General features: G+C 33.7%; 57 protein-coding genes (1 of these 57 running past the window's edge). 18 read left to right on the top strand and 39 right to left on the bottom strand.

What is annotated here, in order from left to right; all coding sequences use genetic code 11:
• From ACE01P_RS14040 to rplS, 7 genes are all read right to left on the bottom strand, one after another.
• Positions 1-329 (bottom strand): RidA family protein (locus ACE01P_RS14040; protein ID WP_379698868.1); only part of this gene is annotated, 329 nt, incomplete at its 3' end.
• Between the two features lie 80 nt (positions 330-409).
• Positions 410-856, bottom strand: coding sequence for a DinB family protein (locus ACE01P_RS14045; protein ID WP_379698870.1), 447 nt, complete (start codon positions 854-856; stop codon positions 410-412).
• Positions 857-858: 2 nt separating this feature from the next.
• Positions 859-1341 (bottom strand): GyrI-like domain-containing protein, encoded by a 483-nt coding sequence (locus tag ACE01P_RS14050; protein WP_379698872.1) that lies wholly within the window; start codon positions 1339-1341, stop codon positions 859-861.
• A 2-nt stretch (positions 1342-1343) separates the two neighbouring features.
• On the bottom strand, positions 1344-2165 hold the full coding sequence (locus tag ACE01P_RS14055) for a DUF4249 domain-containing protein (protein ID WP_379698874.1): 822 nt from the start codon (positions 2163-2165) through the stop codon (positions 1344-1346).
• Between the two features lie 30 nt (positions 2166-2195).
• On the bottom strand, positions 2196-4577 hold the full coding sequence (locus ACE01P_RS14060) for a carboxypeptidase-like regulatory domain-containing protein (protein WP_379698876.1): 2382 nt from the start codon (positions 4575-4577) through the stop codon (positions 2196-2198).
• Positions 4578-4697: 120 nt separating this feature from the next.
• Entirely contained in the window at positions 4698-6917 is a 2220-nt protein-coding gene (locus tag ACE01P_RS14065; protein ID WP_379698878.1) for an NADP-dependent isocitrate dehydrogenase, read from the bottom strand.
• Positions 6918-7197: 280 nt separating this feature from the next.
• The gene (gene rplS, locus ACE01P_RS14070; RefSeq protein ID WP_379698880.1) at positions 7198-7548 is read right to left on the bottom strand and encodes a 50S ribosomal protein L19; all 351 of its coding nucleotides are present in this window, start codon (positions 7546-7548) and stop codon (positions 7198-7200) included.
• 267 nt (positions 7549-7815) lie between these two features.
• On the opposite strand from rplS, the gene ACE01P_RS14075 reads away from it, so the two are divergent.
• The gene (locus tag ACE01P_RS14075) at positions 7816-8550 is read left to right on the top strand and encodes a hypothetical protein (protein WP_379698882.1); all 735 of its coding nucleotides are present in this window, start codon (positions 7816-7818) and stop codon (positions 8548-8550) included.
• 74 nt (positions 8551-8624) lie between these two features.
• On the opposite strand, the gene trmD is transcribed toward ACE01P_RS14075, so the two are convergent.
• On the bottom strand, positions 8625-9305 hold the full coding sequence (trmD, locus tag ACE01P_RS14080; RefSeq protein ID WP_379698884.1) for a tRNA (guanosine(37)-N1)-methyltransferase TrmD: 681 nt from the start codon (positions 9303-9305) through the stop codon (positions 8625-8627).
• Positions 9306-9488: 183 nt separating this feature from the next.
• Here trmD and ACE01P_RS14085 point away from each other — a divergent pair, with 183 nt between their 5' ends.
• The 8 genes from ACE01P_RS14085 to ACE01P_RS14120 all read left to right on the top strand — a co-directional run bounded on the left by ACE01P_RS14085 (position 9489) and on the right by ACE01P_RS14120 (position 15324).
• Positions 9489-9839 carry a hypothetical protein gene (locus ACE01P_RS14085; protein ID WP_379698886.1) on the top strand — a complete coding sequence of 117 codons (351 nt, stop codon included), beginning with the start codon at positions 9489-9491 and terminating at the stop codon, positions 9837-9839.
• A 67-nt stretch (positions 9840-9906) separates the two neighbouring features.
• On the top strand, positions 9907-10443 hold the full coding sequence (locus ACE01P_RS14090) for an NADPH-dependent FMN reductase (RefSeq protein WP_379698888.1): 537 nt from the start codon (positions 9907-9909) through the stop codon (positions 10441-10443).
• Positions 10444-10474: 31 nt separating this feature from the next.
• Positions 10475-11347, top strand: a complete 873-nt coding sequence (locus tag ACE01P_RS14095) for a sugar phosphate isomerase/epimerase family protein (RefSeq protein ID WP_379698890.1) — start codon at positions 10475-10477, stop codon at positions 11345-11347.
• 12 nt (positions 11348-11359) lie between these two features.
• A complete protein-coding gene (locus ACE01P_RS14100) occupies positions 11360-12265 on the top strand; it encodes an archaemetzincin family Zn-dependent metalloprotease (protein ID WP_379698892.1) in 906 nt (301 codons plus the stop codon).
• Between the two features lie 9 nt (positions 12266-12274).
• Positions 12275-12625 (top strand): cupin domain-containing protein, encoded by a 351-nt coding sequence (locus ACE01P_RS14105; protein WP_379699114.1) that lies wholly within the window; start codon positions 12275-12277, stop codon positions 12623-12625.
• 178 nt (positions 12626-12803) lie between these two features.
• On the top strand, positions 12804-13958 hold the full coding sequence (locus ACE01P_RS14110) for an MFS transporter (protein WP_379698894.1): 1155 nt from the start codon (positions 12804-12806) through the stop codon (positions 13956-13958).
• 42 nt (positions 13959-14000) lie between these two features.
• A complete protein-coding gene (locus ACE01P_RS14115) occupies positions 14001-14933 on the top strand; it encodes a peptidylprolyl isomerase (RefSeq protein WP_379698896.1) in 933 nt (310 codons plus the stop codon).
• A 91-nt stretch (positions 14934-15024) separates the two neighbouring features.
• Positions 15025-15324, top strand: coding sequence for a cytochrome c (locus ACE01P_RS14120; RefSeq protein WP_379698898.1), 300 nt, complete (start codon positions 15025-15027; stop codon positions 15322-15324).
• A gap of 91 nt (positions 15325-15415) precedes the next feature.
• Here ACE01P_RS14120 and ACE01P_RS14125 read toward each other — a convergent pair whose 3' ends face one another.
• The 3 genes from ACE01P_RS14125 to ACE01P_RS14135 form a co-directional block, all read right to left on the bottom strand.
• The gene (locus ACE01P_RS14125; RefSeq protein WP_379698900.1) at positions 15416-15811 is read right to left on the bottom strand and encodes a GreA/GreB family elongation factor; all 396 of its coding nucleotides are present in this window, start codon (positions 15809-15811) and stop codon (positions 15416-15418) included.
• 352 nt (positions 15812-16163) lie between these two features.
• On the bottom strand, positions 16164-16718 hold the full coding sequence (locus ACE01P_RS14130) for a thioredoxin family protein (protein WP_379698902.1): 555 nt from the start codon (positions 16716-16718) through the stop codon (positions 16164-16166).
• Positions 16719-16845: 127 nt separating this feature from the next.
• Positions 16846-17739 (bottom strand): alpha/beta fold hydrolase, encoded by an 894-nt coding sequence (locus ACE01P_RS14135; RefSeq protein ID WP_379698904.1) that lies wholly within the window; start codon positions 17737-17739, stop codon positions 16846-16848.
• Between the two features lie 125 nt (positions 17740-17864).
• On the opposite strand from ACE01P_RS14135, the gene ACE01P_RS14140 reads away from it, so the two are divergent.
• A complete protein-coding gene (locus tag ACE01P_RS14140) occupies positions 17865-18200 on the top strand; it encodes a tRNA-binding protein (RefSeq protein WP_132076689.1) in 336 nt (111 codons plus the stop codon).
• Between the two features lie 86 nt (positions 18201-18286).
• On the opposite strand, the gene ACE01P_RS14145 is transcribed toward ACE01P_RS14140, so the two are convergent.
• From ACE01P_RS14145 to ACE01P_RS14160, 4 genes are all read right to left on the bottom strand, one after another.
• Positions 18287-18832 (bottom strand): RBBP9/YdeN family alpha/beta hydrolase, encoded by a 546-nt coding sequence (locus ACE01P_RS14145; protein ID WP_379698906.1) that lies wholly within the window; start codon positions 18830-18832, stop codon positions 18287-18289.
• Between the two features lie 24 nt (positions 18833-18856).
• Complete coding sequence (locus tag ACE01P_RS14150; RefSeq protein WP_379698908.1) at positions 18857-19681, bottom strand: alpha/beta hydrolase; 825 nt, start codon at positions 19679-19681, stop codon at positions 18857-18859.
• Positions 19682-19773: 92 nt separating this feature from the next.
• Entirely contained in the window at positions 19774-20136 is a 363-nt protein-coding gene (locus ACE01P_RS14155) for a PUR family DNA/RNA-binding protein (protein WP_379699116.1), read from the bottom strand.
• 68 nt (positions 20137-20204) lie between these two features.
• Positions 20205-21983, bottom strand: coding sequence for an ABC transporter ATP-binding protein (locus ACE01P_RS14160; protein WP_379698910.1), 1779 nt, complete (start codon positions 21981-21983; stop codon positions 20205-20207).
• Positions 21984-22187: 204 nt separating this feature from the next.
• Here ACE01P_RS14160 and ACE01P_RS14165 point away from each other — a divergent pair, with 204 nt between their 5' ends.
• The 3 genes from ACE01P_RS14165 to yajC all read left to right on the top strand — a co-directional run bounded on the left by ACE01P_RS14165 (position 22188) and on the right by yajC (position 24848).
• Entirely contained in the window at positions 22188-23294 is a 1107-nt protein-coding gene (locus ACE01P_RS14165; protein WP_379698912.1) for a Glu/Leu/Phe/Val dehydrogenase, read from the top strand.
• 294 nt (positions 23295-23588) lie between these two features.
• Positions 23589-24500 carry a transcription antitermination factor NusB gene (gene nusB / locus ACE01P_RS14170; RefSeq protein ID WP_379698914.1) on the top strand — a complete coding sequence of 304 codons (912 nt, stop codon included), beginning with the start codon at positions 23589-23591 and terminating at the stop codon, positions 24498-24500.
• A gap of 72 nt (positions 24501-24572) precedes the next feature.
• Positions 24573-24848: a preprotein translocase subunit YajC gene (yajC, locus tag ACE01P_RS14175; protein ID WP_008462186.1), complete on the top strand. Its 276-nt coding sequence runs from the start codon at positions 24573-24575 to the stop codon at positions 24846-24848.
• 231 nt (positions 24849-25079) lie between these two features.
• Here the strand turns inward: yajC and ACE01P_RS14180 are convergent, their stop codons facing one another.
• From ACE01P_RS14180 to ACE01P_RS14210, 7 genes are all read right to left on the bottom strand, one after another.
• The gene (locus ACE01P_RS14180) at positions 25080-25985 is read right to left on the bottom strand and encodes a hypothetical protein (protein WP_379698916.1); all 906 of its coding nucleotides are present in this window, start codon (positions 25983-25985) and stop codon (positions 25080-25082) included.
• A 379-nt stretch (positions 25986-26364) separates the two neighbouring features.
• Positions 26365-26952, bottom strand: coding sequence for a YdeI family protein (locus ACE01P_RS14185; RefSeq protein ID WP_379698918.1), 588 nt, complete (start codon positions 26950-26952; stop codon positions 26365-26367).
• Positions 26953-28230: a peptidase T gene (gene pepT, locus ACE01P_RS14190; protein ID WP_379698920.1), complete on the bottom strand. Its 1278-nt coding sequence runs from the start codon at positions 28228-28230 to the stop codon at positions 26953-26955.
• A 117-nt stretch (positions 28231-28347) separates the two neighbouring features.
• The gene (locus ACE01P_RS14195; RefSeq protein WP_379698922.1) at positions 28348-29478 is read right to left on the bottom strand and encodes a formylglycine-generating enzyme family protein; all 1131 of its coding nucleotides are present in this window, start codon (positions 29476-29478) and stop codon (positions 28348-28350) included.
• 97 nt (positions 29479-29575) lie between these two features.
• Positions 29576-30550, bottom strand: coding sequence for a DUF6515 family protein (locus ACE01P_RS14200; RefSeq protein ID WP_379698924.1), 975 nt, complete (start codon positions 30548-30550; stop codon positions 29576-29578).
• A gap of 73 nt (positions 30551-30623) precedes the next feature.
• The gene (locus ACE01P_RS14205) at positions 30624-31835 is read right to left on the bottom strand and encodes an OprO/OprP family phosphate-selective porin (protein WP_379698926.1); all 1212 of its coding nucleotides are present in this window, start codon (positions 31833-31835) and stop codon (positions 30624-30626) included.
• A gap of 103 nt (positions 31836-31938) precedes the next feature.
• Complete coding sequence (locus tag ACE01P_RS14210) at positions 31939-34377, bottom strand: arylsulfatase (protein ID WP_379698928.1); 2439 nt, start codon at positions 34375-34377, stop codon at positions 31939-31941.
• Positions 34378-34797: 420 nt separating this feature from the next.
• On the opposite strand from ACE01P_RS14210, the gene ACE01P_RS14215 reads away from it, so the two are divergent.
• Entirely contained in the window at positions 34798-35832 is a 1035-nt protein-coding gene (locus ACE01P_RS14215) for a quinone-dependent dihydroorotate dehydrogenase (RefSeq protein ID WP_379698930.1), read from the top strand.
• Here the strand turns inward: ACE01P_RS14215 and ACE01P_RS14220 are convergent.
• Both ACE01P_RS14220 and ACE01P_RS14225 read right to left on the bottom strand, forming a co-directional pair.
• Complete coding sequence (locus ACE01P_RS14220) at positions 35818-36534, bottom strand: DUF3307 domain-containing protein (protein ID WP_379698932.1); 717 nt, start codon at positions 36532-36534, stop codon at positions 35818-35820. The genes ACE01P_RS14215 and ACE01P_RS14220 overlap by 15 nt on opposite strands.
• Positions 36531-37145: a hypothetical protein gene (locus ACE01P_RS14225; RefSeq protein ID WP_379698934.1), complete on the bottom strand. Its 615-nt coding sequence runs from the start codon at positions 37143-37145 to the stop codon at positions 36531-36533. Before ACE01P_RS14225 ends, ACE01P_RS14220 begins: the two co-directional genes overlap by 4 nt.
• Before the next feature lie 210 nt (positions 37146-37355).
• Between ACE01P_RS14225 and ACE01P_RS14230 the strand changes: the two genes are divergently transcribed.
• The 4 genes from ACE01P_RS14230 to guaB all read left to right on the top strand — a co-directional run bounded on the left by ACE01P_RS14230 (position 37356) and on the right by guaB (position 41999).
• The gene (locus tag ACE01P_RS14230; RefSeq protein ID WP_379698936.1) at positions 37356-38222 is read left to right on the top strand and encodes a hydroxymethylglutaryl-CoA lyase; all 867 of its coding nucleotides are present in this window, start codon (positions 37356-37358) and stop codon (positions 38220-38222) included.
• Between the two features lie 81 nt (positions 38223-38303).
• Positions 38304-38855: a hypothetical protein gene (locus ACE01P_RS14235; protein WP_379698938.1), complete on the top strand. Its 552-nt coding sequence runs from the start codon at positions 38304-38306 to the stop codon at positions 38853-38855.
• Positions 38852-40249, top strand: a complete 1398-nt coding sequence (locus ACE01P_RS14240; RefSeq protein WP_379698940.1) for a DUF5723 family protein — start codon at positions 38852-38854, stop codon at positions 40247-40249. The genes ACE01P_RS14235 and ACE01P_RS14240 overlap by 4 nt, the downstream gene beginning before the upstream one ends.
• Before the next feature lie 277 nt (positions 40250-40526).
• Positions 40527-41999 (top strand): IMP dehydrogenase, encoded by a 1473-nt coding sequence (gene guaB, locus ACE01P_RS14245; RefSeq protein WP_379698942.1) that lies wholly within the window; start codon positions 40527-40529, stop codon positions 41997-41999.
• Between the two features lie 61 nt (positions 42000-42060).
• On the opposite strand, the gene ACE01P_RS14250 is transcribed toward guaB, so the two are convergent.
• The 15 genes from ACE01P_RS14250 to ACE01P_RS14320 form a co-directional block, all read right to left on the bottom strand.
• Complete coding sequence (locus ACE01P_RS14250) at positions 42061-42432, bottom strand: hypothetical protein (RefSeq protein ID WP_379698944.1); 372 nt, start codon at positions 42430-42432, stop codon at positions 42061-42063.
• Between the two features lie 44 nt (positions 42433-42476).
• Positions 42477-43616, bottom strand: coding sequence for an FAD-dependent oxidoreductase (locus ACE01P_RS14255; protein WP_379698946.1), 1140 nt, complete (start codon positions 43614-43616; stop codon positions 42477-42479).
• Between the two features lie 30 nt (positions 43617-43646).
• Entirely contained in the window at positions 43647-44237 is a 591-nt protein-coding gene (locus ACE01P_RS14260) for a TetR/AcrR family transcriptional regulator (RefSeq protein WP_379698948.1), read from the bottom strand.
• Positions 44238-44487: 250 nt separating this feature from the next.
• The gene (locus tag ACE01P_RS14265) at positions 44488-45372 is read right to left on the bottom strand and encodes a L,D-transpeptidase (RefSeq protein WP_379698950.1); all 885 of its coding nucleotides are present in this window, start codon (positions 45370-45372) and stop codon (positions 44488-44490) included.
• An 82-nt stretch (positions 45373-45454) separates the two neighbouring features.
• Positions 45455-46387, bottom strand: a complete 933-nt coding sequence (locus ACE01P_RS14270; RefSeq protein ID WP_379698952.1) for an alpha/beta hydrolase — start codon at positions 46385-46387, stop codon at positions 45455-45457.
• Between the two features lies 1 nt (position 46388).
• Positions 46389-47882: a S41 family peptidase gene (locus ACE01P_RS14275; protein WP_379698954.1), complete on the bottom strand. Its 1494-nt coding sequence runs from the start codon at positions 47880-47882 to the stop codon at positions 46389-46391.
• Positions 47883-47981: 99 nt separating this feature from the next.
• Positions 47982-48773 carry a DUF4261 domain-containing protein gene (locus tag ACE01P_RS14280; RefSeq protein ID WP_379698956.1) on the bottom strand — a complete coding sequence of 264 codons (792 nt, stop codon included), beginning with the start codon at positions 48771-48773 and terminating at the stop codon, positions 47982-47984.
• A 56-nt stretch (positions 48774-48829) separates the two neighbouring features.
• A complete protein-coding gene (locus ACE01P_RS14285) occupies positions 48830-49414 on the bottom strand; it encodes an NUDIX domain-containing protein (RefSeq protein ID WP_379698958.1) in 585 nt (194 codons plus the stop codon).
• A gap of 54 nt (positions 49415-49468) precedes the next feature.
• Entirely contained in the window at positions 49469-50740 is a 1272-nt protein-coding gene (locus ACE01P_RS14290; RefSeq protein ID WP_198856865.1) for an adenylosuccinate synthase, read from the bottom strand.
• Between the two features lie 96 nt (positions 50741-50836).
• Complete coding sequence (locus tag ACE01P_RS14295; RefSeq protein WP_008462215.1) at positions 50837-51301, bottom strand: Fur family transcriptional regulator; 465 nt, start codon at positions 51299-51301, stop codon at positions 50837-50839.
• A 188-nt stretch (positions 51302-51489) separates the two neighbouring features.
• Entirely contained in the window at positions 51490-52026 is a 537-nt protein-coding gene (locus tag ACE01P_RS14300; RefSeq protein WP_379698960.1) for a hypothetical protein, read from the bottom strand.
• 21 nt (positions 52027-52047) lie between these two features.
• Positions 52048-54267: a RelA/SpoT family protein gene (locus ACE01P_RS14305; RefSeq protein ID WP_379698962.1), complete on the bottom strand. Its 2220-nt coding sequence runs from the start codon at positions 54265-54267 to the stop codon at positions 52048-52050.
• Between the two features lie 197 nt (positions 54268-54464).
• Entirely contained in the window at positions 54465-55253 is a 789-nt protein-coding gene (locus ACE01P_RS14310; RefSeq protein WP_379698964.1) for a TrmH family RNA methyltransferase, read from the bottom strand.
• Between the two features lie 188 nt (positions 55254-55441).
• Entirely contained in the window at positions 55442-56527 is a 1086-nt protein-coding gene (locus tag ACE01P_RS14315) for a phosphoglyceromutase (protein ID WP_379698966.1), read from the bottom strand.
• A 116-nt stretch (positions 56528-56643) separates the two neighbouring features.
• Positions 56644-57671: the 3' portion of a DUF58 domain-containing protein gene (locus ACE01P_RS14320; protein ID WP_379698968.1), read on the bottom strand. It continues 304 nt past the right edge of the window; 1028 of the gene's 1332 nt are visible here — the last part of the coding sequence; its start codon lies beyond the right edge, outside the window; its stop codon occupies positions 56644-56646.

Genomic DNA, 57671 nt, shown 5'->3' on the forward strand with positions numbered 1-57671 from the left:
CAAATTTTTAGTTTTTCTGAAGAATGGTCAACAATTAGAATTGTGATTTTCATTACATTTTCTGGTTTTAGTTCGTAGCTTTTTAGAATGACGGTTAGATTTTCAAGCGCAGTTTTGACTTGTGTTCTAAAATCGGGACTTAAAATATGCTGTTTTCCTAAACCGCCGCTTTGACCTGAAATATAAATAAGTTCGCCTGGTGTTTTTACCGAAGAAGCATGGCTGAAACCATAAGGCGCAGGGTTGAATAAAGATTCGGGATTTTTGAAAGATTGCGCTTTTGTTTGGAACGCGAAAATAAGTAGTAGAAAGGAAAATAAATGTTTCATGTTTTTAAAATTAGAATTGATGGGACAAAGGTTTATCAATTCTAATTTTAAAACATTTACATATGTTGAGAAGTTATCTTTTAATAATCTAAAAGCCTTCTGTGGTAATTAATTTGCCCTAAATGATACGCTAAATGCGTTGAAAGATGAACCAAGAAGAATCCCGTTGTCATTTCTTTTTCAAAAACAATTTGAGGATAAATTTGTTCTAAATCTGTTTCTGTTAAAGAATCTAAGCTGTTGTTTACGACTTCGATTGTGTTTTCAATTTTAGAAATCAGTTCCGATTTTGAAATGTCTTTTGATGAAAATTCTAAAGGACGATTTCGCACATAACCCGTTTTACCTATTTCTGCGCCAATATACGTGTTCAGATTTCCAATTAAATGAAGGCATAAATTTCCTGCTGAATTTGAAATATTTTTGTCAATTGCCCAAAGTTGTTTTTCAAATTCGTAAGATTCGATTTCGAATTTTAGTTTGTCTAAATCTCTATTGAAAAGTGTTTTTAAAGTTTGTAGAATCATAATTAATTTCTGCTTTTTATCGGAATCCAGATTTCTTCTTCAGATTCAGGATCGTCTTTTTTATATTTTTCATTCATAACAGCAAAATGCGGCCTGTTGTCTACTGTATATTCAGAATTTGGAAGCCATTCTGCAAAGATATAGTGATACGTTTTGTGCGCGTCTGTAGCTGGGCCTAAATGAAGAAAAACGGCATATAGCCCATCAGGAACAATTAAGGTTTCCATTCCTTCTGGAATAGTTGCATAATCGGAAACCTCAACGGTAGCCCATTTTTTGAAGCTTTCATTAGGATCAAAATTATCAAAATGGTTTTCTTTATAAACTTCTAAAGAATATAAATTAGCGCCAATTGTATTTTTTATTTCTTTTCGATTTGGCATAAAACCACTCCATAATTGAAAGGTTTTGTTCTCGATAAATGACATTTCTATAGAATGTCCAACGAGTTTTTTTTCGGTTAAGTTTTTGATTATAGGTCGCATAATTACTTAATTTGATACTTTTTTGTACTGGTTTCGCTTAAGGAGAAATAACCTAGCGGATAATTGTTTTTGTCTGTTGTATTGATGATGTTTCCTTTTACGGTTGCAGGCGGAGATTGAAAAGGCCCTCCAACATTACTCCCAGCGATGCTTACTAAGATATTCATATAATTATAATATTGCTTAGAAATTCCGAAATGCGTAACTTCAATTTCGTCTCCCGCTTTTAAATCTTCATCAACGGCACTGCTGAAAATTTCATTTCCCTGATAGAATTTATCTTCAGAAACATAATAATTTGAAGTTATTTTATTCGAATAAACATATTTAAACAAATAGAAATTGTCTTCATCTGCGGGATCTATAAAATAAGCTTTTATTTCGATATCTTCACCCGTAAAACCGCCATCATTTTTTTGTTCGATTCGCGTAATCGGAGCAACTGATTTTAAAACTTCTGAAGCCGTATAGGTATTTCCTTTGCTAATAATCGTCAAAGTATATTCTTCATTAAGTTCAGGTTTGAAATCATTGCAAAGATAGCGTCCAGACTTGTTAAATTCAGTAAAATTAAATTTTTGGTTTTTGCTGTTTGTTACATAAACCACAGCATTTGAAACGACAGGAACTTGAGTCTCAAAATAACCTGTTGTGGTAGAAAGTTTGATAACTTGTTGTTTTCCTGTGCTGCCTTTTTCCCAATTTATAGAAGCTTCAATTACCAATTTTGGAGAGGCAGTGTTTAAATCAACATCTACCACTTCTTCGCAACTTGTAAACAACAGCGAGGCAAAAAATGCGATTAAAAAAACTAATTTTCTCATAAATATATCTTTAGTTTTTGAACTGATTTTTTAGAATTTGAAATTATAGCTTACCGCAGGAACGATTCCGAAAATAGATAATCGCACCGCTTCGTTTACACCTGTATCAACATTTTGCCTGAAATTGATTGATGCCGCATTCATACGATTGTACAGATTATAAATACTGAAAACCCATTCGCCTTTCCAATTTCTGTCTTTGTTTTTGCGTGGCGTTAAAGTCGCTGAAACATCCAAATGATTGTAAGAAGGAAGTCGGTTTTCATTTCGTAAACCATAACTTGGAACTACAATTCCTAAATATTCGTACTGTCCGTTCGGGTACGTTACTGGCTGACCCGATTGCAATACAAAGTTAGCGCCAAATGACCATTTTTCGTTTAAATTATAAGCAGAAGTAATCGCTAAATTATGTGTTTTATCATAAGCAGAGGCGTACCATTTTCCATTGTTAATTCCAGTTTCTTCGGGTGTTCTTCCTGGAGTTTGCTGTTCCGATCTTGAAAGCGTGTACGAAATCCAGCCATTAAAGCGGCCTTTGTTTTTCTTTATCATAAGCTCTAAACCATACGAACGCATTTGACCGTTTAGAATAACCTGTTCGATGGCGTTGTTGGCAATTAAATCGGCGCCGTCTATGTAGTCTAATCTGTTTTGGATCTTTTTATAATAGGTTTCTACTTCTAAAGAATAAGCGTCATTATAAATATTTCTAAAATAACCAACGGCAACCTGATCTGCAAGTTGAGGTTTAATGTAATTATCGCTCGGCATCCAAACATCAAGCGGAGTAGGAGATGAGGTATTAGAAATTAATTGAAGATATTGCGCCATTCTATTGTAACTCGCTTTTATTGATTGATCTTCGTTTAATTGGTAAGAAATAGAAAAGCGCGGTTCTAAATTATTATAGCTCTGAATGACTTTATTTTTGCTAAAATATTGTGTTGAAGTTGGCGTGCCTTTCTCGTAAATCTGCATATCGGTATTAAAAACTACGGCTTCATTATTATCGTAATAATTAACTGTAGAAGAGCCTAGTCGATAAAATAAACTGTAGCGTAAGCCATAGGCAATAGTGATTTTTTTAGAAAGCTGACTTTCTGCATCTAAATAAACAGAAGGTTCAAAAGCGTATTTTTTATCCAATTGATCTGGATTGATGCCAGAATCATCTCCCGTTGGTTTTATAGTTCCAGGATTAAAATCGTAATAGATTCCGTTTACGCCATAATTCAGCTTTAGTTTATCTGAAATGTAATGTTTGAAATCGTATTTTAAGTTATAATTTTTGATTCCTGAATCCCAATTGAATCCCACAAAATCAAGATCTAAACCGTAATAATAATCGCTGTAGATTAAAGAAAGATTGGAAAATAATTTATTAGAATACAAATGATTCCATCTCAAGTTTAAAGTTGAATTTCCGTAAGTATTCGTAAAGCTTTTGTTTAATCTGAAAACGTCTCGTCCAAAATAACCAGACAAGTATAAACTGTTGTTGTCGTTGAGTTTGTAATTTAACTTGGTATTTAAATCATAAAAATAAGCAGCGTTATCTTTATTTTCTTCAGAGAGTTTAAGAAAAAGATGTGCGTAAGAAGCTCTTCCGCCAATTAAAAAAGAACCTTTGTTTTTTACAATCGGACCTTCAGCCAAGAGGCGACTTGAAATTAATCCGATTCCACCACTCATATGAAAATCTTTACTGCTTCCGTCTTTTTGGTAAATTTCTAAAACAGAAGAAGCTCTTCCGCCATAGCGCGCAGGAATTCCACCTTTATATAATTTTAAATCTTTAATCGCATCAGGATTAAAAACAGAAAAGAATCCGAAAACGTGAGACGAATTGAAAATAGTAGCTTCATCCAAAAGAATCAAATTCTGATCTGCACCGCCTCCGCGGACATTAAACCCAGAAGCGCCTTCACCTGCATTAGTAACGCCTGGAAGCAATAAAATAGATTTCAATACGTCAACTTCTCCTAAAACAACAGGCATTTTTTTTATGGTTGAAATGGAGAGTTTATTCACGCTCATTTCGGGAGATTTGACATTTATTTTGCCTTTGTTTTCTGTAATAATGACTTCTTGAAGTTCTTCACCGCCTTCTTTAATGGAGAAATTGCTTTTTGTATTCTGATTTAAAAGAATCTTTTTCTGAATGGTTTGATAGCCAATGTAACTGATTTCGATTTCGTATTCTCCTTTTGGCGCAGAAAGAGAATAAAAGCCGTATTCGTTGGTTGTAGTCCCTATTTTTAAGGCTGGAATAAAGATGTTAACTCCAATTAAAGTTTCATTGTTTTTGCTGTCGCTAATGATTCCGCTTAAAGTAAATTTTTCTTGGGAGAATGAATTATAGGCAGTTAGGATTAATACAACTATTAGATTAATTTTTTTTGAAATCATTATTGTGGTATTTTGATTTACTTGGCTAAAATCCTTACTAATATATTAAAACAAGTTTATATAAACAAAAAAGACAGTCTTTTTGGGACTGTCTTCTTTTTTAGCATAATAAATTAATGCTTATTTGATTTTAGCAACAATAGCGTTGAAAGTTTCACTTGGACGCATTGCTTTGCTTACCAATTCAGGAGTTGGTTGGTAGTAACCGCCAATGTTCTGCGCTTTTCCTTGAGCACCAATTAATTCTGCATCGATTTTAGCTTCGTTAGCTTCAAATTCAGCAGCGATTGGAGTAAAGATAGCTTTCAATTCAGCATCTTTAGTTTGAGCTGCCAAAGCTTGAGCCCAGTAGAATGCTAAATAGAAGTGAGAACCACGGTTATCAATTTGACCTACTTTACGAGCTGGAGATTTATCGTTTGCTAAGAATTTATCATTAGCTTGATCTAAAGTCTCAGATAAAACAATTGCTTTAGAATTGTCTAAAGTTTGTCCTAAATGCTCTAAAGAAGCACCAAGAGCTAAAAATTCTCCTAATGAATCCCAACGTAAGTATCCTTCTTCTGTAAATTGCTCAACGTGTTTAGGAGCAGATCCTCCAGCACCAGTTTCGAACAATCCACCACCGTTCATTAAAGGAACGATAGAAAGCATTTTAGCAGAAGTTCCTAATTCTAAGATTGGAAATAAATCTGTTAAGTAGTCACGTAAAACGTTTCCAGTTACAGAGATAGTATCTAAACCTTTGATGATTCTGTCTAAAGTAAATTCTGTAGCAGCAACTGGGTTTAAAATACGGATATCTAAGTTTGTAGTATCGTAGTCTTTAAGGTATTTTTGAACTTTTACGATCAATTCTCTATCGTGTGCTCTGTTTTCGTCTAACCAGAAAACAGCAGGAGTACTAGATAAACGAGCTCTGTTTACAGCCAATTTAACCCAGTCTTGAATTGGAGCGTCTTTTGCCTGACACATTCTGAAAATGTCATTAGCTTCAACGTTTTGTTCCATTAAAACAGTTCCGTTTGCATCAACAACACGAACAACACCGTCAGCTTTCATTTGGAAAGTTTTGTCATGAGATCCGTATTCTTCTGCTTTTTGAGCCATTAATCCAACGTTAGGAACACTTCCCATTGTTTTAGGATCAAAAGCACCGTGTTTTTTACAGAAATCGATAGTTGCAGTATAAACTCCAGCGTAAGAACGATCTGGAATAACAGCAAATGTATCTTGTGCTTTTCCGTCTTTGTTCCACATTTGTCCAGAAGTACGGATCATTGCTGGCATAGAAGCGTCAACAATTACGTCAGATGGAACGTGTAGGTTTGTAATTCCTTTATCAGAATTAACCATTGCCAAAGCAGGACCATTTTCGATTGCTTGTGCGATAGCAGCTTCAACCTCAGCTTGCTCAGGTCTTCCAGCAACTTTAGCATAGATATCACCTAAACCGTTTCTTGTATCAACGTTTAATTCAGCGAATAAAGTAGCGTATTTTTTGAAAACATCTGCAAAATATACTTCAACGATAGCGCCAAAGATAATTGGATCAGAAACTTTCATCATTGTAGCTTTTAAGTGTACAGAAAGTAAAACTCCTGCAGCTTTAGCATCAGCGATAGCATCAGCAGCAAAAGCTTTTAATTTGCTTACGCTTAAAACAGAGCTGTCAATGATTTCTCCAGCTTTTAATGGAGTACTTGCTTTAAGAACAGTTGAAGTTCCGTCTTTAGCAACAAATTCGATTTTTACATCATTAGCTTCGTTTACAGTCAATGATTTTTCACTTCCGTAAAAATCACCGCTTGTCATAGAAGCTACTTTAGTTTTTGAGTCAGCAGACCAAGCACCCATAGAGTGTGGATTTGCTTTTGCAAAGTTTTTAACTGCTCTTGGAGCTCTACGGTCAGAGTTTCCTTCACGTAAAACTGGGTTTACAGCAGAACCTAATACTTTTGCATATTTTGCTTTAATTTCCTTTTCAGCATCGTTTTGTGGATCTTCTGGGAAATTTGGTACGTTGTATCCATGTGATTGTAATTCAGCAATAGCCGCTTTTAATTGCGGTACAGATGCAGAAATGTTTGGTAATTTGATAATGTTAGCTTCTGGCTGAGTTGCTAATTGACCTAATTCTGCCAATGCATCTCCAGTTTTTTGAGCATCAGTCAAAGATTCTGGGAAATTTGATAAAATTCTTCCTGCCAGCGAAATATCTCTGGTTTCGATTTCAATTCCAGCTGTTGCTGTAAAAGCTTGTACAATTGGTAAAAGAGAGTAAGTTGCCAATAACGGCGCCTCATCAGTTAAGGTGTAAAAAATTTTTGATTTATTCATTTTCTTTTTTTTTTATAATCGTATCGTCAGGAGTTAACGATGTCAAAGATATATTCGGCTCAAAATGAGCGGAGCAAATATAATAAAATCACAACGAAATCGGTTGAGTTTTGATGAGAAAAGACGAAATTAACAGATTGTTATTTCGAGCTCATTAAATTGCTAAATCGATGATTTTGGTATTAAAAAATTACAGTTTTGTTAGCGGTAGAAATAGAACATAAAAAAAACTCGTTTCAAACAATATGAAACGAGTTTTTTATAACATTTTGATAAATGATTATCTTCTTTTATCTTTAATCTTAGCTTTTTTACCAGTAAGTTGTCTGAAGTAGAAAATTCTAGCTCTACGTACAGCACCTTTCTTGTTAACTTCGATTTTTTGTAAAGCTGGTAAGTTTACTGGGAAGATACGCTCAACACCAACAGCTCCAGACATTTTACGAATAGTAAAAGTTTCTGTGTTACCAGAACCTCTTCTTTGAATCACAACTCCTTTAAAGAACTGAGTTCTTGTTTTTTCACCCTCTTTAATTTCGTAGAAAACAGTAATTGTGTCTCCAGCTCCGAAATCTGGGAAATCTTTTCTAGCAACGAATTCGTCTTGAACGAATTTTAATAAATCTGCCATGATAATTTAAATTATGGTTTTTATATTAGAACAACATTCACGGATCTCGCCAGAGGTTGGTCAAATTCGGGTGCAAATGTAGAAAATAATTATAAATTATGAATTATAAATTGCAAATTATTTTAACTCTCTGATAAAATGTATTTTACAACTCTAATTAACAGTTGTTTTGAAATTACAATTCACTCAGAAAACACTGTTTTTACAGATAGAAAAAGTAAAATCTTATCTTCGTAAATAAGTAGTGCAATAATAATATAAAATGGGATGGATAAAAATTATATGAAAGAATATATCGAGTTTTCTAATGAATTTAGGAAATCGAACGGTTCAAAGGAAAGTGTTGAGAAAATCTATGACCTTTTGTATGAATTGGAAAGCATCGCAAAAAGCAAACAAGAAAATTTAGTGCTTTCAAATGTTTATATTCTTTTAGGTTTTCATAGATCTGCTTTTGAAGTTTTTAAAGAAGCTGGAGATTTAAAAAATACTAAAGATGTTTCTAAATTGTATGTTTTAGAACAAAAAGCAAAATCGCATGAAAACAATTTTATTATAAAAGATCTCAGAAAATTTAGAGAAAAACAAAATCGCTCAAAACTGACTGTAAATGATTTTTCTCAGTTGAAAGATGGTAATGAATTTGAAGTTTCGGAGAACAAAGCTGTAATTTTTAATAAAATCAAAACAGGAGAAATTTCTATTTATCTTCCTGATTCAGATTTCGAAAATTATTCAGACCAAATAATCGAACATATTTTCTGGTTAGGAGATTGTAAAAAAGACTTGATCGAGTTTTATAACGAGAATAATGATTTTACAGAAGAAACAGCTGACGAGGATTGGTATGATAATTTGGAAATCTACCGAAGTAGAATCACAATTGATATTTCTGGAAATATTGAAACGATACTTTCTATTGGAGATCATTTCAGTCAAGATCATATTTTAGACGTCGAAATGACAAATAAAAAAATTGTTTCGATGAATTATGATGGGTAATTTTTTAGTCGCGGTTTTCAGTCTCAGTTTCCAAAAGAAACGAACTGGGACTGAAAACTGCAACTGAATACTTTTTAATCTCCTTCCAATAAATCTGGACGTCTATTTTTGGTATGTTCGAATGCCTTGTCTTCGCGCCATTTATCGATTTTGGCTGCATGTCCGCTGGTTAAAACTTCTGGCACTTTCCATCCTTTATAATCTGCAGGTCTTGTATAAATTGGCCCTGAAAGTAAATTATCCTGAAAACTATCTGTCAATGCCGAGGTTTCATCACTTAAAACCCCTGGAATTAATCGAATTAAGGCATCAGATAGAACTATTGCGCCCAATTCTCCTCCAGACAAAACGTAATCTCCAATTGAGATTTCTTTCGTAATAAAATGATCTCTAACTCTTTGGTCAACACCTTTATAATGTCCGCATAAAATGATAATGTTTTCGTACATCGACATTTTATTGGCCATTTTCTGGTTTAAAGTTTCGCCATCTGGTGACATATAAATTACTTCGTCATATTCACGCTGGCTCTTCAAATGTGTAATACAATCATCGATAGGCTGAATCGTCATTACCATTCCTGCACCACCGCCAAAAGGATAATCATCCACGCTTTTCTGTCTGTTTGTGCTATAGTCGCGAAGGTTATGAAAATGAACTTCCACCAAACCTTTGTCAATGGCACGTTTCATAATTGAGGCCTCAAACGGACTTCTTAATAGTTCAGGTAAAAGAGTAATAATGTCAATTCGCATCTTTATTCGATAATTTTCTTGTCCGGCAAAGATACAAATAATGCCATTGAGTCTTTTGGTAATAATTATATAACATACATATTAAATTATGTAAAACATTATGGTTTAACTTTAATTATTATTACAGTGTTAATAATCAATGAAATAGCAACCAAATTTCGAACGTAAATTCAACACTTAGTTATGAAAAAAACAATATTAATGTCCGCGGTATTTGCGCTCTTCATGTCTTGCGCAAGTACCAATTCAGCTACCGTTGCTGTAGGAACATCCAAGACGAAAGTGCTTAAAACTTTAGGAGCTCCAATAAGGACCTTGGATAATAAGCAAAATGGAGAAATTCTTGTTTATGCAGATCAAGTCTTCGTCAAAGATGGAGCTCAGATTGTAGAATCAAATTACTGGAATTACAATTATGTGTATGTGAGTAAAGAAGGCAAAGTCACATCAACGAGACAAGAAAAACAAAATTATCCGCCACAAGCAATTGATTCTGTAAAAATGGAAGGACTAAATTTATTGACTTATAAATAAATTTTCTCTTATGTTTTGATACAATTCGTATTTTTAGATTTATTTAGAAATACGAATTGTTCATTTAATGACTTCAACAAAAACAAAAATCCTCGCTATATCTGGTAGTACAAGAAGTAATTCCAGTAATTTTAAAATTCTGAAATATATTTCAAATAGCTTAGAACCTAACTTTGAAGTAGAAATTTTTGAAGATTTAGAAACCCTTCCTCATTTTAATCCAGATTTAGATACAGAGAATCCTCCAAAAGAAATTACCGCTTTTAGAAATAAAATAATAAACTCCGATGGGGTTCTTATTTGTACGCCCGAATATGTATTCAGTCTTCCGGGAAGTTTAAAAAATGCTTTAGAATGGTGCGTTTCGACAATTATTTTTTCAAACAAAAAAACAGGTCTAATTACCGCTTCTGCTTCTGGCGAAATGGGGCACGAACAGCTTTTGCTAATAATGAAAACGCTTGAAGCAAAATTTGACGACGCGACACAGCTTTTGATTCAAGGCGTTCGCGGAAAAGTTAATGCTGAAGGCGAAATCGTATCAGAAGAAACTGCAGAAGCGCTTCAAAATTTTGCAGAAAACTTTAAAAATCAATTTTTATAATATATTTACTTTCTGAAATTTATATCATGAAATGATTAGCAGAAGAAATTTTATCGTAACCACAGGTTTGGCCACTACAGCGGTTTTGGCTTCACCATCATTTGCATTTTCTATGAATAAAAAAGAAATAGGTTTACAGCTGTATACGCTTCGTGAAGAACTTCCGAAAGATGTAAAAGGAACTTTAGAAAAAGTTGCTAAAGCGGGCTATACAAATGTCGAGACATACGGTTTTTCGACCAAAGATCAATTTTGGGGATTAACACCAAAAGAGTTAAAAAAGATTTTGGATGAAAACGGCTTAAAAGCTGTTAGCGGACATTATAATTTAGGAAGTTTTTTATACGATGGAAACACAGAAGAGTTAATTGCTTCAATTGAAGCAGCAAAAATTCTAAAAAGTGAATTTCTAACCGTTCCATGGGTCGACGAACCTTTCAGAAGAAATATTGAAGATTATAAAAAGATAGCCGATCGAGTAAATGAAGCTGCGAAAATGTGTAAAAAAGCAGGCTTGAAAGTGGCATATCACAATCATGATTTTGAATTTCAAAAACACAATGGCGTAACAGGTTTTGAAATTTTATTAAAAGAAACGGATAAAGATTTGGTCTTTTTTGAATTGGATTTGTATTGGGTAATTCATTCGGGAAATGATCCTTTAAAATTATTCAAAGAAAACCTTGGACGTTTTAAAATGTGGCACGTAAAAGACAAGGATAAAAAAAACAATGATTTGAATACAGAAGTTGGTTCTGGAACAATAGATTTTAAACCTTTATTTGCTGCGGCAAAACAATCGGGAATGATTCACTTTTTTGTGGAACAGGAAAATAACTTCGCTTCCAATTCTTATGATTCTATCAAATCGAGCTGCGATTTTATTTCTGAAAACTTAATCTAGTACATTCTATTTATGAAGAAACTTCTTTTGTTGTTATTGGTGATTCTTTGTTCTTGTGAATCAAATAAAAAAGAAAAATCAAATTCAAATCCAGAGCCAAAACAGGAGCTCAATTTAAAACTAGATCCATATTTTGTCGCTATCAAAAATAATGATGTGAAGCTTGACAAACCCGTTTTTGGAGATTGGCTTTATTCTCGCAATGAAAAAGGGCAGACTTTTGAGCAATTTATTAAAACAAAACATGTTGTTCCGACCAAAGATGAAAATATTATTTATTTACAGCCTATAGGGGAATTTAATTCGTTGCAAAAGAAACAAATAGAATTAGTTCGTCAATATTTGCAAATATTTTTTCAGTTAGAAACCAAAGTTTTAAAGGATGTCTCAAATGATATTATTCCGAATAATGCTAGAAGAATTGGAGATGTAGGGCAGGAGCAGTTTTTAGCGGGTTATATTTTAACGGATGTTCTGAAAAAAGAAAAGCCAGAAAAAGGAGTTGCTTTAATGGCAATAACGGAGAAGGATTTATATCCAAAACCAGAATGGAATTATGTTTTTGGATTAGCGTCTTATAGAGATAAAATTGCTGTAAGTTCGATGTACAGAATGCAAAAAGAAGCCGATTTTAATTTGAGTTTAGAAAGATTGCTAAAAATTTGTTCTCATGAAATCGGACACATGTTTGGCCTTCATCATTGTATTGATGCAAATTGTGTTATGAATGGTACAAATAGCATGATTGAAACGGATAGACATACATTAAGATTATGTTCAAATTGTCAAAGAAAATTAAATTCGGGATTTAATTACGATAACGTAAAAAGATTAAAAGAATTAGAAAAATACTTTAAGGATAACAAATTAACCAATGGTGTTGAGTTAATGGAAAAAGACCTTAAAAGCATTCAATAAAATAAAAAGATTATGAGTTTAGGAACAAGCAAAGAGTTTATAAAAGGAGACGAAATCGAGTGGGAAGTAGTAGGAGAAGGAATTAAGCGTAAGATTTTAGCTTTTGATGAAAGAGTGATGCTGGTAAATGTACACTTTGAAAAAGGCGGAATTGGTACTTTACACGATCATTACCATTCGCAAGTTACATACATCGCAAGCGGAAAATTTGACGTAACGATTAGCGGAGTAACACAAACCTTAAAAGAAGGCGATAGTTTTTATATTCCGCCGCACGCTGTTCACGGTGTTGTGTGTTTAGAAACAGGAATGTTAACAGATGTTTTTAGCCCTGCAAGAGAAGACTTTTTGAACTATTAAAAGTCGAAAAATAAACCATATAAGTCATATAAGAAAATTTAAGTCTTCAGTTTAAATGAACTTATATGACTTATATGGTTTTAAAAAAAGCTTAAAATTTATACTTTTTTTAAAGTTCTACTAAAGATTAGATTGGTATTTTTGCAGCATGAATTTATCAAAAACTAATGTACTGTTTATGGCAGTTTGCACTGGTCTTATAGTTGCAAATCTTTATTACTGCCAGCCTTTGATTGTTTTAATTGCCAACGAATTTAAAATTCCTGAAGCCAGCGCCGGAACGATAACCTATTTAACTCAAGCAGGTTACGCAATCGGACTGTTTTTTATGGTACCGCTTGGCGATAAAATAGAACGAAAAAGGCAAATTTTAATGACCACTTTTGCTAGTGTAATTGCTTTATTAATTGCAGCAACAGCTAAAAGTTTTCTTGTTTTACAAATTGCTTCGTTGCTAATCGGGATCACGTCGATTGTACCTCAGCTTATTCTTCCTCTAGCCGCATCTTTAAGCGCGCCCGAACAGCGAGGGAAAGTTGTCGGAACGATTATGAGCGGACTTTTAGTCGGAATTTTGCTTTCGCGAACATTAAGCGGATTTATCGGCCAAATTTTAGGCTGGAGATCGATGTTTTATATCGCAGCCGGAATTTGTCTTTTAATCTTTTTTGTGATTCAAAATAAATTTCCACAAAACAAACCGCAATTTCAAGGAACTTACGGTCAGCTGATTCAATCTTTATTTGCGCTTATCAAAACACAGCCTGTTTTGCGTGAAGCAACGGCAATCAACGTTTTCAGTTTTGCTCAATTTGGAGCTTTCTGGACCACAATGGTTTTATTGCTTTCTGGAGAACCATTCGGATTTAATAGCGCCACAATCGGATTATTCGGAATTGTTGGAGCATCTGGAGCTTTGGCAGCGCCTTTGGTTGGAAAACTGGGAGATAAAGGAAACTCGAGAATTGCAGTTGGTTACGGCTGTTTATTGGTTTTAATCAGTTTTATAACATTTTATTTTGCTATTGAAAGCGTAATCGGAATTGCAATCGGAATTGTATTTATCGATATAGGAATTCAAGGTGTTCACATTTCAAATCAAACGAGAGTTTATTCGTTATTGCCAGAAGCAAGAAACAGATTGAATACAGTATTTATGTCGCTTACCTTTTTAGGAACAGCTGCAGGATCTGCTTACGGTTTGTTGCTATGGAAATTGGGCGGATGGCCTGCTGTAACAATCGGATGTATGGCTTTATCATTGATTTCATTACTAATTTACGGACTTACTTATAAATCAAAATCTAAAAAAGCGAAAGCGCAAATTGATTAAAAAATTAATTTGTAAATTTGCTTTCAAATTAAAAATAACAACATGGAAAACGGAATATACGCTAAATTCAATACTAGCAAAGGTTCAATTTTAGTAAAATTGACACACGATTTGACACCGGGAACTGTAGGTAACTTTGTTGCTCTTGCAGAAGGAAATATGGAAAATAAAGTAAAACCTCAAGGACAAAAATTCTATGACGGATTAACTTTCCATAGAGTAATTGCTGATTTCATGATTCAAGGTGGTTGCCCAAAAGGAACTGGAACTGGAGATCCAGGATATAAATTTGATGATGAATTTCACCCAAGTTTAAAACACGATCGTCCAGGAGTTTTATCTATGGCAAACTCAGGACCTGGAAGTAACGGTTCTCAATTTTTCATTACTCACGTTGCAACTCCTTGGTTAGATAACAAACATACTGTTTTCGGAAACGTTGTTGAAGGACAAGATGTTGTTGATGCTGTTGCTCAAGGTGATAACTTAGAGTCTGTAGAAATTATCAGAGTTGGAGAAGAAGCTCAAAAATGGAACGCTATTGAAGCTTTCATTGGTTTAAAAGGTGCTCGTCTAAAAAGAGAAGCAGCTTTAAAAGCAGAATCTGAAGCAAAAATGGAACAATTAGCTGCTGGTTTTGATAAAACTGAAAGCGGTTTACGTTATAAAATGATTCAAAAAGGAGAAGGAAAAAGAGCTGAAGCAGGAAAAACAGTTTCTGTTCACTACGAAGGTTCTTTAGAAAACGGAAAGGTTTTTGATTCTTCTTACCCAAGAAAAAAACCAATCGAATTCAAATTAGGAATTGGACAAGTTATCGAAGGATGGGACGAAGGTATCGCTTTATTGCAAGTTGGAGACAAAGCTCGTTTTGTAATTCCATCTGATTTAGGATACGGACCATCTGGAGCTGGAGGAGTTATTCCACCAAACGCTACTTTGATTTTCGACGTTGAATTAATGGATGTTAAATAAGACTTCATTAGCAATTTAGTATTGTTATAAATAGAATCCCATGTGCCACGGCATATGGGATTTTTTTATATTTACTAAAAAAACAAAGCCAATGAAAAACATTTTAATCCTTGCGGGACTTGCATTATTTGTGGTTTCTTGTGGAACTCAAAAAACAACTGCAGTTGCTTCAGCTCCAGTTACAGAAACTGCAAAAGTAGCATTGACACCTGAATTGGAAGCAGGTAAAAATTTATACGATAACAATTGTGCAAAATGCCACAAATTGTATGAACCAAAAAAGTTTACAAAGGAAGAATGGACACCTATATTGGTAAGAATGGGTAAAAAGGCGAAGTTAGATGATACTCAGATGGCTTCGATTACGAATTACATCGATTCTCAGCTATAAAAAGATAAAAAGCATTTCATAAATTGGGATGCTTTTTTTATTTGGATGAGGTATAAAAAAAACACCGTCACAGAATGAGGTGTTTAAAAAGTTATGAATGATGCTGTACTTCAGTATTATCTACAGCAACTATTTTCAAAGTTTTAATTCCGGCTGGAAGTTCCCAATCAACTTGATCATTTTCTTTAAAACCAATTATAGCAACGCTTAATGGGGCTAAAATCGAAATTTTTGATTGTTTCAAGTCTGCTGCTGAAGGCAAAACAATTTGAATTTTCATTTGTTTATTGGCTTTTACATCTTCAATAGTAACAAACGAATTGATGCGAATAACCGAGTCTAATTCGCTTTCCTTGCTTATTACAGCGCGATCTAATTCTTGCGAAAGCAAATTTGCTTCTTTTGTATTGGTTTCGTTTTTACTTTTTAAAATCAATTCTCTTAGAAATTGATAGTCTGCTTTACAGAAAGTAGGTATTGGTTTCATAATCGTATTCATTTATATTATTAAAAAATTATTTATTCATTATTTACTGTTTCAATCCTTGAACGGAATTTTTAAACTGATAGAAAAGCGAAAAATCATCTGATAGAGCAATGCTCTTTCAAATAAAAAACGAATTAAAAAATCTGATAAAAATCCTCCGTCAAAAAGAAGAAAAAAGTGAAGTAGACGGAGGCCTAAAAAATAAAGGCCTTATTATGCGAAATAATTACAGCAGGAAGCGGTTTTGCAACGCAAAACGACTTTATAGAGGCTGTAAATGGTGTTATATTTCCCATAAGGATGATTAAATTGATCTGCAAAGGTAGTTAATCTTTTTGAATTTAATGAGTATTTACTTCCATTTAATGCTGCAACCCAAACTTGGTTTCTGCGGCTCTTTCAAACTTCTGTTGTAAATTAAGGCATCAATTGCGCCTCTCAAATCGCTTCCGCTAAGAGGAATTCCGTTGCCTGGCCTTGAGTCATCCAACTGTCCGCGATAGAATAATTTGTCTTGACTGTCAAATAAATAGAAATCTGGAGTGCAAGCTGCTTGATACGCTTTTGCAACATCTTGGGTTTCATCATACAAATAAGGAAAATCAATTTTGTTCTCCATTGCAAAATCTGTCATTAATTCTGGCCCATCTTGCGGATACTTTACAGCATCATTGCTAGAAATAGCAACAACTCCAAGTCCCTGCACGCGATAATCATTGGCAATCATCACAACTTCATTAATAACATGATGCACAAACGGACAATGATTGCAGATAAATAGCACCAAAGTTCCTTTTGGACCCTTTAAATCTTCAAAAGAAAAAGTGTCGTTAGAATTGGTGTCTTTTAAATAAAAATCAGGAGCAATCGTTCCTAATGGAAGCATTGTTGATTCTGTTCGTGCCATTTTATCTGAAATTTGAATTTCAAAAATAGCTTTAAAAAACTGTAAATAAAAGAGCACAAGAATAAAAAATATCCAAAGAAAGCAGTTAGCTGCAAGAGCTTGCTTCTTTGGATACTTTTTTAAGTTTTTATGAATTCAAAAATTCCAGTAAATCTTCATTTAGCTTTTCTCTATCAGTATAAAAAAGTCCGTGTGGTGCTCCTTCATATTCGATATAAGTATTGTTTGCTATAGATTTTGCAGCTTTTCTTGAAGTAAGATCAATTGGAACAATTTTATCGTCGTCTCCGTGAATAATCAGAGTTGGAACTTTTATAAAATCTACTTCGTCTCTAAAATCAGTGTATGAAAAAGATTCAGCGCATTTTAAAGTAGCTCTTGGAGAAGCTACAGAACATAGATTTCTGTAATATTCTAATAAAGGCGTACTTAACGGTTTGTTGATAATATTAACGCCAAAAAACGTTTTTCCGAAATTATCAATAAATGCGATTCTATCTTCCTTTATTGCCATTGCTGTATTATCGCTTTTTTCTTTTGGATGACCATCTGGATTGTCGTGAGTTTTAAGAAGAAAAGGAATAATAGACGAAATCAAAGCAATTTTGCTTACGTTTTTTCCGCCATGACGGCTAAAATAACGAACGACTTCGCCACCGCCCATTGAGAATCCAACAAGGGTTACATTCTCCAATTCCAATTGTTCGATAATTTCTTTAAGATCATCTGTCAAAGTATCATAATCGTAACCATCCCAAGGCTGAGAAGATTTACCGAATCCGCGGCGATCGTAAGCAATCACACGATAATTATTTTGAACTAAATGATCAATTTGATATTCCCACATTTCATTAGAAAGCGGCCAGCCATGAATTAAAATGACAGGTTTTCCTTGTCCGTAATCTTTTACGTACAGTCTAACGTTTTGAGCAGTTTCTATATATTTATCGGTATGAATCTGTTTTAAATTAGATTCAAAGTCCTTAATTGTCATGCATGCATTTGGTTCAGTATGTTCCATGATATATTTTTTTACGTGAGTTTCATTTTCTAGTCTCGTAAAATTAGAATGGAAGCGAAAGAAAAGGGTTACAGAATTAGGTGCATTAATTACAAAATTTATAGGTTTGTAAAAAAGAGATTAAAATGGATTTAACTTGGAATGAATTTGAAAGAACCGACATGCGCGTTGGAACTATTATAGAAGTAAATGATTTTCCTGAAGCGAGAAAACCAGCCTTTCAGCTGACAATTGATTTTGGTTCAGAAATCGGAATCAGAAAATCATCGGCACAAATTACCAAAAGATATCAGAAAGAAGATTTAGTAAATCGTCAGATTGTAGCGGTTGTGAATTTTCCGAAAAAACAAATCGGAAAGTTTATGAGTGAATGTTTAGTTCTTGGCGCTGTAGGCGAGGAGGGAGATGTAATTTTATTAGCGCCAGATTTTAAAATCCCAAACGGATTGCGAATTGGATAGTTTTTAATCGCAGTTTTCAGTCTCAGTCGCAGCATTCAGCTACAGTCACAGTTTTAAACTGAAAACTGTGACTGCGACTGCAAACTTTATTTTATTCTTTCAATAAATTGTTGTAAAATATCCTGTCCTTCTTCCCAATATTTTAAATCAGAATCGGAGTTGATGTGACCTTGTTTCCCAATATTTACAAAATCGCTTCCCCATTTTTCGGCAAAGTATTTTTTTCTTTCGAATAGCGAATAAGGATCATTTTCGCTTGCTACAACAACCGACGGAAAAGGCAATTGGTAAAGTGGCATTGGTGAAAAATTTCTAATGGATTCTGGCGTGTGTTCTGGCGAATCTACATCCGCGGGAGCGACCAAAAACGCACCAATAATATTAGGATTGCTGTACTTTTCTGCCCAATGCAAAACCAATGAAACGGCTAAACTGTGGGCAACTAAAATAGTAGGTTTGTCAAGTTTTAAAATGTTCTCATTTAATCTTTCAAGCCATTCTTCTCGAATTGGTTCGTCCCAATTGTCTTGTACTACACGAATTGAGTTTTCGAATTTTGCGTGCCAAAAAGTTTGCCAATGCTTCTCTCCAGAATCTCCAAGTCCTGGTATAATTAATAGTTGTGTCTCCATTGCCGTGGATTTTTTATTTAGTGATTATTTTTTACGTTCTTTTAAAATTCGGTTTACTTCATTAACCAAAAGCGGAAAACCAGGTTCTGTCATTCCGTGGCCGTAACCGTCCAATTCGTATAATTTAGTTTGCGTATGTCCAACCAATTTCATCATTCTAGCCATGTATGCGTTTTCTTCATAACGTCCCAACATTTCTAATTCGCGATCTCCAGTAATTAATAATAAAGGCGGAGCATCGGCGCGAACGTGGTATAAAGGAGCGAATTCATCAACTGTTGGCTGTTTTTCTGGAATTCCGTTCTCTCTTCTTATTTCGAAATGCGTAATGCATTGACTGCTAAACGGGATAAGTCCCGCAATTTGATTCGCATCTATGTTTTCTTTTTGAAGCCATTTTTTGTCTAAACCAATCATAGAAGTTAAATAAGCTCCGGCAGAATGGCCAGAAACGAAAATCTGAGTTTTATCACCTCCATAATTGGTAATATTATTGAAAGCCCAAGCAACAGCTGCTGCGGCATCTTCAATACATTTTACCGCTTTTACTTTTGGCGATAATCTATAGTTTACTCCGATAATAGCAAAACCTTTATTTTTTAGCGCTTCAGGGATTTCTTTATTTCCACCAGTTAATCCGCCGCCGTGAAACCAAACGATTGTAGCAAATCCGGTTTTGTTTTTTGGATAATAAATATCTAAAACACATCTTTCGCTGATATATTTATCTGATTTATTTGCAGCTGCATTATAATATTGGACATTATTTTTCGTTTCATATTCTATATTCTGTGCAGAAAGAGAAATTCCGAAGAAGATGAAACTTAAAAGAAGGATTAATTTTTTCATTTTATTAATTTTTTAAAACAAGAAACTTAAATATATAAAAAAAGTCCAAAATGCAGAACAAATTGGACTCCTATTTATATCGATGATTTTGATTAAATATCATCAAAATCAATATCTGTAAAACTAGATCTTTCAGATTTTTCAGAACTGTATTCTTTTTTAAAATCTTTTTGGTGTCTTTCAGAAATTACTTCTTCACCCTTGTGGTTCAGAACATAAGAAGTCATTTCTTCTAATATTTCGGCGAAAGCACTAAAATCTTCTTTGTATAAGTAAATTTTGTGTTTTTTGAAGTGAAAAGAACCATCTTCCTCAGTAAACTTTTTGCTTTCGGTAATAGTAATGTAATAATCATCAGCTTTGGTAGCTCTCACATCAAAGAAATAAGTTCTTCTTCCTGCTCGTAATACTTTAGAAAAAATCTCTTCTTTTTCTAACATGTCATTTTCTCTCATAATACGTTCTATCATTTTTGGAATTAATAGTACTCAAAAATCATAAAAAATTATCTATTACGCAACAATTAAAGTAATTCTTTTTCCGAAAGTTGTTTTAAATATAACGCCGAATAATATCCTTCTTGATTTATTAATTGATTATGAGAACCTTGTTGAATTATCTTACCATCTTCTAATATGATAATTTTGTCTGCATTCTTTGCAGAAGATACTCGATGACTTACAATAATAGTTGTTTTGTCTTTAGAAATTTCAAATAAATTGTTCAAAATCATTTCTTCGGTTTCCGTATCAACTGCAGATAAACAATCGTCAAAAAGTAAGATTGCAGGATTTTTTATGATTGCTCTTGCAATCGAAACACGCTGTTTTTGTCCGCCCGAAAGTGTAATTCCTCTTTCTCCTAAAACGGTGTCGTACTGTTTGTTAAAGGCAATAATGTTATCGTGAACAACGGCATTTTTAGCAGCTTCAATTACCTCTTCGTCCGTTGCATTTTGATTTCCGAATTTGATATTGTTTTTAATAGTATCCGAAAACAAGAAAGCATCTTGAGGAACGATTCCGATATTATTTCGAAGATCATTTAAGTTCAAAGTGCTGATTTCGTTTTCATCAATTTTGACCTCGCCTTCTGTTGTGTCATACAGTCTTGAAATCAATGAAAGGATAGTCGATTTTCCAGAACCTGTTTTTCCTAAAATGGCTAATGTTTCTCCTTTTTTTACTGTGAAAGAAACATTTTTCAATGCTTCGATATTCGTGTCTTTATAAGTGAAAGAAACATTTTCAAAAGTAATATTTCCGTCTATTTCAGATGAACTTTCGTTGTTGTTTTTGATTTCTGGTTCAATTTTCAAGAATTCGTTCAAACGTTTTTGCGAAGCTTCTGCTTCCTGAACCATCGAAGAAACCCATCCTAAAGAAGCAACAGGCCAAGTCAGCATATTTACATATAGTATAAATTCGGCAATGGTTCCGATGTTTGAAATACTTCCATTAATGTACATTACACCTCCAAAATAAATTACAACCAAGTTACTGATTCCGATAAGGGCAATCATTAATGGACCAAATAAAGATTGAACTCTTGCCAGACTTAAACTTTTACGTTTGCTTTCTTCTGCCAAATCTACCATATTGTTTTGATGCTGATTCTCTAATGAATAGGCTTTTATAACGCGAATTCCAGAAAAGATTTCTTGTGTAAAACTTGAAACTTTCGAAAGATATTGCTGGAAAGTGGTGCTTCGTTTATTGATTTCAGAACTTAATTTGAAAATACAGTACGAAAGAAGCGGTAATGGTAATATTGTGTATAAGGTAAGCAATGGCGATACATTATACATATATATTATAACGATCGCAAAACGAATAAATGTATTAATAGTATACATTACCGCTGGTCCAACATACATACGAACTTTTGAAACGTCTTCGCTAATACGATTCATTAAGTCGCCAGTACGGTTTTGTTTGTAAAAATTCTGAGAAAGATTCTCGTATTGTCTGAAAACTTCATTTTTTAAATCAAACTCAATATGTCGCGACATTACAATTAAAGTCTGGCGCATTAAAAATGTCAAAAATCCAGCAACAATCGTAGTTCCGATGATAAGTAGCACATTATGAATAAGATCCTGACGGAAACTAGCAATTACAGCTTGAGAACTTTGCTTAGCCATCGGAAGTTTATCAAAATTCTCAATAGCATTTAAAGACTTGCTGATGAGTTTTGGAGTAAATAAAGAAAATATTTGTGCGATTATGGTGATTAAAATACCTAGTGAAAAACTATATTTATATTTGACGAAATATTTATTTAAATAGCTTAATTCTTTCATTTTTTTAAGAAATCTGATATTGAATTGATTTGTATTTAAGAATTATTATTAAATAAATTTATAATAATTTGCGATTTAATCAAAACAATTATATTGTAAAATTGTTATTTTAAAGATAAAAAATTAGCACATGTGTATTTTTTAATTATGTTTGAGAAGTCTTTTTGACGAATTCACAATTTTAACCTAATTAATACTAGCGCTATGGATGCAACTTTCGCAACTGGAAAGGAACTTCAAAAAATGGATCCTGTTTTTGGTCAATTATCTTTCGACGATCACGAACAAATTGTATTTTGCAATGACAAAGATACAGGTTTAAAAGCAATTATTGGTATTCATAATTCAGTTATGGGGCCAGCTTTGGGAGGAACCAGAATGTGGAATTACAACACAGAATGGGAGGCTCTAAATGATGTTTTACGTCTTTCAAGAGGTATGACTTTTAAATCGGCTATTACTGGACTGAATATTGGTGGAGGTAAAGCGGTTATTATTGGTGATGCTAAAACGCAAAAAACACCTGAATTAATGCGTAAGTTTGGAGAGTTTGTTCACTCTTTAAGCGGAAGATATATTACTGCAGAAGATGTCGGAATGGAAACTAAAGACATGGATACTGTTAGAGACGTAACACCTTACGTTACGGGTATTTCTGAAGAAAGAGGTGGTTCTGGAAATCCTTCTCCTGTAACAGCTTACGGTGTTTATTTAGGTATGAAAGCTGCTGCTAAAAGTCAGTTTGGAACGGATGTTTTAGATGGAAAAAAAGTTTTGGTACAAGGAATTGGACACGTTGGTGAAACTCTAGTTGAATATTTAACTAAAGAAGGAGCACAGGTTACTATTTCTGATATTAACGAAGAAAAATTATACCAAGTTGCTCAAAAATATAATGCAACAATTTATACTGGTGAAGATTTATATACTGCAGATGTTGATATCTACGCGCCATGTGCAATGGGAGCAACAATCAACGATAATACAGTAGATAAAATTAAAGCTAAAGTTATTGCTGGTGCTGCCAACAACCAATTAGCAGACGAAAATGTTCACGGTGCAAGATTACAAGAAAGAGGAATTTTATACGCTCCAGATTTCTTGATCAACGCTGGTGGAATTATCAATGTTTACGCTGAATTAGCGAACTACGGTAAAGCTGAAATCATGACTAAAACAGAAAATATCTACAATACAACTTTAGAAATTATTGATTTCGCTGCTAAAAACGGAATTACTACGCATAAAGCGGCTCTTACTATTGCTCAAAATCGTATTGACCAAAGAAGAATCGAGAACGCTGCTAAATAATTTTTTTAGTTTAAAATTCTCAGTCTCAGTTTTCAGTTTATCTGGAAACTGGGACTTTTTTTTAGTTTGCAGTCGTAGTCACAGTTCACAGTATTTATTAAAACTGAGAACTGTGACTGTGACTGAATACTGTTAAAGCGACTAAAAAAATGAATAAAACTGAAAACTGCGACCGAAAACTGCGACTTTTTTGCGAATTAATTTTAAAATACGCTTCGAAAGTTATACTTTTGCAGACTAATTTTTAAATGTTCTTACACGGTGGTAAATAGAAGACACATACGCGTTAAAGTAATGCAATCCATTTATGCAATGCATCAAAGCGGTTCTGATAACATGGAAAAAGAGGAGAAATTCCTTTTTTACAGCATTGACAATATTCAGGACTTATACCTTATAATGCTTTCTTCATTGATAGAAATTTGTAAAAAAGAAGCTGTCTTTTTGCATCTATCAAGTAAAAAACACCTTGCTACTGCAGCAGAACGTAACCCAAACGAAAAATTTGTAAAGAACAAAATTTTTCAACTTCTTGCCGAAAGCAACTCTCTTAGCATCGCTTTAGAAAATCGTAAAATCAATAATTGGTCTTTAAACGACGATTATATCATTTTGCTTTTAAATGATGTTAAAGCAAGCGATATCTACAAAAAATACATGAGTAATAACGTAAACACGTTTGAAGAAGACAGACAATTTATTGTTGATTTGTTTGAAAATGTTATTGTTCCAAATGAAAAATTATACGAATATTTAGAAGACGATAAATTAACTTGGGTTGATGATATTCCGGTTGTAAATACTCATATTGTAAAACAATTGAAAGCAATCAAAACAGAAGATTCAGACGATTTTAGAGTGCCTAAATTGTATAAAGATGTTGAAGATAAAGATTTTGCTAAAGATTTATTTAGACGAACAATACTAAACGAAGCGGCTTTCGCGAAAGAATACGAAGATAAAACACCAAATTGGGACAGTGATCGTATTGCAGAAATTGATACTATTATCTTGAAAATGGCAATTTGCGAGTTTGTAAAATTTCCTTCAATTCCAGTAAAAGTAACTCTTAACGAATATTTAGAAATTGCAAAAGAGTATTCTACACCAAAAAGTAGTATTTTTATCAACGGAATTTTAGATAATCTTGTTAAAGAGCTGACTGCCAATAAAAAGATGGTAAAAGTAGGAAGAGGGTTGATGTAATTTGAAATTCCAAAAAGCAAAAAACAAATTCCAAAAAGAATATTAAATATAAATCAAAAACAAATTTAAATTATGGGACAATTATCTCAATTTGCGCCATTTCTTTTGATGTTCGTGGTAATCTATTTCTTCATGATTAGACCACAGCAAAAAAGAGCTAAAAACGAAAAAGAATTTGAAAGCAACCTAAAAGTAGGTGACAAAATAGTAACAAAAAGTGGGTTCCACGGTAAAATCGCTGAATTAGCAGAAACAACTGTTGTAATCGAAACTATGTCAGGAAAATTAAAATTAGAGCGTTCTGCTATCTCTTTAGAATTGAGCGCAGCTTTGAATAAAAAAGCTTAATTTTTTAAAATTCCAATAAAATTTAAAATCCCAAATTCCAGAATGGAGTTTGGGATTTTTTTGTTTCGCTAATTTATAGAGAAACCGTCAAAATTTAGCTAAACACTTTTAGAATATTTTACTTTTTGGGTTAATTCTATTTTTGGCAAGTTCTCTTTTATCGAAGCTTTACTAAAAAAAAGGAAACAATAAAAGAAACAATTGATATAATTAAAATGTTCAAAATTTTTATTAAAAACCTACAGGAAATGAAGATGGCGGCGGTGGAATTTTTGTAATCCATTTTTTTATAAGTTTTCCTTTAGAATCGTATTGAGAATGTTCATCTTCTAATGTACTTATGGATTTTGTGAGGGTTTTAGATAATAGTTTTCCTTCTTCATAATTTTCCTCATATTCGATATCGTTTTTTTTGTAATCTTTTTTAAATAAAAAATTATTTTTGTAATACTCATTGTACAAGACATTATCCTTTTGATAACTAACAGATTCTAAAGATTGGTTTTTATCAAATTGTTTAGTCATTTGCTTTGTTTTAAGAACTTTTAAATTTCCATTAGGATAATATTTTTTTTCTTCATTATTATCCTTGTAGTAAAGTAACTCTCCTTTTAAGTTATATTCAGAAGATGATTTGTCAATTTCATTATAGACAGTGTAATTGCCTTTATAATAAGTTGTTGTGATCCGCTTTTTGTAATTTTTCTTTGTGTAAAATATTTTGCGTATTTCTTTTTCACCATGTCGTGTTTGCGTATCGGTTGTGGTGCTATCTGTATGATTAATTTTTAATTGATATTTTAATTGACCATCTGTATAATTATTTAACTCGACAAGCTTATTGTTTTGAGTTATAGCAACAATACTATCATTATTATCGATAATTTTTATGTCTCCAATAATTTGATTATTGTTGTCCAGCTCAAAGTAAGAAAGTGAACTACCCGTATAATCATTATTAAAACTTTTATAAAAACCTTTTTTTAATTTAACGATGGAATCATTTGAAACTGTAATTGGTTTAAAAGGTTCTATAAAATTTAAATAATAATTTTCTGGAAGTTTCTTATATTTTTGGGCAAAAGTTATATTTGAAAAAGCAATAATTAAAAGGAGGAGTATTTTTTTATCTATCATGGTTTAAAAGTATATTTATTTTTAATTAATTCTTACAAAAGGCTTGTTGTTTTTATTTTTCAAATGTAGGATTTTGTTTTCAAACAAGACTAGTGTTGTTTTGAATTTAGTACTAATTTTATTATTTTAAGTTTTGTAAAAAAATCTCAAACAAATCTCCACAAGTAGCTCGCCATAGATTGGTGTTTTTACTTTATGGAGTTTCTTGCTAAGATTTCTCGTTCCTCGAAATGACAAACTGTTGCGATGATGTTTGATCCGGTTAAGCCCATAACGAAAAAACCTTTGTCAAAGTTTAAAACTTTGACAAAGGTTTCATATAGTTTGGAATTTGGTCCCGAAGCTTCGGGATTAATATTGGAATTTCAGAAAGAAAAAATTACCTGTATTTATCATTCAATCCCACATTCGCTAAAATCATTGGAAGGACTTTTTCAATTCTCGAAAGCTTCGTTTTTTCCTGTTTTGCCGATTCGATATATTCTAAAAACTCATATTGTTTGTAAGGAGAAAATTTTTCAAAAGCTTCTTTTAAAGCAGGATTCTGAGTCATTTCTTTTTCCAAAAGCTCAGAAACAATCGTTTCTTTTTTAGAAGGTTTAATGACTTTTCCTTGCTTTTCGTTTTCAATCGCTTCGTAGATGTATTCCAGAACTTCTTTTTCGTTGACTTCTTCTTTCGATGTAAAACGCCATTGTCTCAAAGATTTTGTAACTTCTTCTTGAGCATTTATGAGTTTCTTTTTTTCGTCTTTTAAGAAAACGCCATTAAAAAACCATATTGCAAAATAATCTTTAAATCCGCCAAGGCCAACTACGTTTTTCTTTTCATAAACATAAACTGGACCACCCCATTTTGTGGTTTCAGTCAGTTCGGTTTTGTCAAGAATCGATTTTAGGTAGAGTAATTCTTCTTCCCATTTATCGCCGTATTTCCAAATGCCTTTATTTTCGGATTTTGATTCCAATTATTTTCTTTTTTTAGATTTCTCTGCTTCGTCAAAAATGCCAGGAATTGCTGTTAATTCAGCAATTTTTACAATAACATCAGTCGCTTTTTGAATGCTTTCTGCTGGAACATATTCGTATTTTCCGTGGAAATTATGCCCGCCCGCAAAAATGTTCGGACAAGGTAATCCCATGAATGATAATTGAGAACCGTCAGTTCCGCCGCGAATTGGTTTAATGATCGGTTTGATGTTCAATTCTCTCATTGCTTTTTCAGCAATATCTACAATATATTTTACAGGCAGAACCTTTTCTTTCATATTGTAATATTGATCTTTAACTTCAGCAGTTACAATATCTTCGCCGAATTTCTTCGCGAATTTTTTATTGAATTGTTTCGCTAACTTATGAATCAATTCTTTTCTTTTTTCGAATTTCTTTCTGTTATGATCGCGAATAATTAATTCTAGAACCGTTTCTTCGATATTTCCTTTAATGTGATGAACGTGAAAGAAACCTTCGTAACCTCTAGTTTCCTGTGGAGTTTCGCCTTTCGGAAGTTCGTTGATGAAATCATTTGCTAAAAGCATCGAATTGATCATTTTTCCTTTTGCATAACCTGGGTGAACGCTTTTTCCTTTAAAAGTAATTTTAGCTCCAGCGGCATTGAAATTTTCATATTCTAATTCGCCAATCTGACTTCCGTCCATTGTATACGCCCATTGCGCTCCGAATTTTTCAACATCAAAATGATGTGCGCCACGTCCGATTTCTTCATCAGGAGTAAAACCAATTCTGATTTTCCCGTGTTTAATTTCTGGATGCTGAACTAGATATTCCATTGCCGAAACAATCTCTGTAATTCCAGCTTTATCATCAGCTCCTAAAAGAGTCGTTCCGTCAGTTGTAATGATCGTTTGACCTTTATATAGCAATAAATCTTTAAAGTAATCTGGAGACAATACAATGTTTTTCTCAGCATTTAAAACGATATCTTTTCCGTCGTAATTTTCAACAATCTGAGGTTTTACATTCGCTCCGCTAAAATCTGGAGAAGTATCAAAGTGAGAAACAAAACCAATTGTTGGAACTTCATGATCAACATTGCTTGGAAGCGTTGCCATGATATAGGCTTTGTCATCAATCGTTACATCTTCTAAGCCGATTGCTTTTAGTTCGTCAACTAATTTATTGGCAAGATTCCATTGTTTTTGTGTACTCGGGGTTGTTTGTGAATTTGGATCTGATTCCGTATCAATCGTTACATAACTGATAAAGCGATCTATGATATGTTGCATTTTTTTGAATTTTTAGCAAATATAGAAAAATTTTTCTGCGCGAAAATTTAGCTTTCGATATCCGAATGAATAAAAAAGGGATTCTAAATTGAATCCCTTTTTGGTATTTTGAGTTTGTTATTTACTTTTTACGCATCTAAAACCAACGTGGTTAGCCGCAGATCTGATTTCGCCTTTTCCTCTTGTTCCCACCATATATCGAGTGCAATATTGATCAGTACATAGAAACGAACCGCCACGGTGAACACGTTTTACTTCAGATGGATCATTTGGATCATAATAAGCATCTGGGCCTTGCGGATTTTTGGTTACTTTTCCGCTTTCCGCTAATGATTTGTAATACTCTACGCTGTACCAATCGTGTACCCATTCCCAAACATTGCCTGCAATATCATACAAACCGTATGCATTGGGAGCATATTGTTTTGTTGGCGCAATTCCTTTAAATCCGTCTTCTCCCGTATCGCCATCTTTTATTGGAAAATGGCCTTGATAAATATTAGCCTGAAATTTCCCTTTAGGTTTTAAATCATTTCCCCAAGCATAAAGATTTCCAGTTTTACCACCTCTTGCAGCAAATTCCCATTCAGCTTCGGTTGGAAGTCTTTTGCCAGCCCATTTGGCGTAAGCTTCAGCATCTTCGTAAACAACATGAACAACGGGATATTTTTCTTTTCCTATAATAGTACTTTGCGGACCTTCAGGATGTCTCCAATCTGCGCCTGGTTCGTAGCGCCACCATTGCAAGAAATTATTCAAATTTACTGCTGAAGGTGTAGGTGTGAAGACCACAGAACCTGTGATTAGATCTTCTTCGTTTGCAGTTGGAAATTCTTCTTTAGTTGGTTTTTGCTCTGCAACAGTAACATAACCAGTTGCTTTTACAAATTTTTCGAATTCTTCGTTGGTTACTTCAGTTTCATCCATGTAATAACCGTCAACGTAAACTCTGTGAATTGGAGCTGCATCTTTTGTAACTCCTTTAATGCTGCACAAACTTTCGTCTTCGACATTTGTTCCCATTGAGAATTCGCCGCCAGGAATCCAAACCATTCCTTTTGGTGCTTTAACAGTTGGTTTAAATTTATTTTCGACAGTCGGTTTGAATTCAGATTCTAGATTGCTAGGTATTTCGTGACATTCAGCAACTGTTTTTTCTTCTTTATTTGTAAATCGAGTATAACTGTAAGCAATTGAAATAATGGACAATGTGAGCAGCGGAAAGATCCAAAAGGTTTTCTTTTTCATGGTTTATTATTTTTGAGCTTATATGGTTGTTAATAGCAGGGATAAATTTAGATAAAATAATTTTATAATTATATTAGTTTTATAGAATTAATAAAATTTACTTATCTTCTTCCACAAGAACAACTTCATATTTGTCCTTTCCATCTACTTGAACAGGTTGGTAATACGTTTCGCCAAATTTGATGTATTTTACATCTCCAATGGTAACCTCTTCGCCACCTTCTGGTAAACTTTCTACGATTGTTCCAGCTGTAGGGGCTACAACTTTGTAGTTATTTCCGTCTTTTTCGTAATAAGTTCCGCCGTAATAATAGTTATTGACAGTTCCTGTATTAACGGTTTGCGCTCCACTCGGAATATTGTTTACCGTTCCGCCGACAGGTGCAGGTACAACAGTATAGCCTCCGCTTGACGGCGCATACCAAACTCCTTGATCATAATGATATTGACTGCTTTCTACACTAACTACAATTGCTGTAACAGCCAAAGTTGCTACGAAAAATCCCCAAGGATGCCAAACAGGTCCCCAATAAAAAGGTCTGTACGGATGGTAATAATAAGGATGATAGCCATAATATCGGTATCCGCCATATCTGTAAGGAGGACGAGTATAAACTACTGTATTTCTTCGTACTACAGTATTTCGGTTATTGTTGATGGTGATATCTCGGCTTCTGTCAACATTGATATTATTTCTATTTACAGTATTGCCGTTATTTCTGTTGCTAGTATTATTTCGATTGACTGTATTATTCCTGTTTCCAGAGTTGTTTCTATTGACAGTATTATTTCTGTTGGAATTGTTTGCAGGTCTGGTTACTTGAGTTCCAGAATTGTTTGCTCCTGGTCTCGTTGTCGCTGGCCTTGTGTTACTAGGTCTAGTTACATTTGGTCTGGATTGTGTAGCAGGTCTTGCTTGTCTAGTATGAGTTGCTCCACCGCCACGAGTTGCTCCACCTCGAACTCCTCCGCCATGACGTTGCGCTAAACTATCAATTGAAATAAAGAAAAGAGTTCCAATTAAGAATATTAAAAGCGTTGGTCTTTTTACTATTTTGGATATGTTTTTCATATTCAGTAATTTAGATAACTTTAAAGTTATGAAAAAAAATGTAGGATTTGTGTTAAGGAATTAAAAGTTTGGTTTATAATGAGATATCCCATTGTATTCTAAATCGCCATCCTCCCTGTAATGGAAGTGTTTTGTCTTGAAAACTAAAATAGCTGACTTCTGAAGTCAGTTTGTTTTTATGTCCTTTAAAAAACCAATTGAAAGCTATTGTAGATTCTTCCTGTCTATTTTCTCTTATCGAATTATCGGGTCTATAAGCCGCGTGTCTTCCCGCCATTTCTAAGCGTTTTGGCCACCATTCGAATGCATTATGAAAGAAATAACCAGCCTGAATATAGTATCCTTTCATGATAGTAGTGTCATCATCGTTTATTTTATCAATGATTTCTTTGGTATGTAGTTCACTTTGCCATGAAAAGCCTTTGTACATAAAAGCAGTTTCAAAATTCCATTGGTTGACTCTGTATTGGCCTGGAAGTCCGTTTTCAAATCCGTCAAGCGAACCTCCTCCCGCTTGAGAAAAGCGTGTGTATGGGCTTCGGTTGGTTATGGCTGAGAAAGCAATAATTGGCGTTAGTTTTTCGTGAAATTCCAAATCGCAACCTTCAAAGTCGAGAGATCTTCCTAAGAAATTCCATTGTGCTCTTCCAAAATACATTAAATGATTATCATCGTTTGAAGTGCTTCCTCGTCCAGTTCCTGTTAAGGCTGCGGCCCAATAATTGAAATCGGCAATTCCAGCACCTTTTAAATGACCGTAAACTTCAACTCCTAATTGTCTGTCTACTGTAAAAGGGCGATTAATTAAAGAGCGATCCACCATTTGCTGTTCGCCACTGCTAATGTAACGTTCACGCGTAAATTCGGTTTTCCATTGACCTACTTTAAAACTTAGCCAATCCCATTTTTCAATCATAATCCTAAAATCAAGCAAATTGGACTGACTTAATTCGTATTCCCAATAATATTTAAGCCAAGGTTCAAAAGCATGACCGCCAATTTTGAGTCTCGCACGATTTATTTTGAAAGTGGTTTGAGCATCTCTACTATAATCGTCATAAGTTAAAGGATCTGTATCATTTGGTGTAGAAAAACGAAATTGCAAACGGCTTGCCAATTGAAAAAGAAATTTTTTGTCTCGGGTTTCTAATTCAATTCCTTTACTGCCATAATGAACGTTCATTAATTTTGTAGTATCTTTTTCTTGCTGAGAAAGTCCTTTAAAACCAATTAATAAAAGGAAAATAAAGAGTAGATTTTTAAAAATACGATTTGCGCTATACATAAGATTAATAGGTTTGTATGCATTCTTAAAACATTTATTTAAGAAGAAAAAGAGGCATTCTGATCACAAAATAGAATCGGGAATACCTCTTTTTTTTAGTAGTTTAATCTCTTCCTAAAGCCCTTTTTGCTTCATTGTTTAAGTCAGAATATTCAATTTTTCCAACATTTACACCAACGCCATAAATTTCGCCACCTTTAAATTCGCCAGGAGTTTTGTATTCTTTACTAACGGCATCACCGCTATCAAAACCAACACAAAGTCCGTCGCCAGAAAGTGTAAATTTACCAGTCTGTGTTCTCATTGGGCCAGAAGCGACTTCTTTACCGTCAATGTATAATTTCATTGTTCCAAGAGATTCTCCGTTTGGACCTTGTTTTTCGCGATTGAATTCCATTCCAAAAACATGTTTTCCAGGAGTTATCGCAACATTAGAAGTGAATTTTTGTTCTGGCTGAATTCCTAAGAAATTGTACACATAGTTTAGTTTTTTATCTTTAAGGAATAAAGTATGACCTCCAAAACGAGAACCGTGAGCAAATAAAACTCCCGAAGCATTGGCATCTTTTACATCTACATCTGCAACGATTTTATAAGAACGTCCGCGAACATTTACCGCAACTCCTTCTGGTACAGGCGAAGTTCCCGGATAATAGATATATTGATCGCGAGGCTCTTCAGAAGAAGGTCTTTCTGTTCCTAATATTTCAATTGCAGAACGGTCGTCTAACGGAAGAACTAAGTTTTTAGCTGCTTCGCTATTCCAATCGGCTATTAATTCTTTTAATTTGTCTGGATTTTTTTTAGCCAAATTGTTTGATTCAGAACGGTCAACATCTGTATTGTACAATTCCCAAACGTCTTTGTCAAAATTTCCTTTTCCAGATAATGGTGCGTGCAATGCAACAGCTTTCCAACCATCTTTCCATAAAGCACGACTTCCCAACATAGCAAAATATTGAATGTGTTTTTGAGTTTTTGTATTAGGAGCAGCATCAAAAGTATAACGCATAGAAACTCCTGATAAAGGATATTGAGCAACACCGCGATATTCTTTCGGCATTTCCAATCCGCAGATGTCTAAGATTGTAGGAACAATGTCTGTTGAATGATGAAATTGATCGCGTACAACACCTTTTGCTTTAATTCCTTTTGGCCACGAAATTACCAAAGGATCGCAAGTTCCTCCCGCATATTGGCTGTATCTTTTAAACATTTTAAAAGGAGTAGAAAACGCTGCAGCCCATCCAGTTGGATAATGCTCATAAGTATCGGGACTTCCTAATTTATCTAAATATTTTAGGTTTTCTTTCAATTCATCTGGATAACCGTTAAAGAATTTATTTTCATTAACAGAACCAGATTCTGATCCTTCTCCAGAAGCACCATTATCGGCGGCATAAATAACTACTGTATTTTCCAGTTGCCCAGATTTCTCTAAATAATCAATAATTCTTCCCACTTGAGCATCTGTATATTCTGAAAATCCAGCATAAACTTCAGCCAATCTAGAAAACAGTTTTTTCTCTTCTGGTTTCAGTTTATTCCAATCGAGTACATTATCTGCTGGATTAGCAACTCCAGGAGGCATTGGATTGAAATTGTCCAATTTTGTTCCAGCCGGAATAACGCCTTTGGCAATCATTCGAGGCAAAACCCATTTGCGGTAAGCATCATAACCGTCGTCAAATTTTCCTTTGTATTTGGCGATATATTCTTCAGGAGCATGATGTGGAGCGTGATTCGCTCCTGGGCAATACCACATGTACCATGGTTTTGACGGATTTGTAGCTTGCTGATCTTTAATATAGGCTAAAGCATGATCGGCTAAATCTTTAGATAAATGATAACCTTCTTCTGGAGTTGCAGGCGGTTCAACAAAATGGTTGTCCTCAACTAAATCTGGATACCATTGATTGGTTTCTCCTCCAAGAAAACCGTAAAAACGGTCAAACCCCATTTGTAAAGGCCAAGTAGCTCTTGGTCCACCAGAAGCAATATCTTGTTCAGGAACGTTGTGGTTTTTACCGATCCAAAAAGTGCTATATCCGTTGTCTTGAAGAATCTGTCCAATTGTAGCAGCTTGTTTAGGAATTCTTCCGCTCGCGCCTGGAAAACCATCTGCCGTTTCTGTAATGGCAGCCATACCGTTTAAGTGATGATTTCGCCCTGTAAGCAATGTAGAACGAGTAGGGGAACACAAAGCAGTAGTATGCCATTGAGAATAAGTAATTCCGTTGTCTGCTAATTTCTGCATTGTTGGCATATTAATGGCGCCTCCATAAGGTGACCAAGCGGCTAGTCCTGTATCATCATATAAAATGAATAAAATATTTGGAGAACCTTTAGGGGCTTTTTTAGGCAAGTACGGAGCCCAGTCACTTTTCGAATCTCTAATGTCTAGAGCCATTTTTCCTTTAAAAGTTTCTTTGGTAACTTGTTGAGGATCTGCCTGAGCAACTATTTTCGAAGTAATTCCCAATGAAAGAAAAAACAGGAATGCGAAAATACTTTTCAGAATGTGTGATTTGCTAACTTTCATAATTTATTTGATTAATTAATATTGATCGTATGAGGGTTTCTCGTAAACTTTTGTCTAAAAAATAATCTGAAAATGCAGTAATCTGAAATTGAAATATTTACAGTCGGGTAGGCTATAAGTTTGAAATGAAAATTTTTGAAACGGAACTTCTCAAAATTAGCGATATATAATAGCAAAGAGTTTTTTAATAGGACAGAACATGTTTCATATTATAACTTGCAACATGAAAACGGGCTTTTGAACAGATTTTTTAGCTTTTACAAAAAGCAGACATTTTTTATGGCAGCTTATATTTTTAGAATTGTTTAAAGTGAAAAGAATAATTAAACAAAATTGAAATTATTTGTTTTCGTAAAAAAGCACCTTTTTAAACTATAATATTTAAATTTGCATCCGAAAAAATAACAACACACAACTCTTATGTATAAATTGATAATTCGTCCGATACTTTTTTGTTTTGATCCTGAAAAAGTGCATTATTTTACCTTTTCATTCGTTAAATTCATTTCAAAAATACCAGGGGTTTCGGCAATTATAAGATCGATTTATGAAGTGAAAGATACTCGCTTAGAAAGAGAAGTTTTCGGAATTAAATTCAAAAATCCAGTTGGACTTGCGGCTGGTTTTGATAAAGATGCGAAGCTGTACAAAGAGCTTGGTGATTTTGGTTTTGGTTTTATTGAAATCGGAACGGTAACGCCGGTGGGACAAGAAGGAAATCCGAAAAAACGTTTATTCAGATTAAAAGAAGACTCAGCAATTATTAACCGAATGGGATTTAATAACGGCGGTGTTCTAGAAGCAGTAGAGCGTTTGAAAAAGAATACAGGCGTTTTAATTGGTGGAAACATCGGGAAAAATAAAGTAACGGATAACGAAGATGCAGTTAAAGATTATATCATTTGTTTTGATGCACTTTTTAATCACGTAGATTATTTTGTTGTGAATGTAAGTTCTCCAAACACGCCAAATTTAAGAGCTTTACAAGATAAAGAACCATTAACGGCTTTATTGCAGACTTTGCAAAACAGAAATGTCGAAAAGCAAAAAACAAGTACTCAAAAAGTAAAACCAATTCTGCTGAAAATTGCTCCAGACTTAACAGACGAGCAATTATTAGATATTATTGATATTGTAAAAACAACTCAAATTGCAGGAGTTATTGCAACAAACACAACGATTTCTAGAGAAGGTTTACAATCTGCAAACCAAACAGAAACTGGAGGATTATCTGGAAAACCATTAACAAAACGTTCGACAGAAGTTATTCGTTTCCTTTCGGAAAAAAGCAATAAAGCATTCCCAATTATCGGAGTAGGAGGAATTCATTCTGCAGATGATGCAATCGAAAAATTAAATGCGGGAGCAAGTCTAGTGCAATTGTACACAGGTTTTATTTATGAAGGTCCAGCTTTGATAAAAGCAATTAACAAAAAGGTTTTAGGGCAATTGTAAAAGCAGCGCCTGAACCAAAAGGCCAGCGATTATTGCAATTCCAAAACTGATTAAAGTTCCGATCATTACATATTCTGTCAATTTTCGGTCTTTGGCTTCTTTTAAATCTCCGAATCTAAAAATAGATTTAGCGGCAAGCAGAAAACCAATCGCTTCAAAATGCCCGGTTAAGATAAATCCGAAAACAAATAAGCGTTCTAAAATACCAATATAATTTCCAGCAGCTATCAGAGAATTATCCTGATGGCTGTTTTTGCTTTCAGGAGCCCATATCGAAATAATCGTTTTTATTAAAATAGAAGTCGGTTTTGTTATCAGAATGAGTCCAGTAATTAGAATCCAGAATGCATTATTCTGCCAAAAATTGATTATAGCTTTGTTTTCATATAAAAGCGTGATTCCAATTAAAACCAAAATGTGCGCAATTTGATCGATAACAAACCAAGTACGTTTGGTTTTATTTTTCTGAAAATTGAGTTTTATCAAATCAATAATTCCGTGTGTAACCGCAATTAAAACAGCATAAGGTATAAAACTGATTTCTCCCGCAAGAATTGCAGCTAAAACTCCATGAAGCAAAATATGCACATATAAGTAAATGCTTTTATGTTTTTTAACTTCTTTATCGGCAACCCAAGAGTTTGGCTGCCAGATAAAATCTCCTAATAAATGAGCAAGAAACAGTTTTATAAATAAAATCATGAGGCTGTAAATTGTTTTATTTGTTTTCTAAAATAACGATCTAAATTCATAACCAAATCAAATTGCGCGCGTTTTTGTCTTCGGCTCACAGCAGCTTGATTAATGCCTAATTTTTGCCCTAATTCTTCTTGAGATAAAGTAGGATTTTCAATAGCAACTGCAACAAATTCTGCTGATTGCACCAGCCAACTATCCATAAAAGTCAAAGCCAGTTGGAGCATTAAATTCAGTTTTTCATCAAAATCTAAATCTCCTGTTCGCATGGCTAAAGTCACTTTTTGCTTTTTTAAAGTTTCAAAAAGTTCTCCTGAATTAATAAAGGCAGAACCATTGCTTTCAGATATCCTTTCGGCATTGTGCGTTTTATCTCCAAAACCAATACTCATTCTAGCATCAGATTTTATGGCTCTTAAATGCGCTTTCACTAAAATTGCGGTTAAGAGCGCCTCCTCAGGATTATTGACTTCAATTTGAAATTCGTCTCCTCGATAGACTTCCCACTGACTTGGAGTTTTACCAAATGGAGCCAAGATTTTCTTTAAATCCTCAACCCAATGGTCAGATTTCTGTTGTCTTGAACCAATTATGTCGCCTGTAATTACACTAGTCATAACTCAAATATAATTAAAAAATTATAAACATTCTATTACAAATATACGTAATAAAATTTATTATTACGTTTTTTGGTAATAATTTAAGATATTACACTTTTAGGTAATTTTTAAAAATAGGACTCTATTTTGTAATAATAGACTTCAAATAAAAATCTCTTTCATTTCATTAAAAAAGAAACTAACTTAGCCTTTACAAAAGAATACGCTTTGAGTAAAGAAATCAAAATTATTGAATGTCCTAGAGATGCCATGCAAGGCATTAAGGATTTTATTCCGACAAAAAATAAAGTGACTTACATACAAGCTTTGTTGCGAGTTGGCTTTGATACTATTGATTTTGGAAGTTTTGTTTCTCCAAAAGCGATTCCGCAAATGCAAGATACTGCTCAGGTTTTAGAACAGCTTGATTTGTCTCAAACAACAAGTAAACTTCTTTCTATAATTGCGAATACGCAAGGAGCTGTGACTGCTGCAGAATACGAACAAATTCAGTATTTAGGCTTCCCTTTTTCTATTTCTGAGAACTTTCAGATGCGTAATACGCACAAAACGATTGCAGAATCGTTGGTTACTTTAGAAGAAATTCTTGAAGTCGCAGATAAGAAAAACAAAGAAGTCGTAACGTATCTTTCTATGGGTTTTGGAAATCCGTACGGAGATCCTTGGAATGTTGAAATTGTATCAGAATGGACTGAAAAATTAGCAGCAATGGGAGTGAAGATCCTATCGCTTTCAGATACTGTTGGAACTTCAACTCCAGAAGTTATTACTTATTTGTTTTCAGATTTGATTCCTAAATATCCTGAAATTGAGTTTGGAGCTCATCTTCATACCACACCAGAAAGCTGGTTCGAAAAAATTGACGCCGCGGCAAAAGCGGGCTGCATTCGTTTTGACGGAGCTATCCAAGGATTTGGAGGCTGCCCAATGGCTACTGATAAATTAACAGGAAACATGCCGACTGAAAAACTGGTTTCTTATTTTACTGCGAATAAAAAAATAACAGGACTTAATTCGCTTAGTTTTGAAAGCGCTTACAACGAAGCTTCAAAATTGTTTGGAAAGTTTCATTAAAAAATAGTTATATTTTCTTATCTTAGATAATGATTGTAAGTATATTACGTTACATTTATTATTGATATAACTACTATTGCCATGAAATCAAGCTCGCTTAGTAAAATTTCAAGCATACTATTTTCTGTCTTTTTATTGTTTTCCTGCTCAAGTGATTTAAATTTCGATCAGGTAAATGATTTTAAGATAGAACCTGTCTTTGTAGCGAATCTTGCTTATTTTAATATTCCAGCCAATAGACTTGTAGACGATGGCGGAACTAATATTGTTTACGATGTTAGAGATTTTGATGTTTTTAAAGATAAATTCTTTACAGAACGTCTTAAAAAAGCCGAGTTTAATTTTGAAGTCGAAAATACTATAGACCGTACTTTCGTTTTAAACATGCTTTTGATTAACGAACAAGATCAGGTTTTGGAAACATTATCTTTTACAGTTCCATCCTATAAAGGAACGCCAAACGTTATAAAATATCCGACAGAAGTTTTTGAAAACGCACGACTAGATCTTTTAAAACAAACTCAAAGAATTGGTTTTGTGGTATTAATCGCTGCTGGCCCTCCATTAAATAGTGAAAGTCAAGGAAATTTAAGATTAAGATCAAGTGCAACAGCTTATTTAGTAATCGAATGAGAAAAGCGCTAATCCTTTGCTTGTTTTTTCATCTTTCTTGTTTTGCCCAAAACAGAGAACTGTTGTATAATTTTACTTCAATTCCGCAGTCTTCACTTGTAAATCCAGGATCAGATGTTTCGTATAAATATTATTTTGGATTTCCGATTTTATCTGGAGTTTCAGCGAATATTGGATCTAGCGGTTTTTCGGCGTACGATTTGTTTTCAGATAATGGAGTCGATTTTAATCAAAAAATTAGAAATGTTGTCAATAAATCTTCGAGCAGAGACAGAGTAATAACCAATCAGCAATTGGAAATTTTTTCTGGCGGATTTAGAGTTGGAGGTCGAGAAAGCCGTTCGTATGTTTCGTTTGGACTGTATCAGGAATTCGATTTCTTTATGTTTGTTCCAAAAGATTTAGCTTTATTGGCTTTAAACGGAAATCGAGATTATATCGGAAAATCATTTAATCTGGGCGATTTGAATATGAAAGCCGAAGTTCTTTCTGTTTTTCATGTCGGTTTTCATAAAAAAATCAATGATAAATTTGTTTTAGGAGGACGTGCAAAAATCTATTCAAGCGGAGCAAATGCAACTTCTACAAAAAATTCAGGTTACATTTATACAGGCGAGGAGCCAGGAACTCCCAACCTTTACAATCAAATCATTTCTTCCAATTTAGAATTAAGAACTTCTGGACTTGCTCGTTTTACCAAAGATGAATACGAAGGAAATGTAGTTAGTGATATTGCTCACAATACCTTTTTCAACGGAAGTTTAGGATTAGGAGTAGATGCCGGAATTACCTATTATATAAAGGACAATTTACAATTCACAGCAAGTGTTATAGACTTAGGTTTTGTGAGACAAACCAAAGACATCGAAACGCTTACTTATAAAGGAACTTATCGCTACAACGGTGCAAATCCTGATTTCTTAGGTTCTGACGATCCTGAAAATGTTTTTGACGAATTTGACAGAGCAATACCTAGAGATACACTTTATAACAAATATACCACTTGGCGCCCAACAAAAATTTATTCCTCAATTCAATATTCTTTTGGAGAATCTCGTCCTGATGATGAATGTAATTGCAGAGGCAAAGCCAATACCTATTATAAAAATGCTGCTGGGCTTCAGCTTTTCGGAATGTCTGCTCCGCGTGAGCCTTTACTTGCTGTGACTGCCTTTTATCGAAGAAACATTTTTAGAAAATTAGATCTTAAAGCAACTTATACCATCGATACTTTTTCGAATACAAATATCGGTTTGGGGCTCGCAGGAACAATTGGTCCAGTAAATATTTATGCGCTCGTCAATAATGTTTTAGAATACAAAGACATTTCAAAAGCGAGTAGCGCGGCCTTCCAACTCGGAATCAATTTTGTTTTTCAAGACAAAGAAGATTAATTTTTTATTCAATATTATAAGAAGCCATTTCCAGCTGTCCATTACAAGCACTCGAGCCAAAACACTTTTTTTCAAGATTTAAAAAGAGCTTCCGTTGGTCGCTTTTTTAAATCAGAAAAAAATGTTTTTTGGCTTTTCGTGGCTTTCCATTTCCATCTGGGCTAGGGCATATTTTTTTACAAGATTATTCGTGTAAAAGTAATTTTATGAATAAGTTAGTACTCAAGTTAGCAATTAATTCACTATATTTGCACGCAATTCAACTAGAAATTGCAACATGATAGCACACAACTCCAAGATTATCGGCGAAGGTTTAACTTACGACGATGTATTATTAGTACCTAACTACTCGAATGTGCTTCCTCGCGAAGTGAGCATTAAATCAAAATTCTCAAGAAACATTACATTAAACGTTCCGATTGTATCTGCTGCTATGGATACAGTTACAGAAAGTGCAATGGCAATTGCTATGGCGCAAGAAGGTGGAATCGGTGTTTTACATAAAAATATGACGATCGAACAACAAGCAGGAAAAGTTCGAAAAGTAAAACGTGCAGAAGCAGGTATGATTATCGATCCGGTAACTTTACCAATGAACTCTACTATTGCAGATGCAAAAAACGCAATGAAAGAATTCGGAATCGGTGGTATTCCAATCGTTGACGAAAACAGAATCTTAAAAGGTATCGTTACAAACCGTGATTTACGTTTTGAGAAAAACGGTGCAAAACCAATCGTTGAGGTTATGACAAGCCAAAACTTAGTAACTGTTGCTGAAGGAACTTCTTTAGAGCAGGCAGAAGTAGTTTTACAAGGTCATAAAATCGAAAAATTACCAGTTGTAAATGCAAATAACGAATTAGTTGGTTTAATTACTTTTAGAGATATTACAAAACTAACTCAAAAACCAATTGCAAATAAAGATTCATTTGGACGTTTGAGAGTTGCTGCTGCAATTGGAGTTACTGGAGACGCAGTTCAAAGAGCTGAAGCTTTAGTTGCTGCTGGTGTAGATGCAATCATTATTGATACTGCTCACGGACATACAGAAGGGGTAGTTAATACTTTAAAAGAAGTAAAATCAAAATTCCCTCAAATAGATGTAATCGTTGGTAACATAGCAACTCCAGAAGCTGCTAAATATTTAGTAGAAAATGGTGCAGACGGAGTAAAAGTTGGAATCGGACCTGGTTCTATCTGTACTACTCGTATCGTTGCAGGTGTTGGTTTTCCTCAATTCTCAGCAGTTTTAGAAGTTGCTGCGGCAATTAAAGGAACTGGAGTTCCAGTTATCGCTGATGGTGGAATTCGTTACACAGGAGATATTCCTAAAGCAATCGCTGCAGGTGCTGACTGTGTAATGTTAGGTTCATTATTGGCAGGAACAAAAGAATCTCCAGGAGAAACTATCATTTTTGAAGGAAGAAAATTCAAATCTTACCGCGGAATGGGATCTGTTGAAGCAATGCAAACTGGTTCTAAAGATCGTTATTTCCAAGATGTTGAAGACGACGTTAAAAAATTAGTTCCAGAAGGAATCGTTGGACGTGTTCCTTACAAAGGAGAATTAAACGAGAGTATGCTTCAGTTTATTGGAGGTCTTCGTGCAGGTATGGGATACTGTGGTTCAAAAGATATTCCAACTTTGCAAGAAACTGGACGTTTTGTTAGAATCACTTCTAGCGGAATCACTGAAAGTCACCCACATAACGTAACTATTACAAAAGAAGCTCCAAATTATTCTAGATAATTTTTAGTTTTCAGTATAACAAAAAAGGCGTAAGATTTATTTCTTACGCCTTTTTTGTTAATTATTCATTTATACCATATTCACTATATTTAGCATTCCATCCATCATCTGAAAAAGATTCTCCATGAATTCCGTCGCTTAATTCGACTATATTTTGCCCATTGACTAAAATCTGTATATTGTTTTCAAAATCAGATAATTCTTGTATGGCAAATAAGAAATCATGTATGGCTGTATCGATGCTTTTTATAACTACTTCTTTGATTAAAGCTTTTTGCGGTTCTGAAAAATTATTAAGTTCAGATTGTAATTTTAAAAGGGAAGGACTTTTTGATTTATTGTTTAATAATGTTTCTGCATTTTTGATTCCTTTGTCTCTTAGATTTTTAACTAAAAAGTCTCCAAAAAGTTCCAATGAATTGTTCGTTTCCATGATTTAAACTTTAAAAAGTATGATTTTTAAAACTAAACTAATAATTAAAAACGACTATTTAAAATATCTTCAGCAACAATGTCTGAATGCAAAAGATCTTCCATTTTTTTAGTCATTCGTTGCGCTTCTAGAGCATAACCAAACATCTTTTTCTCGTAATCAGCAATCGCTTCATCAATGGTTTCGAATTTTCCATTAGTTAAATTTTCGGTTAAATGAAAAGCATCAAACAATCCCATATTTACACCTTCGCCTGCAAATGGAGGCATTAAATGTGCTGCGTCACCAACAAGAGTAATGTTTGAATGTTCTTTCCAAGATTCTTCTAAGGAAAATAAACGCAAAGGCAAACCAGAAAATTCGGTTGAAGCAGCGAAGAAATTTTTATAATCATCATTCCAATTTTTAAAAGTTTCATTTAAAAAAGAAATAACAGATTGATCATCTTCAAAATTGATTCCATGATTTGAAATCCAATTTTCATCGGCTTTAAAAGAAACTCCGAAGTGAACAGAACCATCGCGCATCGTGTGCGTATAAAACATTTTTTGTTCTCCCATTGCCATAACATTTCCATTGCCATATTTTGGTTTAAATTCAGGATAATCTAAATCTGGGTTTACAATTTCACCTTGAATAATATAAGTTCCAGAAAGTTGAGGTTCTTGGTCGCTCACAAATTTTCTCGCATTCGATCTTCCGCCATTAGCCACGATTACAAAATCTGCAGTAGTTGTTGTGCCATTTTTGAATTCTAAAATATATTGATTTTCAGGTTTTTCAATATTAATTAATTGACTGTCCCAAGCCACAGTATTTTCTTTAAGATTCTCTAGCATAATTTTTCTCAAATCATTACGATCAATTTCAGGACGAGAAAAAGCATTGGTTTCATTTGGCATTTCGTCAGAAGTAATATTTCCATCCATATCGGCCATTTTCTCACCAGTTGGACGTGCGTATTTCCGAAATTCATCCATTAACTCCGCTTTCTGAATTGCATATTGTCCAGAATCCGAATGAATGTCTAAAGTTCCTCCTGATGTTCGCGCTTGTGCATTAATATCTCTTTCGTAAACTGTAACATCAGCGCCGTTAATTTGTAAAATTCGTGCAGTTGTCAATCCTACAGGGCCTCCGCCAATAATGGCAATTTTTTTATTTTCTATAATTGAAGTTTTCATTGTTGAAATTATATTGTTTTTTGAATTGAATCAAGGAGTTAGCGCTTTTAGAACCAAATTAAAAGCTTCATTTTTCAGTTCGTCATTTAAAATAAAAGGTTTTCCAGACATCGATTTTCCGTCTCGATGAAACTCTAACAGAGAATAAAGCGGGCCATAAGCGATACTCCAAAAAATTTCATACGGAATAGAAATAAGTTCTTTTCTACCAATTGCAGCAAGCATAAATTCGGTCATTATTTGTTTGTAATCGCCTGTAATTTCTGCTACAATCGCATCGCCATAAGTGGAATGTTTTAGAAGTTCAAAACAAGTCGCTTGCAGTGTAAAATTCAAATTGAAATAAATTCGATTCTCCCATTGATTGCGTAAACCATCTTTGAAAGACATATCTGCAGAAAATCCATCAAACATTTTTTCGAAGAAATTTCGACCAATCTCAATTCCTATTTTTTTGATCAAATCTTCTTTGTCTGAATAATAGATGTAAAGTGTAGCAACAGAAATACCGCATTCTTTCGCTAGACGATTCATTCCAAAGCCCTCTATACCTTGTGTGACAATCATTTCGATTGCTTTTTGCTTTACAATTTCTTCTTTATTAATATCTCGTGTTCTCATAATTCTAACTAATTACGAGGCAAAGATATAAATAATAAATGAACGATCGCTTATTTATTTTTTTAAGATTCAAAGTTGCAAAGGAACAAAGGCTCAAAGGTTTGAAAATCTGAATTGTTTCCAGCTTTTAGCTGGAGCTTTTGAAAAGTGTAAGGGAAAGGCTTTGGCAGAATAATTGCTCTTTTTTAATAAAAAAATCAGCTGAAACAATATTTAATTGCTTCAGCTGATTCTATATTTATAGTATATTTTACAAAGTTTTTGTTGGCTCGGCTTCTCTTAGATTTTGGTTTTCTAAGATTTCTTTTAAAAATGGTTTTACCTGAGTTTCAATTTCTGATACTGGAATGTTTAAAGCTTCTGGATCTGAAGCTAACTTTAGCCAAGGTTTTGTTCCATCAAAATCATAAGTCCCAAAAACAACTACTGGAGTTCCTTTTACTTTTATATTTTCTTTGTCTTTCAGAATCCATTCGTCTGCGAATTTATATAGGTATTTGGCATCTTTTTCTAATAATCTCAAACAAGAATGAGAAGCAGGATATCCAGGCAAATCATATTCGTGAAAACCAACTCCTAGCTTATTTTCGATATTAAAGTTCCATTTTAAATCCCATTCGTCATTAAAAGTACTGGTTGTTTTTTCTGCTTTCCAATTCGTGAAAAACAATCCTGTTGGTGTAGGATCTTTTTTTCTTCCCATATTTGTTGGCCCTGTTCGAACTAATTCGCCATTTTCGTAAGCTGCAAAAGTTTGAGTCGGATAAGAAAAAAGAATAATTTTTGAAACTTCTTCTAAAGCCGAAACATGAATTGGAAACGGAAGATAATAAACCAAATCTCCGCTAAAATCTGCCGGAATTACAACAGAATCTAGTTTTTTGAAATTGGCTTTATCTGTTCGGTTTAAAGCGTAAACAATATCCATTTTTGAGCTGTCAGCTTCATTAAGCTTCAGCCATTCTTTGGTTTTTTCTATTTGGTACGAAACCGTTTTGGGTTTCTTGTATTCAATTACTTCTTTTTTCTCTTTTTTGTTTTCTGTCAGCGTTATGGTGTCGCTCTTTTTACAAGAACCTAATAAAACTAACATTAAGATCAGTAGGGCATTTGCTGTGTAATATAACTTTTTCATAGGTCGTATTTTTATGAAGATAAAGTTATAAATCTGATAGCTGAAAAGGGTTATATAATTTTTGGAATTGGTTTCGGGATTTTCATTTTATAAAATCTTTTACATCATTAATCCACTGCGTTTTATTTTTTTTTAAATAATTTTCATGTCCAGTATTTTTATAAATCTTTAGCTGTTTTGGCCCATTTAAATTACGATATATTTCATGCGTTTCTTGTTGACTAACACTTTTATCTTTTTCTCCATAAAGAAGAAGAGTTGGACATTGTATATTTTTCGCATAATCTGACGGGTTGTGGTTGAATCCCCAAAATCCATTTTGTAAACCACCCCAGAATAATAAAATTCCAGCCATAGGAAATGTTGGAGCATTCATTTTTTTAAATCTAGCACATACAGTTTTATACATTGATCCAAAGGGACATTCAATAATAATCCCTTTTGGATCAATTTGATTGTCATTAATACATTTCATTATGGCTACAGCTCCCATAGAACTTCCAAACAAATAAATGTTTTTTTCTCCGTTTGAAGCTATATAATCAAAGCAAGTTTTTACTTCTTCAGCTTCTTTAAAGCCAATTGTTGTTTGATTTCCTTCGGAGTTGCCGCTTCCCATAAAATCAACTAACATCGTATTGTATCCTAATTTTTGAAATATATCAGATCGCTCAATTAAAGATGATTTTTCAGAACCATAACCGTGAAATAAAATCACTGTGCCTTTTGATTCTGGTCTCCGAATTAACCAACATTCTATTTCTTTATTACTTTTCAGTTTTAGGATTTTGTATTTCTGAGAAGGATATTTTGAATTCGCTGGTTTAGGGTTGTTAACTCCTAAGAATAAAGTCTTTACTTTTTCAAAAGAAGATAGTTTTTCAGGACTTTGAGTTTTTTCAGATTTATTATCTTTAAAATGAGTGAACTTATAAGTATGAAAGAATGCAATTATGTTCATCGATACAAATAGAAATAATAGGATTTTTAATAATCTACTTTTTTTTAATTTCATTTTATTTTTGTTCTATTAGTTTCAATGTATATTCAAATTGTGTATCTCGATTCTGCATAAAATCCTTAAAGGTCTGTAAGATTTCGTGATCTGGAATTACGCCTCTTCCAAAAAATTGATTCGCTTTTTTAGGAACGTCTTGGTCTAGATTTACGATAGAAAATTGCGTTTTAATTTTGGTGTTTGGTAATTCGTATTCGATAGGGGTGTGGCCATTGTGACCGTAATATCCGCCCATAGTTTCTTCGCCAATTACAATTGCATTAGTATTTCCGGCTACAAGAGAAGCAAACAATGACCCGGCAGAAGCAATTCGCGGACTAATAAGCATATAAATCTGTCCTTTAAAACTGTTCTTGTCTGGCTGTAGTATTTGATTGAATTTTTTATCCTGAAGATATTTTTCATTAATGAGTTTTGGAAATTCTTCTATTATTTCATCTTCAAAATCTTTTCGTTCTTCCTTCTGTTTTTTAGCATCAGTTTCTTCGTAAACCAAATATTTAGGAAATGGTATTTTTTGAAAATTCACATAAGCTGAGGCATTTTCGCGATAAACTTTTTGTGTCAAATAAGAGAAAGTCACAATATCATTCGGGTCGGTTCCACCGCCATTGTTTCTAACATCAACAATCAAATTCTGAATTTCTGAATGGTTAGAAAGATATTGAAAACAGCTATCTAAATATTTTTTATAAGCAATATGTTGTTTGTCTTTGGCATTTCGTCCAATCACAAATGTGTGAACAGAAAAAAGCGCTGTTTTTGCAGAAATTATCTTAAACGAATATTTGTCTTTCGCGCGATTGTATTGCAAACTGTCAATTGGCAAAGAAAATCGGTTTTTAAAGTTTTCTTTTCGAATTTCATTTGAAACGGAAGCAATAGTTTTAGTCAGTTTTTGCGTTTGATTTGGAAGTGAATATTCGACTAAAAAGCTTTTTTGAGGACCATATTCCATTTGAAAGTATTTAGCAAAAGAACTTCCAATTCCAATTGATTTCCCTGTAATGTTATAACCGTCAGTTGTGTAATATTTGTAGAGAGTAGAAAGCAATTTTTTGGTTTCGATTCCGTTAATGCTGTGAATTTGAGAACCCAAAGGAATTTCAGGATTTTCAAAATTAAGAAGCAATCGATTCTCGATAAGTTTTACGGGATACGGAAAAAAAACATTTCCTGATGAATATTTCTTTTCAAAATCATCAGGAAGTGTGGTGTCGTTGTGCAGACTTCCTTCAAAATCGGTAATCTGCAGCACTATTTTGTAAAATTCAATAAGCTCTTTTGGTTCTTTTATTTGTGAAAATGCCCAAGAATAAATACTGTCAATCTGCTGTTTTGTTCTGTATTTATAAAGTCCCGAATTGGCTTTTTCTCGTATTTCTCTAAATAAGATTAAATCTTGTTTGAGTTTTTCTGCTGGCCATTTTTCGTTTTGCGAAAAAACGAATAGTGGCAAGAGTAAAATCAGTACTATTTTAGATTTGAGCATTTTAGATGATTTTGTTAATCTAAAATACTCAAAAAACTTTTAAATCAATCCTTTTATTTTGGCACGATGTAATAGCATAATAGTTTTAGCAGATGTAGGTTAGATTTCTAATCTCAAAGTTTGACCTTCTACAAACATTCCTTGCGAAGCTGTAATTTTTATTTTTTGGTCTTCCGTATATCCTAAAGTTTCTCCATTTCGTAATGTAACATCATTGTTAATTACGTACGATATAATGTTGCTAAAGAAATTAAAAAGTTCTGCAAGATCTTGAGGAGATTTTTGGACTTCCATTTCTTGTTTCTCAAATTCAGGTAATCCATAGGTATACATGTAGTTTCCTTGCTCAGAAGTTTTAATGCCAATATAAATCCACAAATGAACAGGAGATTTTCCTTGCTGTAAGTCATCAATATTTTCCAAGTATTGATTTCTAGGGATCAGCAAAGTCTGTTTTGCTTGATGCACGCCTATTGAATTTGAAGTAGAAAGTATAGCGCATAATAGTTTGCTCAAAAGGGTATATCTTTCTACTTGACTTCCTTGTGCAGACATAACAGAAACGACTGCATGTCCAGTATAGTTTTTTAAATCTTCTTCTGCTGTATGCCAGTTGTATGCATATTGAATACTTGTTGACACTTCATCGCCCGGAATTTGTCCTGGTATAAAAAATACAGTCGCTAATTCATTATTTACTGTAAAAACAGCTGAATTATTATCTCCTGAAAAATTTATAATAGATAATCCCCAGAAATTTTTTAGATTTTGAATTACACTGTCTATATTGTAACTGTCGTTGTTAATAAATAGTGGCATTGCAAGCAAGGCACCTTTTTCATTTTTTGGTTCAGGCGTTTCTTTTTTCTTAAAAATGTCAAATAATCCCATAAGTTAATCGATTTGAGGTTTAATTAAAATAGGATTCTAAAATACTCAAAAAACTTCTAAATCAATCCTTTTATTTTAGCATGCTGTAACAACATAATTGTTTTGGCATCTGTAATTTCTCTTGATTCAATCATGGCGTAAGCTTCATCAAAAGTGAATTCTAAAACTTCAATATTTTCTTGTTCAGCATCCAATCCGCCGCCTTCGCTAACTTTTAGACTTTCATCGTATTCACCAACAAAAAGATATAGAATTTCTGTTACAGAACCTGGTGACATGTACGTTTCAAGAACTTTCTGAACTTTACTTAAACGATAACCCGTTTCTTCTTCTGTTTCGCGTATTATAGCTTGTTCTGCATTTTCTTTATCCAAAAGTCCTGCGCAAGCTTCAATCATCATTCCGGTTTTATTTCCGTTCAAATAAGTCGGTAAACGGAATTGTCTCGTTAAGATAACCGTTTTTTTATCCGAATTGTACAATAGAATTGCAGCGCCGTTTCCGCGATCGTAAACTTCACGAATGTGTGACTCTACAGGTTGATTTTCTTTTTTATAATTAAAAGTTACTTTGTTTAACACATACCAATTATCAGATAATAATTTAGTTTCTGTTATTTCGATTTCTGGATTTTTTCTCATAAAACTAATTCTTCAAAAAAAAAACGCTCTGATTATCAGAGCGTTTAAAATGTATTATTTTGTTATTGTTTGTTTTCTATCTGGTCCAACCGATACGATTTTGATTGGCACTTCGATTTCTTTTTCAATAAACTCAATATATTCTTTTAGCTCAATTGGCAACTGATCGTAAGTTGTTAAACCAGTTAGATCTTGTTTCCATCCTTTAAATTCTTTGTAAACCGGAGTAACGTTTTCTGGTTCAATGTTGTAAGGGAAGTGAGAAATGTTTTGACCTTTGTAGTTGTACTCAGTACAAACTTTTAAAGTTTCAAAACCAGAAAGTACATCACCTTTCATCATCATTAACTGAGTAACTCCATTTACTTGAACGGCATATTTTAAAGCTACTAAGTCTAACCATCCGCAACGTCTTTGTCTTCCTGTTACAGAACCAAATTCATTACCCACTTTAGCCATTGTAGCACCAACTTCGTCAAAAAGTTCAGTTGGGAAAGGTCCGCTACCTACACGTGTAACATAGGCTTTGAAAATTCCGTAAACTTCTTTGATTTTGTTAGGAGCAATTCCTAAACCTGTACAAGCTCCAGCAGCAGTAGTATTTGATGAAGTTACGAAAGGATAAGTTCCAAAATCAACATCTAATAAAGATCCTTGAGCACCTTCGCAAAGAATAGATTTACCTGCTTTTTGTGCTTGGTGCATGTATTCTTCACTGTCAATGAAATCTAATTTTTTAAGTTCTTCAATAGCTTCAAAGAATTCTTTTTCTAATTCAGCTAAATTATATTGAATAGCAACATCATAGAAAGCAATCATTGCCTCATGCTTGTCTGCTAAAGCTCTGTAACGCTCTTTAAAATCTTCTAATTCGATATCTCCAACACGTAAACCATTTCTACCAGTTTTGTCCATGTAAGTTGGTCCAATTCCTTTAAGAGTAGAACCGATTTTTGCTTTTCCTTTAGAAGCTTCAGAAGCTGCGTCAAGCAAACGGTGCGTTGGTAAAATTAAGTGTGCTTTTCTAGAGATAATTAATTTGCTTTTGATATCAAGGTTGAATTTCTCTAAACCTTCGATTTCTTTTTGGAAAACTACAGGATCAATTACAACTCCATTTCCGATGATATTTACTGAATTTTTGTGAAAAATTCCAGAAGGAATTGTTCTTAGTACGTGTTTAATTCCGTCAAATTCTAGCGTATGTCCTGCATTTGGTCCTCCTTGGAAACGTGCAATAATATCGTAATTTGAGGTAAGTACGTCTACAATTTTTCCTTTACCTTCATCTCCCCATTGTAATCCTAGTAATAAATCTACGGTCATTCTGTTTTAATTTGCGTTGAGACAATCTAAGTTGCCCTACTGATTATGTAGTTAATTTTCTTTTTTTAATTTTTTTGAAAAGTCTAATCTAAAAGATTATGAATTTGAGTTTTGCTTTTTGTTTCCGTAGAAATAAAGCGAGTGATTTGTGATTTCGATATCAAAAATTTCTTCGATAGTCTTTTTGATGGTTTGAATTCTTGGATCACAAAATTCGATTACCTCACCAGAATCTGTCATAATGATGTGATCGTGCTGTTTATCAAAATATGATTTTTCGTAGTAAGCCTGATTTTGTCCAAATTGATGTTTTCTAACCAAAGCGCAGTCCAACAATAACTCGATCGTGTTGTATAAAGTAGCTCTACTCACACGATAGTTTTTGTTTTTCATCTTGATATAAAGGTTTTCTATATCAAAATGCTCCTCGCTATCGTAAATTTCCTGAAGTATAGCATAACGCTCAGGAGTTTTGCGATGCCCTTTTTGCTCAAGATATAGTGTAAAAACATTTTTTACAATTTCTTGATTCTTAGTGTTGTCAGTTGAAATAAGTGTCATATCCGGCAAAGATAATTTTTTATTTTTAATGAATAAAAGTTTCGGGTTTAAAGTTTAACGTTTAAACATGTTTTTGATTAGTAATAATGCACTAAACACAGGCTTTTACGTCAAAAATATTTTGAAAGCCTAATTCGGCTTAATTAACATAATTTTTTTAATTTAGGATAAAACTAACAATGGTAACTTTATTTCGACATATACATGTACCAGTTCCATTCCCAAGTTTTTCCTTTGTCATCAGACATTGCTTGGCTCCAGATCGGATTCTTCTCGTCTCGTGCATCCCATCGGAATACTTGAATAACGGGTTTTTCTTCAAAAACATCTTTAGAAAAAAAATGTCCAACCTTATTTTCAAATGAACCAACCACAGGTTTGTCTAATGTTCCTGTGTTAGAATCAGACCAATAAATGCTCCACAATTTTGTTATCGGATTAAATAATCTCACTGTCATGCCTTCAAATGGTTCTCCATCAAAAGTGGCAAGAAAATTATCAATGTTTCCAATTCCGTTTAGGATCTTGTACATTTCCTGTGTGGATGGAAATTCGATCCACTCATCGCAATTCGTTAATCTGGATTTTAATTTTCTGTTGCGAATAACAGATTTTCCTTGGAAAAAATCAAAATCATCTTTAGATGAAGATTCAGAAGCCGTAATTAAAAGCTCTCCATTTTCATCAAATTCTACTTTGGGAATTTCTAAGGATTCGTTTTCCATAATTAATGTTTATGAATTATTTTAAGTTCTATACTCTCTAGTAACCTTATCAACTCCGTCAATTTTCTTGATGGCGCTAATCATTTTCTTCAAAATCGTATTGTTTTTAACAATTACCGCAACTTGTCCGTGGAAAATTCCAGCATCAGTACTAAGCGAAATACTTTGAATATTTACGCTCATATTGTTTGAAATTACTTTCGTCAATTGGTTTGTAAGTCCTAAAACATCCATTCCGGTAATATTAATAATGGCTTTAAACTCCTCTTGAGAAGAATCAATCCATTTGGCACTCATGATTCTATAAGCATAATTCGACTGCATTCCGATTGCGTTCGGACAATCTTTTTTATGCACTTTGATTCCTTCGTTAATCGTTACAAAACCAAAAACATCATCACCAGGAATTGGGTTACAGCATTGTGAAAGTTTATAATCTAATTTGTCATGCTCTGTTCCAAAAACCAGCATGTCATAATTACTGCTAATGACTGGTTTATGAATATCCTCATCTGCAGTATCTTTTGTTCGTTTAATTTTATTTTTGAAGAAATTGATAAAAGAATTGCTTTTCTGCGCCGCATAATCCTTTAACTGCTGATTTTCAATAGCACCAATTCCAACTCTGTAAAATAAATCTAAACTTGTTTTTAGTTTAAAGAAATTAACTAACTCGTTTGTAACCTGTTCGTTAAATGTAACTTTTAAATGTTTTAATTTTCTAACAAGTAATTCTTTTCCTTCTTCAGCAATTTTTTTAGTGTTCTCGTTAAGAACGTTTTTAATTTTATTTTTAGCTCTCGAAGTCGTTACATATTCCAACCAGTTAACAGTCGGTTTCTGGTTTGCAGAAGTAATAACTTCGACTTGATCACCACTTTTTAATTCGTAATTTAAAGGAACTAATCGTCCATTAACACGGGTTCCACGAGTTTTAATTCCAATTTCAGAGTGAATACTGAAAGCAAAGTCAAGAGAAGTAGCGCCTTTTGGCAACGATTTAATTTCTCCTTTTGGAGTAAAGACGAAGATTTCTTTAGAATATAAATTCATTTTAAAATCTTCTACAAAATCAACCGCATTCGTTTCTGGATTTTCTAAAGCTTCGCGAAGTAGATTTAACCAGACATCTAGGCCGCTTTCTTCTGTTGCGCCGTTTTTATATTTGTAATGTGCAGCATAACCTTTTTCAGCGATTTCGTCCATACGTTCACTTCGAACCTGAACTTCAACCCAACGACCTTTTGGTCCCATTACAGTAATGTGAAGTGCTTCATAACCAGTTGATTTTGGTGATGAAATCCAATCACGTAAACGGCTCGGACTTGGACGATAATGATCGGTTACGATAGAATATATTTTCCAAGCAATGAATTTTTCTTCATGCGGATCGGCTTTGTATACAATTCTAAGAGCAAACTTATCATAAACTTCATCAAAAGTTACGTTTTGCGCACGCATTTTTCGACGAATAGAATAAATAGATTTTGGTCGTCCTTTAATGATATAATCTACGCCTTCTGTATCCAAAGATTTCTTTAAAACATCAGAAATATCTTTGATGTAAGCGTCTTGTTCTTCTTTTGTTTCACGAATTTTACTTACAATGTCGTTGTAAATAGCTGGTTCTGTATATTTTAATCCTAAATCTTCAAGTTTGGTTTTAATGTTATAAAGTCCCAAACGGTGGGCTAGAGGAGCGTAAATGTAAAGAGTTTCAGAAGCGATTTTGGTTTGTTTGTATTCCGCCATCGAATCCATAGTCTGCATATTATGCAAACGATCGGCCAATTTGATCAGAATTACACGAACATCATCGTTCAATGTCAGAATCATTTTTCTGAAATTCTCAGCCTGCATAGAAGCATTCAAATCTTTTTGAACTAATGAAATCTTGGTTAAACCTTCAACAAGCTGTGCTACCTTCGGATTGAACAAACGCTCAATTTCTTCAACAGTTACAGGAGTGTCTTCAACAACATCGTGCAATAAGGCCGCGGCGATAGAGGTCGCACCCAGACCAATTTCTGAGGCAACAATTTTTGCAACTGCAATAGGATGAAAGATATACGCTTCGCCCGATTTACGTCTCTGCTCTTTGTGAGCATCAACGGCAACATCAAAAGCTTTTCGAATTAATTTTTTGTCAGCTGGACTTAAAGTTTGGTAACTTATTCGTAGTAATTCTTTGTATTCCTGCGCAATAGCTTTGTTTTCTTTTTCAATATCTATTTCTGTCATAACGGCATAGTTCAAGTACTAAAAATAAGAATTAGTTTGAACATACGCAAGGGGGAGGATTGGTGATTTTAGATTTTAGATTTTAGATTTTTTCCTGTAGGAATGGGACTTCGACTCCGCTCAGCCAGACAAGAAAATAATTGTCAGGCTGAGCGGAGTCGAAGCTCACAAAGTATGTAAAGTTTTAAATGAGAATCTTAGAATCCACGCTGACGTTTCGCTTCAAAAATTAAAATCGCAGCAGCAACAGAAACGTTCATGCTGTCGATTTCACCTTGCATCGGAATTATGATGTTTTGCGTTGCAGCATCACGCCATTCCTGAGTTAAACCCGTTGCTTCTGTACCAACAACCAAAGCGGTTGGAGTAGTGAAGTTTTGTGTATGATATGAAGTTGAATTTTGTAAAGTTGCGCTGTAGAAATTGATCTTTTTTTCTTTTAAAAACGAAATAATTTCTGAAGTCGTTCCCGTTGCAATTTGGTTGGTAAACAAACAGCCAACACTAGAACGCACAATATTCGGATTGTATAAATCGCTTTTCGGATTAGCAATTAAAACCGCATCCAAATTCGCGGCATCTGCTGTACGTAAAACAGCCCCAATATTTCCTGGTTTTTCTAGAGATTCGACAACCATAATTAACGGATTATCAGATAATTTTAGATCCGATAATTTTAAAGATTTGCTTTTCGCTACCGCTAAAATTCCTTCTGTAGTGTCACGATACGCTAATTTTTGGTAAACCTCTTTATTGATTTCGATAATTTGAAAAGGATTTTGAATCAGTTTATTGATTTCTGATTCAGAAACTAGTTCGGGTAAAAACAAAACCGTTTCGATTTCGTAACCGCCTTTTATTGCTAATGAAATTTCTCTTAAACCTTCAATCAAAAATGTTCCAGTTTGTTTTCTGGCTTTGGCTTTTTCTTGAAGTAAAACCAAAGATTTGATATACGGATTTTGAATTGAAGTAATTTGTTTCATTTTTTTAAGACTCAAAGTTGCAAAGGCACAAAGTTACAGAGTTTTTTTCTTCCTGCAAGGTTTTTAAAACCTTGTCGATTTGCTTAGAAAGTTTTTCTGCCACGAATTTCACGAATTTTCACGAATTTCTTTTTTGATTTCACGCAATTATAATTTGTGTCAATTAGTGAAATTCGTGGCAAAAGAAACTATTTCTCAAAAACTTCTTTTACCTCTTCGTCAACTGGATGATCTGTTTTGAAAGTATGGCCTAGAAATTTTGCTATAGTTTGAGCAAACTGTTTCTGATAGAACTGAGCATTTGTTTTGATTTCGCCTTTTGGAGCAATTTCTGGTCCCATTGTAGCAAACCAAATTTCAGAAGCGCCTGCAACATCAGAACCGTGATCTGTCCATTTTGATTTTACTTTGTCGCCACGTCCGTGATCTGTTGTGATAAATAGAGTTGTTTTGTTTTTGTATTGAGGATCATTTTGGACAAAATTCCAGATTTCTTGAATCCATTTGTCTACTTGATTAGCTGCATCAAGATACGATCTGTAATCTCCGTGATGTGCCCATTCATCCGTTTCTCCGTATGCAATGTATAGAACTTTTGGCTTTTTAGTTTTTAATTCGTCTAATGCTTGATAATGGGTGAAAACGTCTAAACATTCATCTTCATGAAAAGGTTTAAACGAATTATCGCGCATTTCATTCAACAATTTTTGAGAGGCTGTTGGTTTGTTTCCGCCCACTTTATCAAAAGCAGAAATGACAGGGAAACCGCTTCTTTCTTCATTTAAAATTCGATCAAAAGCATCCCAAGCGCCAAATGCGGCAACTTTCCCTTTTAGTTTAGATTGTTGATTTAAAAACTCTAAAACATTCACATTCGGATTTGGTTTGTAGCCATTTGAATTGACTTTTAGATCCACATTTCCAGTCATGATTTCGCTATATCCAGGATAACTAAACCAATACGGATTGGCAACATCAACTTTATTTCCTAAATCTCTATTTCCGTAAATCTGACCTTTCGAAGCGATTTCAGACCAGAAAAAAGGCATTAGTTTTTTACGAGATTCCTTGATGTCTGGACTGCTGTATTTTTTGTAAATGTAAGCGCTGTCTCCTTGATTGAATTTTTTGTCGTTAGCAATTGCAGCATCTACTCCTTTAAAAAGTTCTTGCCATCTGAAACCATCTGTCGTAATAATGATAATGTTTTCTGTTTTTTGGGCTTGAGATTGAATGCTTAGTAAGACGAACAGAAGTAGAATTGCTTTTTTCATTTTGATCTGTTTTTAAGTTATAATCAGATTGTTATTTTCTTTCAAAACTAATTTAATAATAGCTATAACAGTGAAGTCAATCTATAAAATAACCATAAGTTAACAGATTAAGGTTGCTACAAAATCCCTCTAGATTTAATCTCCAAATATTTATTGATCGCATCCAAAGTCAGGTTTTCGGGCTGCGTTAGAACCGAATGAATTCCGTATTTCTTCAATTCGTTTACGATTAATCGCTTTTCGAACATGAATTTCTCCGCGATCACTTTGTCGTAAACTTCTTGAATTGTAGTTGTTTTTTTATTGATGATGCTGTTTAATTCTGTATTGCTAAAGAAAACTACGACTAATAAATGACTCTTCGCAATTCCTTTTAAATAAGGTAATTGACGATTTAAACCATCCATTGTTTCGAAATTCGTGTACAGAATAATTAAACTTCTCTGATTGATGTTTTTCTTAATATCAACATACAATCTGCTGTAATCGCTTTCGAAGAAATCGGTTTTTACGTTGTATAAAGATTCTAATATTTTCTGCATTTGAGAACCTCTTCTTTCTGCAAAAACGCGATTTTCTACTTTTTTAGAAAAAGAAAAAAGTCCAGCTTTATCTTGTTTTTTCAAAATGACATTGGACAAAACCAAAGAAGAATTAATCGCATAATCCAACAAACTTAATCCGTCAAAAGGCATTTGCATTACGCGCCCTTTGTCGATTGCCATATAAACCGATTGCGATTTTTCGTCCTGAAACTGATTGACCATTAAAGAGTTTCTTTTTGCGGTCGCTTTCCAGTTCAGCGTTCTTAAATCGTCGCCTTGAACATATTCTTTAATTTGCTCGAATTCCATGGTATGGCCAATTCGGCGTATTTTTTTGATTCCGTATTGAAATAAATTATTCGAAAAAGCAATCAAATCGTATTTTCTTAATTGAATGTAAGAAGGATATGTTGGCACCATTTGATTATTATCGAAAGAAAATCTTCTCGAAATAAGCCTTAAAGGTGAAGAAACATAAATATTTAAAGAGCCGAAATGGTATTCTCCGCGTTCTGTCGGACGAAGATCATAACCAATTTCTTTTTGCGAAGCGGCTTTTATCGTTTTTACAATTTTAAAATCACGAATCTGAAATTGAA

The sequence above is a fragment of the Flavobacterium sp. HJSW_4 genome (genome assembly GCF_042436695.1).
Taxonomy (GTDB): Bacteria; Bacteroidota; Bacteroidia; order Flavobacteriales; family Flavobacteriaceae; genus Flavobacterium.

What these genes read in the sequence shown, in the direction of transcription:
- ACE01P_RS14210 (WP_379698928.1), bottom strand. Translation starts at nt 34,377, where the DNA reads ATGAAAGTTAGCAAATCACACATTCTGAAAAGTATTTTCGCATTCCTG.
- ACE01P_RS14250 (WP_379698944.1), bottom strand. Translation starts at nt 42,432, where the DNA reads ATGGAAACGAACAATTCATTGGAACTTTTTGGAGACTTTTTAGTTAAA.
- ACE01P_RS14255 (WP_379698946.1), bottom strand. Translation starts at nt 43,616, where the DNA reads ATGAAAACTTCAATTATAGAAAATAAAAAAATTGCCATTATTGGCGGA.
- ACE01P_RS14215 (WP_379698930.1), top strand. Translation starts at nt 34,798, where the DNA reads ATGTATAAATTGATAATTCGTCCGATACTTTTTTGTTTTGATCCTGAA.
- ACE01P_RS14120 (WP_379698898.1), top strand. Translation starts at nt 15,025, where the DNA reads ATGAAAAACATTTTAATCCTTGCGGGACTTGCATTATTTGTGGTTTCT.
- pepT (WP_379698920.1), bottom strand. Translation starts at nt 28,230, where the DNA reads ATGCAACATATCATAGATCGCTTTATCAGTTATGTAACGATTGATACG.
- ACE01P_RS14135 (WP_379698904.1), bottom strand. Translation starts at nt 17,739, where the DNA reads ATGGAACATACTGAACCAAATGCATGCATGACAATTAAGGACTTTGAA.
- ACE01P_RS14295 (WP_008462215.1), bottom strand. Translation starts at nt 51,301, where the DNA reads ATGACACTTATTTCAACTGACAACACTAAGAATCAAGAAATTGTAAAA.
- ACE01P_RS14055 (WP_379698874.1), bottom strand. Translation starts at nt 2,165, where the DNA reads ATGAGAAAATTAGTTTTTTTAATCGCATTTTTTGCCTCGCTGTTGTTT.
- ACE01P_RS14290 (WP_198856865.1), bottom strand. Translation starts at nt 50,740, where the DNA reads ATGACCGTAGATTTATTACTAGGATTACAATGGGGAGATGAAGGTAAA.
- ACE01P_RS14205 (WP_379698926.1), bottom strand. Translation starts at nt 31,835, where the DNA reads ATGTATAGCGCAAATCGTATTTTTAAAAATCTACTCTTTATTTTCCTT.
- ACE01P_RS14100 (WP_379698892.1), top strand. Translation starts at nt 11,360, where the DNA reads ATGAAGAAACTTCTTTTGTTGTTATTGGTGATTCTTTGTTCTTGTGAA.
- ACE01P_RS14225 (WP_379698934.1), bottom strand. Translation starts at nt 37,145, where the DNA reads ATGACTAGTGTAATTACAGGCGACATAATTGGTTCAAGACAACAGAAA.
- ACE01P_RS14265 (WP_379698950.1), bottom strand. Translation starts at nt 45,372, where the DNA reads ATGAAAAAGTTATATTACACAGCAAATGCCCTACTGATCTTAATGTTA.
- ACE01P_RS14280 (WP_379698956.1), bottom strand. Translation starts at nt 48,773, where the DNA reads ATGGGATTATTTGACATTTTTAAGAAAAAAGAAACGCCTGAACCAAAA.
- ACE01P_RS14110 (WP_379698894.1), top strand. Translation starts at nt 12,804, where the DNA reads ATGGCAGTTTGCACTGGTCTTATAGTTGCAAATCTTTATTACTGCCAG.
- ACE01P_RS14235 (WP_379698938.1), top strand. Translation starts at nt 38,304, where the DNA reads ATGAAATCAAGCTCGCTTAGTAAAATTTCAAGCATACTATTTTCTGTC.
- ACE01P_RS14270 (WP_379698952.1), bottom strand. Translation starts at nt 46,387, where the DNA reads ATGAAATTAAAAAAAAGTAGATTATTAAAAATCCTATTATTTCTATTT.
- ACE01P_RS14155 (WP_379699116.1), bottom strand. Translation starts at nt 20,136, where the DNA reads ATGAGAGAAAATGACATGTTAGAAAAAGAAGAGATTTTTTCTAAAGTA.
- ACE01P_RS14275 (WP_379698954.1), bottom strand. Translation starts at nt 47,882, where the DNA reads ATGCTCAAATCTAAAATAGTACTGATTTTACTCTTGCCACTATTCGTT.
- ACE01P_RS14075 (WP_379698882.1), top strand. Translation starts at nt 7,816, where the DNA reads ATGGATAAAAATTATATGAAAGAATATATCGAGTTTTCTAATGAATTT.
- ACE01P_RS14125 (WP_379698900.1), bottom strand. Translation starts at nt 15,811, where the DNA reads ATGAAACCAATACCTACTTTCTGTAAAGCAGACTATCAATTTCTAAGA.
- ACE01P_RS14300 (WP_379698960.1), bottom strand. Translation starts at nt 52,026, where the DNA reads ATGGAAAACGAATCCTTAGAAATTCCCAAAGTAGAATTTGATGAAAAT.
- ACE01P_RS14160 (WP_379698910.1), bottom strand. Translation starts at nt 21,983, where the DNA reads ATGAAAGAATTAAGCTATTTAAATAAATATTTCGTCAAATATAAATAT.
- ACE01P_RS14150 (WP_379698908.1), bottom strand. Translation starts at nt 19,681, where the DNA reads ATGAAAAAATTAATCCTTCTTTTAAGTTTCATCTTCTTCGGAATTTCT.
- ACE01P_RS14240 (WP_379698940.1), top strand. Translation starts at nt 38,852, where the DNA reads ATGAGAAAAGCGCTAATCCTTTGCTTGTTTTTTCATCTTTCTTGTTTT.
- ACE01P_RS14315 (WP_379698966.1), bottom strand. Translation starts at nt 56,527, where the DNA reads ATGAAAAAAGCAATTCTACTTCTGTTCGTCTTACTAAGCATTCAATCT.
- trmD (WP_379698884.1), bottom strand. Translation starts at nt 9,305, where the DNA reads ATGCGAATTGACATTATTACTCTTTTACCTGAACTATTAAGAAGTCCG.
- guaB (WP_379698942.1), top strand. Translation starts at nt 40,527, where the DNA reads ATGATAGCACACAACTCCAAGATTATCGGCGAAGGTTTAACTTACGAC.
- ACE01P_RS14260 (WP_379698948.1), bottom strand. Translation starts at nt 44,237, where the DNA reads ATGAGAACACGAGATATTAATAAAGAAGAAATTGTAAAGCAAAAAGCA.
- ACE01P_RS14095 (WP_379698890.1), top strand. Translation starts at nt 10,475, where the DNA reads ATGATTAGCAGAAGAAATTTTATCGTAACCACAGGTTTGGCCACTACA.
- ACE01P_RS14180 (WP_379698916.1), bottom strand. Translation starts at nt 25,985, where the DNA reads ATGATAGATAAAAAAATACTCCTCCTTTTAATTATTGCTTTTTCAAAT.
- ACE01P_RS14195 (WP_379698922.1), bottom strand. Translation starts at nt 29,478, where the DNA reads ATGAAAAAGAAAACCTTTTGGATCTTTCCGCTGCTCACATTGTCCATT.
- rplS (WP_379698880.1), bottom strand. Translation starts at nt 7,548, where the DNA reads ATGGCAGATTTATTAAAATTCGTTCAAGACGAATTCGTTGCTAGAAAA.
- yajC (WP_008462186.1), top strand. Translation starts at nt 24,573, where the DNA reads ATGGGACAATTATCTCAATTTGCGCCATTTCTTTTGATGTTCGTGGTA.
- ACE01P_RS14220 (WP_379698932.1), bottom strand. Translation starts at nt 36,534, where the DNA reads ATGATTTTATTTATAAAACTGTTTCTTGCTCATTTATTAGGAGATTTT.
- ACE01P_RS14140 (WP_132076689.1), top strand. Translation starts at nt 17,865, where the DNA reads ATGGATTTAACTTGGAATGAATTTGAAAGAACCGACATGCGCGTTGGA.
- ACE01P_RS14130 (WP_379698902.1), bottom strand. Translation starts at nt 16,718, where the DNA reads ATGGCACGAACAGAATCAACAATGCTTCCATTAGGAACGATTGCTCCT.
- ACE01P_RS14065 (WP_379698878.1), bottom strand. Translation starts at nt 6,917, where the DNA reads ATGAATAAATCAAAAATTTTTTACACCTTAACTGATGAGGCGCCGTTA.
- ACE01P_RS14200 (WP_379698924.1), bottom strand. Translation starts at nt 30,550, where the DNA reads ATGAAAAACATATCCAAAATAGTAAAAAGACCAACGCTTTTAATATTC.
- ACE01P_RS14050 (WP_379698872.1), bottom strand. Translation starts at nt 1,341, where the DNA reads ATGCGACCTATAATCAAAAACTTAACCGAAAAAAAACTCGTTGGACAT.
- ACE01P_RS14115 (WP_379698896.1), top strand. Translation starts at nt 14,001, where the DNA reads ATGGAAAACGGAATATACGCTAAATTCAATACTAGCAAAGGTTCAATT.
- ACE01P_RS14090 (WP_379698888.1), top strand. Translation starts at nt 9,907, where the DNA reads ATGACTTCAACAAAAACAAAAATCCTCGCTATATCTGGTAGTACAAGA.
- ACE01P_RS14145 (WP_379698906.1), bottom strand. Translation starts at nt 18,832, where the DNA reads ATGGAGACACAACTATTAATTATACCAGGACTTGGAGATTCTGGAGAG.
- ACE01P_RS14305 (WP_379698962.1), bottom strand. Translation starts at nt 54,267, where the DNA reads ATGACAGAAATAGATATTGAAAAAGAAAACAAAGCTATTGCGCAGGAA.
- ACE01P_RS14310 (WP_379698964.1), bottom strand. Translation starts at nt 55,253, where the DNA reads ATGAAACAAATTACTTCAATTCAAAATCCGTATATCAAATCTTTGGTT.
- ACE01P_RS14085 (WP_379698886.1), top strand. Translation starts at nt 9,489, where the DNA reads ATGAAAAAAACAATATTAATGTCCGCGGTATTTGCGCTCTTCATGTCT.
- nusB (WP_379698914.1), top strand. Translation starts at nt 23,589, where the DNA reads ATGCAATCCATTTATGCAATGCATCAAAGCGGTTCTGATAACATGGAA.
- ACE01P_RS14060 (WP_379698876.1), bottom strand. Translation starts at nt 4,577, where the DNA reads ATGATTTCAAAAAAAATTAATCTAATAGTTGTATTAATCCTAACTGCC.
- ACE01P_RS14045 (WP_379698870.1), bottom strand. Translation starts at nt 856, where the DNA reads ATGATTCTACAAACTTTAAAAACACTTTTCAATAGAGATTTAGACAAA.
- ACE01P_RS14285 (WP_379698958.1), bottom strand. Translation starts at nt 49,414, where the DNA reads ATGAGAAAAAATCCAGAAATCGAAATAACAGAAACTAAATTATTATCT.
- ACE01P_RS14165 (WP_379698912.1), top strand. Translation starts at nt 22,188, where the DNA reads ATGGATGCAACTTTCGCAACTGGAAAGGAACTTCAAAAAATGGATCCT.